The organism is Paracoccus sp. J39 (genome assembly GCF_000518925.1).
Lineage (GTDB): Bacteria > Pseudomonadota > Alphaproteobacteria > Rhodobacterales > Rhodobacteraceae > Paracoccus.
On the sequence record NZ_JAEN01000001.1, the window covers coordinates 221869 to 277601 of the forward strand.

Sequence of the window (55733 nt, forward strand, 5' to 3'; positions counted from 1 at the left end):
GGGTCACGAAACGGCCTTACGCGCGGGCCTTGGCCGGAACGGGGGGGGGCGGACAGGCAGGGAGGAAGCCGGTAATGGGCATTCCGCTTTAGGGTGCCCTGATGGCGCTGCTGGCCGGGCGTGGAACTGCCGCGCAACAGCAAGGGCGAGGTGCAGAAGAATCTGCTGCGCCAGGATTTCGCCCGCGTCCTTGCCTGAACCGCCGGTCCGGGGGCCGTCTGCCCCCGGACCCCCGAGGATATTTCTCAAGAAAGAAGCGCAGCCATGCCGGGGTCCTGGCCCGCGGCGGCTATTCCTGTCCGGCGGCCGGCCGGATGACCAGCTCGTCATGGCCGGAAAGCGGGCAGGGCGCGCGGCTGAAAGTGAGGTCGTCGAGGACCAGCACCACGATCTCGGCCGTGGTATGGACCGCCGAGCCCGGCAGGAGGTGGCCGCCGAAAGCCCGCCCCTCGCCGTCGGCGATGGTCAGGTGCAGGTGCTGGCCGGCCGGGTCGATGGTGCCGGTCAGCGCGGTGATCTCGAAATGGCCCTGGTGGCAGGTGCCTCCCGGCCGGTTGGCGTGGCGGATCATGGCGCGGGTCAGGCTGCCGACGCAGGTGACCAGCGCCATGGCCGGCGCCCCGATCCGGCGCTGCAGGGCGCGCAGGGCCGCCAGCGGGTCCTCGCCCGGCCGCAGGCGGATCGTGGCATAGCGGCCGGAGGAGAGCGGGACCATCATTCGCCCCGCGGGAATCGCTTGGATTCCTCAAGCACGTTCAGGTCCATGTGGTTGCGCATGTAGCGTTCCGAAGCCTTCATCAGCGGCTGGTAATCCCAGGGGAAATAGGCGCCGTTGCGCAGCGCCTCATAGACCACCCAGCGCCGGGCCTGGCTTTCGCGCACCTCGGCGTCATAGGCGGCGAGGTCCCAGCGTTCGCCGGCCATAGCGCGCATCCGTGCCAGCACCTCGGCCGCCGCCGGGTCGGTGGCGCGGTTCTGCCGTTCCTCGGGATCCTCGGCCAGGTTGTAGAGCATTTCCGGGTCGGCGGCGCAGGCGATGTATTTCCAGTCGCCGTCGCGCAGGCAGACCAGCGGAGCGATGCTGCCCTCGGCCGCGTATTCCATCGCCACCGCCCCGCGCCCCTCGGCGCCCCGCGCCAGCGAGCGGCCGTCGGTCCAGGGCGCGACCTCGGCCATCGAGATCCCCGCGAGGTCGCAGATCGTCGGCAGAACGTCGATGGTCGAGACCGGCGTGTCCACGCGGCCGGGTGCCATGGCAGGGGCCGCGATCATCAAGGGCACCCGCGCCGAGCCCTCGAAGAAGCTCATCTTGAACCACATGCCGCGGCTGCCCAGCATCTCGCCATGGTCGGAGAGGAAGACCACGATCGCCTCCTGCCGGGTGCGCTCCAGCACGTCCAGGATCTCGCCCAGCTTGTCGTCGATATAGGAGATGTTGGCGAAATAGCCCTGGCGGGCGCGGCGGACATGCTCGGGCGTGACCTCGAGGCCGCGCCAGTCGCTGGCATCCATCAGCCGCTGCGAATGCGGGTCCATCCGCTCGTAGGGGATCGCCTCGGGCGGTTCCAGTTCCGGGATGCCCTCATAGAGATCCCAATATTTGCGCCGGGCGACGAAGGGGTCGTGCGGATGGGTGAAGCTGACGGTCAGGCACCAGGGCCGGTCGTCGCCGCCGCGCGCGAGGTCGTAGAGCTTGCGCGTCGCGTGATAGGCGACCTCGTCGTCATATTCATATTGGTTGGTGATCTCGGCCACGCCGGCGCCGGTCACGGAACCCAGATTGTGATACCACCAGTCGATGCGCTCGCCCGGCTTGCGGTAATCCGGGGTCCAGCCGAAATCGGCCGGGTAGATGTCGGTGGTCAGTCGTTCCTCGAAACCGTGCAGCTGGTCAGGGCCGACGAAATGCATCTTGCCCGACAGGCAGGTGTGATAGCCGGCCCGGCGCAGGTGATGGGCATAGGTCGGGATGTCCGAGCAGAACTCGGCCGCGTTGTCATAGACCCGGGTGCGGCGCGGCAACTGCCCGGACATGAAGCTGGCGCGTCCGGGCGCGCAAAGCGGGCTGCCGGTGTAGCAGTTGGCATAGCGTGTCGAACGCTCCGCCAGCCGGCGCAGATGCGGCACATGCAGGAATTCGGCCGGGCCGTCGGGGAACAGCACCCCCGACAGCTGATCGGCCATGACGACCAGAATATTAGGTTTCTTCAATCAGTTCACCGATGCCATGACTGCTTCCGCACCGGGTTTTCCGTCCAGCGTGGTCACGCCGTCAAGCCATTTCGCCACCGTCTCGGCATTTTGGCTGATCCAGTCCTTTGCGGCTGCGGTGGCATCCGCGCCCTCGTCGAGGATCTTGGCCATCAGCATGTTTTCCTGATCGACGGTAAAGACCAGCTGGCTGAACAGCTTCGCCGCATTGGGGCAGGCGGCGATCCATTCCTTGCGGGCCAGGGTGTGGACGGTGGCGCCGCCGTAATCCGGGCCGAACTCCTCGTCGCCGCCCGACAGGTAGGTGATGTTCAGCGTGACATTCATCGGATGCGGCGCCCAGGCCAGGAAGACCGAGGGCGTCCTGGCGGCATCGTTGCGCTGCACCTGGGCAAGCATGCCCTGTTCGCTGGATTCGACCAGCTCCCAGTCGCCGAGGCCGAACTTGTCGGCTTCGATCATGGCCTGGATGGTCTGGTTGGCAGGCGCGCCGGGTTCGATGCCGTAGATCTTGCCCTGGAAGGCCTCCCTATGCGCATCGAGATCGGCGAAATCCGCGACGCCCAGCTCGGCGGCGGCATCGGTCACCGCCAGGGTGAACTTGGCGCCTTCCAGGTTCTGCACCAGCTCTTCGGTCTTGCCCGAGGCTTCGAGGTCGTCGCGGAACCTCTGCTGAGCCGGCATCCAGTTGCCCAGGAAGACATCGGTATCGCCGTTCTTCAGCGCCTCATAGCCCACGGGCACCGAGAGCGTGCGGATATCGGGCCGGTAGCCCAGTCCCTGCAGCAGGGCGGTGGCGACGCCATTGGTGGCGGTGATGTCGGTCCAGCCCGGATCCGAGAAGCGGACCGTGCGGCAGCTGGCGGGGTCCTCGGCCAGGGCGGGCGTGGCGGCCAGGGCAAGGGCGAGCAGGGACAGCGGCGTGGTTCTTGACATGATCGGAACTCCGGTTTCGTGCTGCGGGCGGGCCGCGGCTTGCGGCTTCATGCGCTATCAGCCCACAGGTGCTGCGCCGGATCAAGGGGGTTGCCGAAGGCGCGGGTTGCGGCATTTTCCGGCTGGCCGGGGCGATCCGATCCTTGACGCGGGCGGCCGGCTCGATCAATGGTGTCGCCGGTCAGGGCCTGTAGCTCAATGGTCAGAGCAGGGCGCTCATAACGCCTTGGTTGGGGGTTCGAGTCCCTCCGGGCCTACCATTGCTTTCCTTCCAGATCGCCAGAGGGTTTTCGATGGGCCTTCCGGTCTTGCCCGCTCTTCTCCAATTTCCGCGCTGGCCGGGTGAACTTATGGGCGGCCTTGCAATGGAAGCGGTCGAGGTGTTCCTTGGCGTCCGTCAGGACTCGGGCGATGCGCAGGACGGCCGATGCAGAGCATCTGCCCCAGGAATTTTGCGCGGTTGCTCCATCTCCCGATGGGCCGCCGCTTCACGCCTTTGACCGTCAGCGTGCCAAGGCCACCCGGTCCGCTGCAAGGCTTATGGCTTCCGGCGGAGCGATCCGCACCGGATTGCGCTGCCTGCTGGGCCGGAACCGATGCAGCCGGCGGGCCGGGTAGCTGGAATGATCGTCGCGGCGCGCCCTCACTGTTGTTGGCAGGGGCGTGGCGCCCCCGCCGAGAAGGCTTTCGCGGAGCCTTGTCACCTGCCCAGCGCGTCATAGCGACGCTCCCAGGTTTCCGTCAGGCGCAGGACGGCCAGTTCCTGACGTTCGTCGATGGCGGCGCTGTCGTCCAGCATATTGGCCGCCCCCCTGAGCTGGCGGCGCTCGTCAAACACCGCCTGTTTCACTTGGCTTCTGTCTGGCTTGCTAGTCATTTCAGATCCTCCGAAACCGGCAGCGCGTGGGCTGCGCGACGAATTCATCATAGCGGATTCCAAGCGATTTTTACACGATAAAAACTAGCGAGTTTTCCGTAAATTAACGATGCAGGCGATTCGGAACCAGGACCGGGCCTTTGCCTGGTGATTTCCCCTGAGAGGCGACCCGGCTTTCGAGAACTGCCCCATCTTGAGAATATGGTTGGCGGGTGATGGCTGGGCGGCTGTTTTCCTGCTTCTGCGGGCGGCGGCTTCAGGGCTGGCCTTGACGCGGAAGCTGCCGTCGCCCGATCAACCGCGGGAAACGTTGGAGGTGAGTGGGTTTGCGTCGCCATTGATGTTGCTTCGGGATGCATCCTCGGCCTGCGGATCGCTGCCGCACCATCGGCGGAAGAGTTCAGGAAACTGCTGGAAATGGTCGTTTCCGACAAGTCCGCTCTGGCGCGCGCCTGCGGTGCTCAGGGGGCATGGCATCAGTGTGGTCGCCCGATGACCATCGCCACCGATACCGGTTCCAGCGTCATCGCGACCGGATCCATCGAGCGGGCCAATGATATGGGAGCGGCCATGGAATATGCCCCGGTGAAATGCGCCGAACTGCGCGGTACCGATGAGCGGCTCTTTGGCACGTTTGGGCGGATGCTGATGCCCCGGCTGCCCGGTCATACGCAGCCCGATCCGGTAAAATGCGGCGATTACGACCCACGTGCCAATGCCTGTCTCGACGATGATGACCTGATCCGGATTCTGGTTTGCTTTGTGGTCGATGAATACCACCGCAACCCGCATGGCGGGCTGGGCGGCCAGATGCCGGTGTCGAAGTGGGTTGACCTGGAGAAGGAGGCCCGGTTCTCTGCAGCCACCTGTCGATCGCCTGACCCGTTGCGCGGCGCTCGGTGTTGATATCGACGTCAAGCTTGGGAAGCAGGGCGTGCTTGTCTTCGGCAATCACTTTAGCTGTGAAGTTCTGCGTGCGCACTACACCCATGGCGGGCAAGACCACGCTTGTCCGGAGCGCTCTGCATCAGCACCCTTCAGGTCTGTGCACGCTGACCGGCGAAGAGGAGCGGGCCGACGTGGTCAGCATGGCGGTGCCGTCGCCCGCGACGCCGAAAGGGGTCGGTCTCAGCGTGCTGGAGGCCCTTGGCTATCCGCTGCGCCGGGACCGCTCGGCCCATATCATCTGGCAATCGGTCAAGGCTCAGTTCGCAGAGCGGCAGGTGCTGTTCCTGCATCTGGACGAGGCGCAGGACTTCAGCCGGCACAATAATCGCAACGACCAGCATGCGGTGGTCAATACGCTGAAATCGCTGATGCAGTCACCGCAATGGCCGGTGGGGTTGATCCTCAGCGGCATGCCGGAACTGCTGGAGCTGGTGAATATGGACCCTCAGCTGGCGCGTCGGCTGAAGCCGGTGGAGCACCGCCCGCTCAAGACCAGCGTGGATGGCGGCATGATCGTTGCCGCCATCAGGCAATATGCGGCAATTGCGCATGTCCCTGTGGACGACAAGCTTCGCAAGCCGCGGTTTGTCAGACGGCTTGTCCATGCCGCCGATCATTGCTTCGGCATTCTGGTCGAAATGACCTGTGAGGCCATCGGCGAGGCGCTGCTGTCGCCCGAAAATACGCTTTCCTCCAAATCCTTCGCAGCTTGTTTTGCCCGGCGATCCGGCTGTCCGGAAGGCCTCAATCCCTTCGTGGTCGTAGATTTTCTGGCTCTGGATGTACGCAAGTTGTTGCAGCTCGAATCCGGGCCCGGAGATCGGGGGAGACGGAAATGAGACTCGGCCTTAGCCTGCCCATTCTGCCGCAGGAAACTCTGCCGTCCTTCGTCTCGCATGTCGCGCGGAAGAAGGGGTCGCGCCATGTGCAGGACTTCGTGCAGGATATGGATCTGTCCTGGCGGCGGATATTGCAGCTTGATCCAGATACGGTTCAGCAACTGGCCGATCTGACGGGAACCGATACAGAGCGACTTGCGAAGAACAGTTTTGCCCCGATCGGTGACAGCTCTTTCCGCTTGCAAGGCAGCAATCTGCCCCGGTCCTTTCTTGACCGCTCAGCGCTGAAGTTCTGCCCTATCTGCATCAAAGCCGATCAGGACAATCATGGCCGGACACGGGGACGCGCCCTGTGGCAGATCGATTCGTTGCATGTCTGTCCGGATCACGACGTGCTGTTGGGAAGATTGGACCCGCCGGACTATCCTCGCTGTCCGCATGATTTTGCCGGTCGCCTTGCCGATAATCGGGTGCTGGTCGGTGAAGCCGCTGTCGAGGCAGGGGACGAGGCCGTGCGGTATGCGCGCATGCTTTCCGATCGGCTGCATGCCCCACGCCAAAGCGCACGCCACTCATGGCTCGATGCTTTGCCCATCGAGGTGGTCGCGCGCCTGTGCGAAAATATTGGTACCCTGATTAATGTTGGTCCGGAAGCCCGTCCAGGGTCGCTGAACCGCAAGGATCTGGTTGCGGTTGGTGCATCGGGATTCGCGGCCTGCGTCCAGGGACCCGATGCGCTGCGAGAGGCCTATGATGGCATCCGGCGCAGTTCACGCAGTACGAAGGGCGGCTTCTACGCCGACTTCGGCTTCTACACCCGCTGGCTCCAGCGGCTGACGCAACCGGATCGCTATCGACCGATCCTTGACCATTTCCGGGACCTTATTCTGGAAAGCTATCCTTTGGCGCCCGGACAAAAGGTGCTTGGGCGGGTCTGTTCTCAGCGGCGATGGTTTTCCTGGGCGGAGATCGGACGGAGATATGGTTTGACGGCGGGTCGTATCGCGGGGTTCCAGCGCGCTGTCGGCCTCGCTGGTGACGATCTTCGGCGTGTTGCGCCCGGTCGCCATGATGTCGAGCTCACGATTCTTTCGACCGGCCTCGACCGGAAGCAGGCGAGCCGGCATCTGAACGTTCATCCTGCCACGATCGACAAGCTTGTCGAGTTCAGGCTTATCAAACATGCCTTGGCCTTACCGCATATGGACAAGCTGTTTCTTCACGAGGACCTCGACAGCTTTCTTGTGTCAGTCTTTGCCAATGCTGGACTGGCGGGTGAGGTACCTACGGGGGCCTTTCCGCTTCGGACCATCGCCCAGAAGGCCACCTTGCCGTATAATGACCTGCTCCGTGCCGTGATCGACGGCAGGCTGGCAAAGGTCTGGCGGCTGCGCGGTATCCGTGGACTGGCAGCACTGCATCTGGATCTGGCCGAAGTTCTGGACAGATTCGAGGCCGCCCCGCTGATGGGCCTGAGCCGCGACGATCTGCGAAAGCGGCTGCATATCAACTGCTCGACTGTCGCCCTTTTCATGGGGAAGGGCGTGATCGCCAGCACCGAAGCCCGTTACCCGCGGACGCGCCAACCCATGTCGCTGGTTGCGCCGGAAGAGGTGGAGCGGTTCCTTGACCGCTACCTCCCGCTTGGTCTGATGGCATATGAGCTGGGAACACAGGCGAAGCATGTCGCCGTCCGTCTGGACGATGCGGAAGTCTGGCCAATCCCGTTGCCGGAACGTTGCAGCAAGATCTATCTGCGTCGGGAGGCGGCGCCCATCATCTCGATCTGAGCCGCGCTCGCGCAGAACCATGCGCCCCGTCGACCGGTTCGGCGGGCTTTTCCATGTCCGCGAAAACCACCTTAAAATCGGCGATCTCACCGATTGAGATAATCTTGCGTGTCGTTTGAGATAGTTTCCCTGTCGTTTGCGATACTTACTAGTGTCGCTTGACACTTGACAATCTGGAAAGTGGTGAGCCCGACAGGATTCGAACCTGTGACCCACTGATTAAAAGTCAGTTGCTCTACCAACTGAGCTACGGGCCCATCGCACGGGGGGCTAACTACGGTCGGCGGCGGACAGGGTCAAGCGGAAAAATCGCCGCCTCTGGCAGAATCTTTCCGGCAGGAGTATGTCACCGCCATGGAACACCAGCAAAACCCCGGCCAGAGCGCCCCTCTGCCCTTCATGAAGATGCACGGGCTCGGCAACGACTTCGTGGTGATCGACGGCCGCCGCTCGGGCGCGCTGCCCGATGCCGCGACCGTGGCCGCCATCGCCGACCGCCATCGCGGCGTCGGCTTCGACCAGATGGCCGTCATCCTGCCCGGCGAGAATGCCGATGCGCGGCTGGTGTTCTTCAACGCCGACGGCTCGCTTTCGGCCGCCTGCGGCAATGCCACGCGCTGCGTGGCCCGCTTCCTGATGGACGAATCGGGCGCCTCGGCCCTGCGGCTCGCCACCGACCATGCCGTGCTTGCGGCCGAGGATGCGGGCAATCGCCTGACTCGCGTCAATATGGGCGCGCCGGTCCTAGACTGGGCGCGGATCCCGCTGGCCGAGGATGTCGATACGCTGCACCTGCCCATCGAAGGCGATCCGGTGGCGACGGGGATGGGCAATCCGCACATGACCTTCTTTGTGCCCGACGCCGCGGCGGTCGACCTGGAACGCTTCGGCCCCCTGCACGAACATCATCCGCTTTACCCGCAACGCAGCAATGTCGAGCTGGTGCAGGTCGTCTCGGACAGCGAGATCGTGCTGCGCATCTGGGAACGCGGCACCGGCATCACGCTGGCCTCGGGCTCGTGCTCCTGCGCGGCGGTGGTCGCGGCGGCGCGGCGCGGGCTGACCGGGCGGCGGGTCAAGGTCAACGTGCCGGGCGGCGTGCTGGAGATCGACTGGCGCGAGGACGGGGTCTGGATGACCGGGCCGACCGCGCATGTCTTCGACGGGGTCTGGCGGGGATGAAGGACCTGAAGCCGCCCGTTTTCGCGACCCTCGGCTGCCGGCTGAACGCCTATGAGACCGAGGCGATGCGCGAGATGGCCGAGGCCGCCGGGCTGCAAGGCGCGGTGATCGTGAACACCTGCGCGGTGACCGCCGAGGCGGTGCGCAAGGCCCGGCAGGAGATCCGGCGGCTGGCGCGCGAGAACCCCGGCGCCCCGGTCATCGTCACCGGCTGCGCCGCCCAGACCGAGCCCGAGACCTTCGCCGCCATGGCCGAGGTCAGCCGCGTCATCGGCAACCATGAAAAGATGCAGCCGGCGACCTGGGCCGCGATGCAGGCCCCCGACCTGATCGGCGAGACCGAGAAAGTACAGGTCGACGACATCATGTCCGTGCGCGAGACGGCGGGCCATCTGATCGACGGCTTCGGCCGGCACCGCGCCTATGTGCAGGTGCAGAACGGCTGCGATCATCGCTGCACCTTCTGCATCATTCCCTATGGCCGCGGCAATTCGCGCTCCGTGCCCGCGGGGGTGGTGGTGGACCAGATCAAGCGGCTGCGGGACCGCGGCTTCAACGAGGTGGTGCTGACCGGTGTCGACCTGACCTCTTGGGGGGCCGACCTGCCGGGGACGCCGCGGCTGGGCGATCTGGTCATGCGCATCCTGCGGCTGGTGCCGGACCTGCCGCGGCTGCGCATCAGCTCGATCGATTCGATCGAGGCGGATGAGAACCTGATGCTGGCCATCGCCAGCGAGCCGCGGCTGATGCCGCATCTGCACCTGTCGCTGCAGGCCGGCGACGACATGATCCTGAAGCGGATGAAGCGCCGCCACCTGCGCGACGACGCCATCCGCTTCTGCGAGGATGCGCGCAAGCTGCGGCCGGGAATCGTCTTCGGCGCCGACATCATCGCCGGTTTCCCGACCGAGACCGAGGCGATGTTCGAAAACAGCCTGAAACTGGTCGAGGATTGCGGCCTGACCTTCCTGCATGTGTTTCCCTATTCGGCGCGCAAGGGCACCCCGGCGGCGCGGATGCCGCGCGTGCCGGGCCCGGCGATCAAGGAACGTGCGGCGCGGCTGCGCGCGGCGGGCGATGCGGCGCTGGCCCGGCATCTGGCCGCGCAGGTCGGAGAGATGCGCATGGTGCTGACCGAGGGGCCGCGGCTGGGCCGGACGGAGCATTTCACCGAGGTGGCTTTCCAGCGCGACATGCCCGAGGGCACGCTGATGGAGCTGCGCATCGCCGGCCATGACGGTCAGCGGCTGACGGTCTGATCCTTCGCCGTTGCGCCGGGGGCTGTCTGCCCCCGGACCCCCGAGGGTATTTGTAAAACGGAGAAGGACGGGGTTTCCGGCGGGGTGGTCGCCATGGGATCGGGCCGGTTGCGCAAGATTGGCTTGCCGCGCGGGAAAGCCGCACATAATCCTTGGCCGATGACCTTGCTTTATACGCACCCCTCGGGGCTCTTGCATGTGACGCCGCCCAGCCATCCCGAACAGGTGGCGCGGCTGGATACCGTCCTGGACGCATTGGGCGGGCTCGACCTGGTCCGGGGCGAGGCGCCGGAGGCGGCGGAGGCGGACATCCTGCGCGCCCATCCGCCGGAATACCTGTCCGGGCTGCGCCGGAAATCGCCGGCCGAGGGCTGGATGATGCTGGATTCCGACACCTATCTGTCGCCCGGCAGCCTGGAAGCCGCGCGCCATGCCGTCGGCGGGGTTTGCGCGGCGGTCGATTCGGTGCTGGCGGGCGAGGCGCCCAACGCCTTCGTCGCCATGCGCCCGCCGGGACATCATGCCGAGCGGGCGCGGGCCATGGGCTTCTGCATCTTTTCCTCGGTCGCCATCGGGGCCTTGCGGGCGCTGGACCATCACGGGCTGGACCGCGTGGCGGTGCTGGATTTCGACGTGCATCACGGCAACGGCACCCAGGACGTGCTGTGGGAGGAGAAACGCGCGCTCTTCGCCTCGACGCATCAGTTTCCGCTTTATCCCGGCACCGGCGCGGCCTCGGAGCGGGGTGCGCATGGCCAGATCGTCAACATGCCGCTGGCGCCGGGCAGCGGCGGGGACGAGGCGCGCGCGGCCTGGCGGGCGATCTGCGACCGGGTCGCGGCCTGGCGGCCGCAGCTGGTGCTGGTCTCGGCCGGGTTCGACGCCCATGCCGACGATCCCCTCGCCGCGCTGATGTGGCGCGAGGCGGATTTCACCGCCATCACCCGGATGATCTGCGACACGGCGGCGGCCTGTTCGGCCCCGGTGGTATCGGCGCTGGAAGGCGGTTATGATCTTGCCGCTCTGGGCCGCTCGGCGCGCGCCCATGTCGATGTGCTGAGGGAGACTGCCGCGTGACCGAGATCGAGAACATGTCCTTCGAGGAGGCGATGAAAGAGCTTGAGGCGACGGTCGGCCGGCTGGAGCACGGCGAGGCGACGCTGGAGGAATCGATCAAGCTCTACGAGCGCGGTGCGGCCCTGCGGGCGCATTGCGACAAGCGCCTGCGCGAGGCCGAGGAGCGGGTGGAAAAGATCACTTTGGCGGCCAACGGCCAGCCCGACGGGACCGTTCCGGCCGAGGGGCTGTGATGCGGGACCGCCTTGCCGAGGTGAAGGCGCAGGTCCAGACCGCGCTGGACGTGGCCATGGCCGGCCTGCCCGAGGGCGAGCTGACCGATGCGATGCGCTATGCCTGCACCGGCGGCAAGCGCATCCGCGCCTTCCTGGTGATGGAATCGGCGCGGCTGTTCGGCTTGGCCGACCCGGCGGCGCTGCCCGTCGCGGCGGCGGTCGAGGCGCTGCATGCCTATAGCCTGGTCCATGACGATCTGCCCTCGATGGACGACGACGATCTGCGGCGCGGCCTGCCCACCGTGCATTTGCGTTGGTCCGAGGCGACCGCGATCCTGGCCGGCGACGCGCTGCAAGGCCTGGCCTTCGGCCTGCTGGCCGATCCGCGGATCGGCGCGCCCGAAAGGCGGCTGGCGCTGGTGCGCGGCTTCGCCGAGGCGGTCGGCGGGGGCGGCATGGTCTGGGGCCAGGCGCTGGACATCGCCGCCGAGACCGCCGCCGAGCCCTTGGACCTTGCTGCCATCACGCGGCTGCAGCAGGCCAAGACCGGCGCGCTGATCCAGTTCTCGGCCACCGCCGGCGCGGTCATGGCCGGCGAGGATCCCGGCCCGCTGGCGGATTATGCCCGCCGTCTGGGCCTTGCCTTCCAGATCCAGGACGACATTCTCGACGTGACCGGCACCGAGGCCGAGACGGGCAAGCGCACCGGCAAGGACGGCACCGCCAACAAGGCGACCTTCGTGTCGCTGCTGGGCCTGCAGGGCGCGCAGGACCAGGCGCGCCAGCTGGTCCGCGATGCCGAAACCGCCCTTGATCCCTATGGCGAGGCCGCAGGAAACTTGCGGCAGCTCGCGCGTTTCGTTATCGAGCGCGACGCCTGACAGCCCGCCCGGAGAGGGGCAAGCCATGACCCATGAGACTTCCGACCGCCCTTCGACGCCGATCCTGGACCGGGTGGCCTTGCCGTCCGACCTGAAGGATCTGTCGGATCGCGAACTGCGGCAGCTTGCCGACGAGCTGCGGGCCGAGACGATCAGCGCCGTTTCCGTCACCGGGGGCCATCTGGGCGCCGGGCTGGGCGTGGTCGAGCTGACCGTGGCGCTGCATGCGGTCTTTGACGCGCCGCGCGACAAGATCATCTGGGACGTGGGCCATCAGTGCTATCCGCACAAGATCCTGACCGGGCGCCGCGACCGCATCCGCACGCTGCGTATGGAAAACGGCCTTTCCGGTTTCACCAAGCGGTCGGAAAGCCCCTATGACCCGTTCGGGGCCGGGCACAGCTCGACCTCGATCAGCGCGGCGCTGGGTTTCGCCATGGCGCGCGAACTCGGCGGCGATCCGGGCGACGCCATCGCGGTGATCGGCGACGGCGCGATGAGCGCGGGCATGGCCTTCGAGGCGCTGAACAATGCGGGCGACCTGGGCAAGCGGCTGTTCGTGGTGCTGAACGACAACGAGATGTCCATCGCGCCGCCCACCGGGGCGCTGTCGCGCTATCTGACCCGGCTTTACGCCGAGGGGCCGTTCCAGGACCTGAAGGCCGTGGCCAAGGGCGCCGTGGGTTTCCTGCCACCCTCGCTGCAGGAGGGGGCGCGCCGCGCCAAGGAGATGCTGAAGGGCATGACCGTCGGCGGCACCCTGTTCGAGGAGCTGGGCTTTTCCTATATCGGCCCGGTCGACGGCCACGACCTCGACCAGCTTCTGCCGCTCTTGCGCACCGTCAAGGCACGGGCCACCGGGCCGGTGCTGATCCATGCCGTGACGAAGAAGGGCAAGGGCTACGGCCCGGCCGAACGCGCCGCCGACAAGGGCCATGCCACGGCGAAATTCGATGTCGAGACCGGCGCGCAGGCCAAGGCCAAGTCGAACGCGCCCAGCTATACCTCGGTCTTTGCCCGGGCGCTGGTCGATCAGGCCAGCCGCGACGCCCGCATCGTCGCCGTCACCGCCGCCATGCCGGACGGCACCGGGCTGAACCTCTTCGCCGAGCGTTTTCCGCGCCGCTGCTTCGACGTGGGCATTGCCGAGCAGCATGCCGTGACCTTCTCGGCCGGGCTGGCGGCGGGGGGGATGAAACCGTTCTGCGCGCTTTATTCGACCTTCCTGCAGCGCGGCTACGATCAGGTCGTCCATGACGTGGCGATCCAGCGCCTGCCGGTGCGCTTTGCCATCGACCGCGCCGGTCTGGTCGGGGCCGACGGCGCCACCCATGCCGGCGCCTATGACATTGCCTTCCTTGCGAACCTGCCCGGCTTCGTGGTCATGGCCGCCGCCGACGAGGCGGAGCTGGTGCATATGGTCGCCACCGCCGCCGCCCATGACGAAGGCCCCATCGCCTTCCGCTATCCCAGGGGCGAGGGCACCGGGGTCGAGATGCCCGAACGCGGCGAGGTGCTGGAGATCGGCAAGGCCCGCGTCATGGCCGAGGGCAAGCGCGTCGCCATCCTGTCCTTCGGCACCCGGCTGGCCGAGGTCATGCGGGCGCGCGAGGCGCTGCTGGCGCGCGGGATCACGCCCACGGTGGTCGATGCCCGTTTTGCCAAGCCGCTGGACCGCGACCTGATCCTGCGCCTTGCCCGCACGCATGAGGCGCTGATCACCATCGAAGAGGGCGCGGTCGGCGGTTTCGGCAGCCTGGTCGCGCAGCTGCTTGCCGACGAGGGCGTCTTCGACGGCGGGCTGCGCTTCCGCCAGATGGTGCTGCCCGACACATTCATCGACCATGCCAGCCCCGAGGCCATGTATCGCTGCGCCCGCATGTCCGCCCCCGATATCGAGGCCAAGGTGCTGGAGGTTCTGGGCGTGGCGCATCTTGGGGAAAAGCGGGCGTGAGTGGGGCCGATCTGCCGAAATTCGAAGACCTCATGTTGCCGGTATTGGAGCTTATTCAGGCAGGAAGCCAGACTGTGTCGGACTGCCTTCCCGCCCTTCAGGCCCGCTTCGGCCTGACAGATGAACAGATGGAAGAACTGCTGCCTAGCGGCAAGCAGACCACCATGAGTAATCGCACCCATTGGGCGCGGAACTACATGAAGCATGCTGGCCTTGTCGAAGCGGTATCGCGCGGGCGCTATCGTATAACACCGCTGGGTGAACAGCTCTTGGCGCAACGGTGCGCGCGGATCGACAAATCCGTGCTGGAGCGGTTCCCGCTCTATCAAGCCTGGCGTTCACAACAGCAGGACGGAGCCGGCGAAGCGGCCGCGGTGGTCGAGCCTCTCAACGCTGCCACGCCCGAAGAGCATATCGAGACTGCGTATGCACAACTGGATGCTGCCCTTACCGAAGACCTTCTTGACCAGGTTCTTACCCTTTCCCCCGCCCGATTCGAGCAGCTGATCGTCGAGCTTCTGCTTGCCATGGGCTACGGCGATGGTCGGGCCGAGATGGGGCAGGCTATCGGACGTTCGGGCGACGGCGGCATTGACGGTGTGGTGAACGAGGACAAGCTGGGTCTCGACGCCGTCTATATCCAAGCCAAGCGGTATGCCCTGGACAATGTCGTCGGGCGCCCGGCTCTGCAAGCTTTCATCGGGTCGATGACCGGCGAAAGCGCGACCAAGGGCGTGTTCGTGACCACCTCGTCCTTTTCGCGCGAGGCGCGGGATTACGTGCGCCGCGTGCAGCAGCGTGTCGTGCTGATCGACGGTGCCCGGCTGGCCCGGCTGATGATCGACCATGGCGTCGGTGTCAGGATCGACAGGACCTATGTGTTACGCTCGATTGACGCTAACTTCTTTGATGTAGACTGATTGGAGGCTTCGCCCCGCATGAGCAGACCGATGCTGCGTATCCTTCTGACCGGCCTCGTGCTTGCCGCCCCGCTGGCGGTGCAGGCGCAGGACTATCTTCCGAACCTGTTCGACGTCACCGTGGTCGAGACTTGGGACAAGCTGAACGTGCGCGAGGCGCCGCATGGACAGGCCAAGATCATCGGCCGGCTCGCCTCGACCGCCAAGGGGGTCGAGCTGCTGGACCGCGACGCATCGGGCAAATGGGGCCTCGTGAACGTGGGCGAGACCACGGGCTGGGTGGCATTGCGCTTTCTCAAGCCGCAGGCCACGGCCTGGAAGCCAGCCGAGCTGCCGCTGTCGCTGCAATGCAGCGGGACCGAGCCCTTCTGGTCGGTCAAGACGGTGCAGAAGGGGCTGGTCTTCAGCGAGCCCGACCAGCCCGAGCGCCAGCTTTCGCTGCGCAAGGTCATGGATCGCGGCATCGAGGGGGAGCCGACGCGCGGCATCATTGCCGGCGACGACAAGGGCCGGCTCACCGCCTTCCTGCGGCCCGAGCAATGTTCGGATGGCATGTCGGACCGCGGCCATGCGCTGGCGGTCAGCGTGATCCTGGACGGGCAGGAGCAGCCCTCGCGCATGCTGACGGGCTGCTGCACGATCGCCCGCTAGGCGGGGGTCCCCTCGGCGCGGGCCAGCGCGGCCAGCCCGGCGCGATAGTCGGGATAGCGCAGCCTCACGCCCAGCTCGCGCTTGATGCGGTCGTTCGCGACGCGCTTGTTCTCGGCATAGAAGCTGCGCGCCATGGGGGTCATCTCGGCTTTGGCGTAATCCTCGGCGGGCGGCAGGGGCAGGCCCAGCAGTTCCGCCGCATGAGCGATCACCGCCTCGGGCGGGGCCGGGTCGTCGTCGCAGACATTGTAGATCGCCCCCGGCCGGGGGGCGCGGATCGAGGCCAGCAGCACTTGCGCGATGTCCTCGGCATGGATGCGGGAAAACACCTGTCCCGGCTTGACGATGCGCCGCGCCGTGCCCGCACGGACCTTGGCGAAGGGGCCGCGCCCCGGCCCGTAGATCCCGGCGAGGCGGAAGATATGCAGCGGCAGCCCATGCTGGGCGGCCAGCCGCTGCCAGCCCTGCTCGGCCGCGACCCGTTCGCGCCCGCGCCGGGTCGAGGGGGCGCAGGGCGTTTCCTCGTCGACCCAGCCGCCCTCGCGGTCGCCATAGACGCCGGTGGTGGAAAGATAGCCCAGCCAGCGCGGCCGCGCCGCGGCGATCTCGGCGCCGAAAGCTGCCAGAACCGGGTCCGCGCCCCGGTCCGGCCCGACCGAGACCAGGATCGCGTCGGCTTGGGCGATGGCCTCGCGCAGCGCCTCCTCCTGCCCCGGCCAGCGCAGCGGCTCGGCCCCGGTCGGCGCGACGCGATCCGTCGCCTCCCGGGTGGTGCCCGTGACCTGCCAGCCCTCGGCCAGCAGCAAGGGCGTCAGGAAACCGGCCGAATAGCCGTGACCGAAGACCAGCATCCTCATGCGCGCCCCCGCAGGATCTCGGCCGCGATGGCAAAGGAACGGTGCCGCGCGGCCTGGTCGTGGATATTGCCGACGAGGATCAGCTCGTCGGGGCGGTGGCGGGCGATCAGCTCCTCCAGCCGGGCCGCGACGGTTTCCGGCGCGCCGACCGCGCTGACCGAAAGCGCATGCTCGACGGCGGGCAGGATGCGCACCGGGATCGCGTCCAGCACGTCCTCGACCGGCGGCGGCAGCAGGCCGGGCATGCCCAGCCGCAGCCGGGCGAAGCTGATCATCTGGCTTGTGCGCAGGCGCTGCGCCTCGGCATCGGTCTCGGCCGCGATGACGTTCACCGCCAGCATGAAGCGCGGCCGGGTGCCGAATTCGGTCGGCTCGAAGCGGTCGCGGTAAAGCTGCACGGCCTGGTCGAGATCGCCCGGCGCGAAATGGCTGGCAAAGGCATAGGGCAGGCCAAGCGCAGCGGCAAGGCTGGCGCCATAGAGCGACGAACCGAGGATCCAGACCGGCACGTTCGTGCCTTCGCCCGGATGCGCCGCGACCGGGGCGCCGGGGCGCGGCGGGCCCAGATAGCGCAGCAGCTCGACCACGTCGTTGGGGAAATCCTCGTTGCGCTGCATCGAACGGCGCAGCGCATGCATCACCGCGCCGTCGCCGCCCGGCGCGCGGCCAAGGCCCAGATCGATGCGGTCGCCGTGGATCGTCGCCAGCGTGCCGAACTGCTCGGCAATGGCCAGCGGCGCGTGGTTCGGCAGCATGACCCCGCCGGCGCCGACGCGGATGGTTTGCGTATGATCGGCGACATGGCCGATCAGCACCGCGGTGGCGGCGCTGGCGATGCCGGGCATGTTGTGATGTTCGGCCAGCCAGAAACGGCTGTAACCCCAGCCTTCGGCGGCTTGCGCGAGCGCGACGGAATTGGCGATGGCCTGCCGCGCGTCCGAGCCTTCGGCCACCACCGCCAGGTCGAGAATGGAAAATTCCATGCGGATCACTCCTTTGCCCCTGTCAGATAAGGCCTCCGCTGCCGGCTTGCCAGCCCGCGGCGGCGCTGGCACTCTCCGCCGAAACTGGAGAGCGCGCATGATGACCGACCGCCGGAGACTTCCCATCGAAACGCCCGAGCCTGCCGAGCGGGTCTATTTCGACGACCCGGCCGCCGCCGTGGCCCAGCTGATCGCGCTTTACGAGCGGGCGTCGCATTTCCTGCTGGACCGGTTCCTGGCCACGCTGCAGGGCGGCCGGCCAGCGGCGCGCTATCGCGCCTTCTACCCGGAACTGCGCATGACCGTGCCGGTGCATTCCAAGACGGATTCGCGCCTGTCCTTCGGCCATGTCGCGCTGCCCGGCACCTATTCGGCCTCGATCACCCGGCCCGACCTGTTCCGCGGCTACCTGACCGAGCAGATCGGCCTGCTGATGCGCAATCACGGCGTGGCGGTGGCGATCGGCGACAGCGGCACGCCGATGCCGGTGCATTTCGCCGTGGCGACGCAAAGCGACCTGAACGTCCCGCAGGAAGGCGTGCTGGACTATTCGCTGCGCGACGTCTTCGACGTGCCGGACCTGAACACCATGAACGACGATATCGTCAACGGCACCGCGGGGCCGAACCCGGACGGCAGCCACCCGCTGGCGCCCTTTACCGCGCAGCGCGTCGACTATTCGCTGGCCCGGCTGGCGCATTACACCGCGACCCTGCCCGAGCATTTCCAGAATTTCGTGATGTTCACCAACTACCAGTTCTATGTGGACGAGTTCGAGGCCTTCGCCCGCCGCGCGCTGGCCGATCCGGATTCGGGCTATACGGGCTTCGTCGCGCCGGGAAACCAGATCCTGGAACGCCCCGAGGATATCATCGCCACCGGCGCCAAGATGCCGCAGATGCCGGCCTATCACCTCAAGCGCCCGGACGGCGACGGCATCACGCTGGTCAATATCGGCGTGGGACCGTCCAACGCCAAGACCGCGACCGACCACATCGCCGTGCTGCGCCCGCATGCCTGGCTGATGGTCGGCCATTGCGCCGGTCTTCGCAACAGCCAGTCCCTGGGCGATTTCGTGCTCGCCCATGCCTATCTGCGCGAGGATCACGTGCTGGACGACGATTTGCCGGTCTGGGTGCCGATCCCCGCCCTGGCCGAGGTGCAGGTCGCCCTGCAGGAGGCGGTGGCCGAGGTCACGCAGCTGGACGGCTACGAGCTCAAGCGCATCATGCGCACCGGCACGGTGGCCACCATCGACAACCGCAACTGGGAATTGCGCGACCAGTCCGGCCCGGTGCAGCGCCTGTCGCAGTCGCGCGCCATCGCACTGGACATGGAAAGCGCCACCATCGCCGCGAACGGCTTCCGCTTCCGGGTGCCCTATGGCACGCTGCTTTGCGTCAGCGACAAGCCGCTGCATGGAGAGCTGAAGCTGCCCGGCATGGCCACGGATTTCTATCGCACCCAGGTCGCGAACCACCTGCTGATCGGCATCCGCGCCATGGAAAAGCTGCGCGCGACACCCCTGGAACGCATCCACTCGCGCAAGTTGAGGTCCTTCAACGAGACGGCCTTCCTCTAGAACCGCGCTTTGGCGGCGAATTTCGCAGCGTTTGCTGGGGAAAACCGCCGAAAAAGCTTGATCTGCGCCGAAAAAGCTTGTGTAGCGGCAGGCGTGCCGCCAAGGTGGCGTCCGAAAATTTCCCGAACGGGGAACAACGAGGAGACAGAATATGGCCCAGGCCGCTTCGAAACCGATGACCAAGACTCAGCTCGTCGCCACGCTGGCCGATGAAATGGGCAGCGACAAGAAGACCGCCGCCGCGGCTCTTGACGCGCTTTCGGCCGTCGTGTCGCGCACCGTTGCCGAAGGTGGCGCCGTCACCCTGCCGGGCATCGGCAAGGTCGCCTGCCGCGCCCGCCCCGAGCGTCAGGTCCGCAACCCGCAGACCCAGGAAATGATGACCAAGCCGGCCGACAAGGTGGTCAAGGTCACCATCGCCAAGGCGCTGAAGGACAGCGTGAACGCCTGAGTTTCGGCTTTCGCCGCATAAGGGGCCGCGCATGACCTGCGCGGCTTCTTTCGTTTCCGGCCGCTGATCCGGCGCCGATCCGGCGCCGATCCGGTCCGGGCCCTTGCGCCCGCCGGCCCATCTGCTAGCCCATGGGGGGCAAGGGTAGGGGGGCGAGATGGATTTCAGGGCCATTCTGATGGGTTTCGGCTTCGCGGTCCTCTGGGCCTCGGCCTTCACCTCGACACGCATGATCGTCACGGCCGCGCCGCCGCTGACCGCGCTGGTGATCCGGTTCAGCCTGTCCGCCCTGGTGGCGATCCCGCTGGCCCGCGCCATGGGCCAGAGCTGGCGGCTGAGCCGCGGCGAATGGCGCACGGTGATCCTGTTCGGCCTGTGCCAGAACGCGCTCTACCTCGGGTTCAGCTGGGTCGCCATGCAATATGTCGAGGCCTCGGTCTCGGCCATCATCGCCTCGATGATGCCGCTGGTCGTCGCCTTCCTGGGCTGGCTGCTCTATGCCGAGCGGCTGCGCCCCATCGCCGTGGCCGGGCTGGTCGCGGGCGTGGCCGGTGTCACGCTGATCATGGGGGTGCGGCTGCAGCACGGGCTGGACGTGCCCGGGGTGATCCTGTGCCTGATCGGCATGGTGGCGCTGACCTTCGCCACGCTGGCGGCGCGCGGGGCCGGGGGCAGCCGCAACATGATGATGATGGTGGGCCTGCAGATGGCGGTGGGCGCCGTCCTGCTGCTGGTCCCGGCGGTGCTGATGGAATGGGGTCGCCCCGTGGCGTGGAGCGCGGGCCTGCTCTGGGCCTTTGCCTATACCGTGGCCGTGCCGGGCATCGGCGCGACCTTGCTGTGGTTCCGGCTGGTGAACCGCATCGGCGCGGTGCGGGCGGCGACCTTTCACTTCCTGTCGCCGATCTTCGGCGTCGCCATCGCCGCGGTGATGCTGGGCGAGCGATTCGGCGCCTCGGACGTGATCGGCGCGATGATCGTGGCGGCGGGCATCCTGATGGTGCAGCTGGCCAAGCTGCCCGCCGCGGCTGCGCCTCAGCCGTCGCCCTCGGCCGCGCGTGCCATCGAGGGGCGGGACTGAATCCGCCGCGCCCAGGCGTCGACGGCGGGCGTGCGCGGCATGCTTTCGCCGAAATACAGGAACAGGCCTGCGACCAGCAGGTCGGCGGCCGAGAAATCGCCGCCCAGCAGGTAGGGCTGCCCCGACAGCACCTCGTCCAGCCGCTGCAGGGCGGTGTCGTAGTCGCGCAGGGTCGCGGTCAAGGCCGGATGCTCGATCCTGAAGAAGCTCAGGATCGCGACCGGTTCCAGCACGCCCTGATACCAGCTGAGCCAGCTGAGATACTGGCCGCGCCTCGGGTCGCCCGGCAGCGGGCCCAGCCCGGCCTCGGGGAACATGTCGGTCAGGTAAAGCACGACGGCGCCGCGCTCGCGCACCCAGTCCTCGCCGTTGACCAGATAGGGCACCTTGCCCTCGGGATGCGGATTGGCCGGATCGCGCCCGCCCGAGCCGTCCTGGCGCGGGATGGTGACGGTGCGGATATCCACCTTGTCCCTGATCCCCAATTCGTCCAGCAGCACGAGGATGCTGGAAGAGCGGCTTTTCGGGGCATGGTATAGGGTCAGCATCTTGGCCTCCTTTGGTTGCGGGGGCATGATGGGGCCGGCCCCCTGACAGAAGGTGACAGCATGTCCCGCACCGACCGGCTGATGCGCCTGATGGACGCGATGCGCCGCCTGCCCGCGCCGGTGACCGCCGCGCGGCTGGCCGAGGAGACCGGCGTCTCCCTCCGCCAGCTCTATCGCGACATCGCCACGCTGCGCGCCGGCGGCGCGCTGATCGACGGCGAGGCGGGGCTGGGCTATACGCTGACCGAGGACCCCGCCCTGCCGCCGCAAAGCTTCTCGCGGCTGGAGATCGAGGCGCTGCTGCTCGCCATCTCGGGCCTGCGCACGCTGGGCGATCCCGAACTGACCCGCGCGGGCGAGGATGCCATGGCCCGCATCATCGCCACCCTGCCGGAAAGCCAGGGCCGCCATGCCATGCACGCCACCATGCGGCTGTTCCGCGAGCCGGCGCAGCGTCCCAGTCCGCAGGTGGACATGGCCCTGCTGCGTCAGGCTTTGTGGGAAGAGCGCAGCCTGATCATCGACTATCTGGACCTGCAGGGCCGGGCCAGCACGCGCGAGATCTGGCCGCTGGGCATGTCCTACAGCGACAATCACATGATGCTGCTGGCGCATTGCCGGCTGCGGCAGGATTTCCGCACCTTCCACATCCCGCGCATCCGGGCCATGCGGCCGGGCGGCGAAAGCTTCCGGCCCCGCCGCGTGGCCCTGGTGCGCGACTATGTCGCCTGCCGCGCTACTCCGCCGCCACCGGGGTGAAGATCGCCGTGGCGCGGTCGCAGCGGTAATGCGCCAGGTGATCCGGCGCGCGTTCGGCCAGGTCGCAGACGGCGTCCAGGATCGCCTCGATTTCGGCAAGCGGGGCGGCCCAGCACAGGTTCAGCCGCACGAAACCGGGCTTCTCGATCTCGTCCCCGGCCAGGATGGCGGCGCGCAGCCGGGCCGAATCCTCGGGGCCCAGCCCCAGCAGGTGATGGACGTAAGGCCCGGCGCAGGCGCAACCGCCGCGCGCCTGCACGCCGTAAAGGTCCGACAGCATCCGCGTCGCCAATTGCTGATGGACAAAGCCGCCCCGCCCGTCGCGGATGCGGAAGCTGAAGAAGGGCAGGCGCGGCGCGTCCGGATTGCCCAGCAACTCGATCCTCGGATGGTTCCGCAGCCGCGCCATCCCCAGCGCCAGCCATTCGGCATTGCGCGCGTCGATGGCGTCCTGACCCACGGCGGCCTTGGTCAGGAAGACCAGCGCGGCGCGGATGTCGCCGATCACGTTCGGGGTGCCGCCTTCCTCGCGCGCCTCCAGCGACAGGGCATAGTCGTGGCTCTCGGGCGAGACGAAACGCACCGTGCCGCCGCCGGGCAGGCTGGGGCGGTCGGCGACCACCGCCTCGCGGCGCAGGATCATCACGCCCGAAGCGCCCGGCCCGCCGATGAACTTGTGCGGCGAGATCACCACCGCATCCATGCCCAGCCGCATGTCGATGGGCAGATAGGGCGCGCCGCCGGCATGGTCCCAGGCCACCTTGGCCCCAGCCGCCTTCAGGATGCGCGTGACCTCAGCCACGTCGGTCAGCGTGCCGGTGACATTCGAGGCGGCCGAGAAGCTGCCGATCACCGGCCCCTCGGCCCGCGCCAGCGCCTGCTGCAAAGCCGCCAGATCCGGCCCGCCGGTGGCGGCTTCGGGGATCGTCACGACCTCGGCGCCGCTTTCGCGCCAGGGCAGGATGTTCGAGTGATGCTCGTAAGGTCCGATCAGCACGGTCGTGCCGGGCCCCGCGCCCAGCAGGTGCACCAGCCGGTTGATGCCCTGCGTCGCGCCCGCGCCGGTGAAGATCACCGCATGCTCTGCCCCGGCATGGGTGATCGCGCCGATCGCCTCGCGCGCGGCGCGGCGCATCCGGGTCATGGTGCCGCCGCAATGGCTGGCCTCGGTATGGCTGTTGGCATACCAGGGCAGGAGGTTTTCCATCACCCAGTCCTCGATGGGCCGCAGCGCCCGGCCCGAGGCGATGTAATCGGCATAGATCATCCGCCGCGGCCCGAAGGGGCCGTCGATCACCGCGTCGCGGCCGATCACGCCGTCATGGATCACCTGCATCGGATCGTCGCCCAGCTGGGCGAGGTAGCTGTCGAAAGGCGGCATCGGGTTCCTCATCTTCATGCGCGCATCTTGACCCGCAATAGCCGAGGAATCATTCTTAATATCAGCCGATATCCTGTGTTTTGATTGTCAAATGAACGATAAAACTCTCATAATTGATGAAATCGACAACCGCCTGCTGGCGCTGCTGCAGCGCGATGCCAGCCTGTCCCAGCGCGAACTGGCCGAGCGGGTGGGCCTGTCGCAGAACGCCTGCTGGCGGCGTTTGCAGCGGCTGACCGAGGCCGGGGTGCTGCAAGGCAGCCGCGCGGTCATCGACGCCGCGGCGCTGGGGCTGGGGCTGACGGTGTTCATCATGGTCCGCACCCGCCATCACGACGACGCCTGGGCGCGGCGCTTTCGCGCCCGGATCGAGTCGCTGCCGCAGATCACCGAGTTCCACCGCATCGGCGGCGAATGGGACTACATGGCCAAGGCGGTGGTGGGCGGCATGGCGGGCTATGACGCGCTTTACAAGCAACTGATCGCCGATATGGATCTGGAACGCGTCACCGGCGTTTTCTCGATGGAGACGATCTTCGAGGGCCGACCGCTGTCCCCGGCTTGATTTTCACGAAATGTTCTACATCTTCGGATCATGCGCGCCGATTCCATCCTGTTCCCGACCGAAGCCGGCCTTTTCTGCCCAGAAGGCGGCTTTCATATCGACCCGCTGAAGCCGGTCGAGCGCGCGCTGATCACCCACGGCCATTCCGACCATGCCCGCTTCGGCCATGGCGCGGTCATGGCCACGGCCGAAACGCTGGAGATCATGCGGCTGCGCATGGGCGACGGCTTCGCGGGCTCGGTCCAGGCGGCTGAAGGGGAAACCCGCATCGGCGGCGTCACCGTGGGATTCCACCCGGCCGGGCATGTGCTGGGCTCAAGCCAGATCGCCGTCGAGGCGGGGGGCTGCCGCGTCGTCGTCTCGGGCGATTACGCGCGCCAGCCGAACCCGACCTGCGCGCCGTTCCAGCCGGTGCCCTGCGACGTCTTCGTGACCGAGGCGACCTTCGGCTTGCCGGTGTTCCGCTTTCCCGACCCGGCGACGCAGGTGGAAAAGCTGCTCTCCAGCATGGCCGAGTTTCCCGACCGCCCGCATCTGGTCGGCGCCTATGCGCTGGGTAAGGCGCAGCATGTCATCGCCCTGATGCGAGAGGCCGGCTATGACGCGCCCATCGCCATCCATGGCGCGTTGAAGGTGCTGTGCGATTTCTATGCAGCCCGCGGCGTCGATCTGGGCGAACTGGTGCCGGCCACCGCCGAGGATGTGGCGGCGCAGCTGGTGATCGCGCCGCCCTCGGCCTTTGCCAGCCCCTGGGTGCAGCGGTTCCGCGACCCGGTGATCGGCTTCGCCTCGGGCTGGATGGCGGTGCGGGCGCGGGCGCGGCAGCGCGGGGTGGAGCTGCCGCTGGTCATCAGCGATCATGTCGATTGGCCGGCGCTGACCAGCACGCTGGCGGAACTGGCGCCCGCCGAGGTCTGGGTCACGCATGGCGCCGAGGACGGCGTGATCCGCTGGTGCGAGCTGGCGCAGATCCCCGCCCGGCCGCTGCGGCTGGTGGGTTACGAGGACGAGGCGGAATGAAGGCCTTTGCCGCCCTGCTGGAACGGCTGGCCTTCACGCCGGCGCGCAATGCCAAGCTGCAGCTTTTGCAGCACTATCTGGAACGCACGCCGGACCCGGATCGCGGCTGGGCCCTGGCGGCGCTGACCGGCGATCTGGAACTGCGCCGGGTCACGCCCTCGCTTCTGCGCGGGCTGGCGGCCGAGCGGGTCGACGACCAGCTTCTGGCGCTGAGCTATGATTTCGTCGGCGACCTGGCCGAGACCATCGCGCTGATCTGGCCCGAGGGCGCCGAGGATGATCCTTCGCTGTCCCAGGCGGTGGCGCTGCTGCAGGGCACCGGCAAGGCGGCGCTGCCCGGCGCCATTGCCGCGATGCTGGACCGGCTGGGCCCGTCCGAGCGGCTGGCCTTCCTGAAGCTCGCCACCGGCAACCTGCGCGTCGGCGTCTCGGCCCGCATGGCGCGGATGGCGCTGGCGGGGATGGGCGCCCCCTCGGTCCCCGAGATCGAGGAGATCTGGCACGGGCTCGCGCCGCCCTATGCGGCCCTGTTCGGCTGGCTGGGCGGCGGGACGCGGCCGGACAGCGCGGCGCTGGCGCCGTTCCGCCCGGTGATGCTGTCCACGCCGACCGATCTGGACGAGCTGCGCGCGCTGGACCCCGGCGCGTATTTTGCGGAATGGAAATGGGACGGCATCCGCGTGCAGGCGGTCAGCGAAGGCGGCATGCGGCGGCTGTATTCCCGCACCGGCGAGGACATCTCGCATGCCTTTCCCGACGTCATCGAGGCGATGGAGTTCGAGGGCAGCGCGGATGGCGAGCTGATCGTGCGCCGCGAGGGCGAGGTCGCGCCCTTCGGCGAGCTGCAGAAGCGGCTGAACCGCAAGACCGTCGGCAAGGGCCTGCTGTCCAGCCATCCGGCGGGCTTGCGGCTTTACGACCTGCTGCTGTGGGAGGGCCGCGACCTGCGGGCCGAGCCGCTGGAGATGCGCCGCGCGGTGCTGGAGGCGGTGGATTTCGGCACCCGCATCGACATCTCGCCGCTGCTGGATTTCGCCACTTGGGAGGATCTGGCCGCGCTGCGTGCCGATCCGCCCGCCGCGGTGATCGAGGGGGTGATGATCAAGCGCCGCGACAGCGCCTATGTCGCCGGCCGGCTGCGCGGGCCCTGGTTCAAGTGGAAGCGCGACCCGATGGTGGTCGATGCGGTGCTGATCTATGCGCAGCGGGGCCATGGCAAGCGCTCGGGCTTTCATTCCGATTTCACCTTCGGCCTGTGGGATGGCGGCGAGCTGGTGCCGGTCGGCAAGGCCTATTTCGGCTTTACCGATGCCGAGCTGCGCGAGCTGGACCGTTTCGTGCGCCAGAACACCGTCGAGCGTTACGGGCCCGTCCGGGCGCTGGCGCCGAAGCTGGTGGTCGAGGTGGCCTTCGAGGGGCTGAACCGCTCGACCCGGCACCGCTCGGGCGTGGCGATGCGCTTTCCGCGCATCAGCCGCATCCGCTGGGACAAGCCGGCAGCCGAGGCGGACCATTTGGAAACGCTCGAGGCGATGCTGTGATCCTGCCGGCCGCGTTCCAGGACTGGTTCGCCCGCCAGGGCTGGCAGCCGCATCCGCATCAGCTGGCGCTGCTGGCCGCCGAGGGGGACAGCCTGCTGATCGCGCCGACCGGCGGCGGCAAGACGCTGGCGGGGTTCCTGCCCTCGCTGGTGGAACTGGCGCAGGCGGCGCGGCCGGATGGGTATTTGGAAAACAGAGAAGGCCGAAAGGGCCTGCATACGCTCTATGTCTCGCCGCTGAAGGCGCTGACCGCCGATATCGGCCGCAACCTGGCGCGGCCGGTGGCGGAGCTGGGGCTGGGGGTGCGGGTCGAGGACCGGACGGGCGATACCGGCCAGAGCCAGCGCCGCCGGCAGCGCGTCGATCCGCCCGAGATCCTGCTGACCACGCCCGAGAGCCTGGCGCTGATGCTGAGCTATCCCGAGGCGCCGGCGATCTTCGGCGGCTTGCGCCGGGTGGTCCTGGACGAATTGCATGCCTTGGCGGAAAGCAAGCGCGGCGACCAGCTGATGCTGGGGCTGGCGCGGCTGCGGACCTTGGCGCCGGGGCTGCGGGTCACGGGGTTGTCGGCGACGGTCGAGGATCCGCAGGCTTTGGGGGGGTTCATGGCGGGCGCGCAGCCGGTGTCGGTGGTCGAGGCCGATCCCGGCCCCGATCCCGACATCGCCATGCTGCCCACCGCCCGGCCCGCGCCCTGGTCGGGCGGCGGCGGGCATCATGCCATCCCCGAGGTGCTGGCGGCGATCCGCGAGGCCCGCACCACCATCATTTTTATCAACACCCGCGCCCAGGCCGAGCTGTTCTTCCAGGCGCTCTGGGCCCAGAATGACGAGAACCTGCCCATCGGCTTGCACCATGGCAGTCTGGCACGCGAACAGCGGGCCCGGGTCGAGGCGGCCATGGCGGCGGGCGAGTTGCGCGCCGTGGTCGCGACCGGCAGCCTGGACCTGGGCATCGACTGGGGCGCCGTCGATCTGGTGATCCAGGTCGGCGCGCCCAAGAACGTCAAGCGGCTGGTGCAGCGCATCGGCCGGGCGAACCACCGCTACAACGCGCCCTCGAAGGCGCGGATCGTGCCGGCGAACCGCTTCGAGCAGATCGAATGCGTCGCGGCGCTGGAGGCGGTGCGCGAACGCGACCTGGATGGCGATCCGCGCGGACCGGGGCCGTTGGACGTGCTGTGCCAGCATATCCTTCTGACCGCCTGCGCTGCGCCCTTCGACGCCGATGCGCTTTATGCCGAGGTGGTGACGGCCGGCCCCTATCGCGGCCTGACGCGGCCGGATTTCGATGCCTGCCTGGATTTCGCCGCGACCGGAGGCTATGCCTTGCGTGCCTATGACCGCTGGCAGCGGCTGATGCTGCGGGACGGGTTGTGGCAGCTGCGCGACCCGCGGGCGGCGAAGTTGCTGCGGATGAATGTCGGCACCATCGTCGAGGCCGAGATGGTGAAGGTCCGGCTGCGCGGCCGCGGCGGCGTGCCGCTGGGCGAGGTCGAGGAGGGCTTCGCCGCCAGCCTGACCCCCGGCGACAGCTTCCTGATCGGCGGCCGGGTGGTGCGCATGGACGCGATGCGCGAGATGGTGATCGAGGTCACGCCAGACCCCACCCGGCAGCCCAAGATCGCGGTCTATTCCGGCGTCAAGCTGGCCATGTCCACGCAGCTTTCGCATCGCGTGCTGGCGCTGATCGGCGATCCGGCGCGGCATGGCGCCTTGCCGGAGCAGACCCGCGACTGGCTGGATCTGCAGGCCCGGGTCTCGGCCCTGCCCGAGCCGGGGCTGCTGTCGGAAAGCTTTCCCCATGCCGGGCTGTGGCATTTCGCGCTTTACGGTTTCGCCGGCCGCAATGCCCTGCAGACGCTGGGCCTGCTGCTGACCCGCGAGATGGAGGAGGAGGGGCTGGGTCCCCTGGGTTTCCTGTCCACCGATTACGCGCTGCTGGTCTGGTCGCTGGATCCGCTGCGCGATCCGTCGCCGCTGCTGGATCGGGCGCGGTTGCGGGCGGGCCTGGGCGACTGGCTGGGCGGGAATGCGGTGATGAAGCGCACCTTCCGCAATGTCGCCACCGTCGCCGGGCTGATCCAGCGCAACATGCCCGGGCAGCGGAAAACCGGGCGGCAGGCGACGTTTTCCAGCGACATCCTTTACGACACCTTGCGCAAATACGATCCCGGCCACTTGCTGCTGCGCATCACCGCCGAGGAGGCCGGGCGGGGCCTTGTCGATTTCGGCCGGATCGAGGAAATGCTGGACCGCTCGCCCCGGCGCGAGCATCGGATGCTCGACCGGGTCTCGCCCATGGCCGCGCCCTTGCTACTGGAGGTCGGCCGGGTGCCGATCCGCGGCGAGGGGCGCGAGCGGCTGGCGCAGATCGAGGCCGAGGCGCTGATGGCCGAGGCCGGGCTGGAAGGGATCGCATGAGCGGATACGCCTTTGATTTCCATGGCTTGCGGCTTGAGGCGCGGGCCTCGGGCGCGCTGTGGTGGGCCGATGGTGGCTGGCTGATCGTGGCCGACCTGCACCTGGGCAAGTCCGAGCGTCTGGCCCGGCGCGGCGGTCCGCTTTTGCCGCCCTATGAAGGGCTGGCGACGCTGGAGCGGCTGGCGGCCGAGATCGCGGTTCTGCAGCCGCAGTGCGTCGTCAGCCTGGGCGACGGTTTCGACGATCTGGCGGCGGCCGAGGCGCTGGACCCGCTGGTGGCGGCTTCGCTGGCGCGGCTGGCGCAGGGGCGGGGCTGGCTGTGGATCGCCGGCAACCACGATCCCGGCGCGCCGTCGGGCATGCCGGGGCGGGTGGCGGACAGCGCGACCCTGGGCCGCGTCGCGTTGCGGCACGAGCCGGCGGAAGGGCCTGACATCGCCGGGCATTTCCATCCCGCCGTGCGGCTGGCGGGCGAGCGCCGCCGCGCCTTTCTGATCGGGCGCGACCATCTGCTGCTGCCGGCCTTCGGCGCCTATACCGGCGGGTTGATGCATGACGATCCGGCACTGCGCGCGCTGGTGCCGCAGGGGCTGGCCGTTGCCTGCGGGGCCCGCGCCATCGCCATGCCGCTGGCCCGGCGCTGACGAAAAAGGGCCGCCCGAAGGCGACCCTTTCAATCCGTGGAGCCGGATCAGGACGGCGGATCAGAACTTGAAGTTCAGACCCAGTTTCACATTGTGGAAATCCGGGGTGGCACGGGTCGAGGCGCCGAGGCCGTCTTCCAGGGTTTCCTTGCCGAAATTGGCATATTCGTATTCGCCGGTCAGCGACAGGCGTTCGGTCAGCTTCTTCTCGGCACCCAGGCCGACGATGTAGCCGGTCTTCGAATAGGAGTCGTTGACGGCGATCGGGCCATGGTCCCCGTCGCCCTCGACGCGGTAGTCGACCTTGGCGCGGGCGACACCGACGATCCCGTAGACCAGGATGTCGTTGCCGGTCAGATAGCCGGTCTTCACGCGCAGGGCGAGAACGCTCTTGATCTCCGATTCGGCCTCGTAGCCGCCGGTCGAGAAGCTGTCCTCGATCTTGCCGCCTTCATAGCCCAGTTCGGGGCCGAAGACCCAGCGGTCCCTTTGCCAGCGATAGCCGAGACGCAGGCCGGCATTCGCCCCGCTGATCTCCAGCGAAGCGGGGGTGCCGACTTCGGGCTGGTCCACGCCGACCGCGTCGTCGCCGCCGAAGGCATAGCCCAGCGTCAGACCGGCATAGCCGCCGGCCCAGTCGCCAACCGGCGCGGCCTCGATGACCGGGGCCACGACGCCGGTGTCAACGACCGGGGGGGTATAGCCACCCGCATTCGCAGCCAGAGCCGAGCCAAGGACCAGCGAGGCCGCGACGGCGGCGGCGCGAGGGGTCTTAACACAAACAGCGCACATGTCCACATCTCCTATAGATGGTGATGCCGGCAGGGCGCAGCGTCCCGAGGCATCGAATTTCCTAACTGCTAGCCCTGCAACCGGCAGGCTGCAAGAACGGCGTCGCGATGGGGTCACTCTGTCGCGCAATGCGCGGCATGATGGCAACAATAAACCATAGGTTGTAACAAGAAATGATGATTCGCCTGTGGCGATTTGACGACGGTGCGACTCAGATGTCCAGATTTTCCACGCTCAGCGCGTTCTGCTGGATGAAATCGCGACGCGGTTCGACCACATCGCCCATCAGCTTGGTGAAGATGTCGTCGGCCTCGCTCAGATCCTCGATTCGCACCTGCAGCATGGTCCGCGCCGCCGGGTCCAGCGTGGTCTCCCACAGCTGTTCCGGGTTCATCTCGCCCAGGCCCTTGTAACGCTGCAAGGACAGGCCCTTCTCGCCTTCCAGGAAGATGGCCTGCAACAGGCTGATCGGTCCGTGGATGGGGATGTCGCGGTCCTTGCGGATCAGATGCGCGGTCTGGCCATAGATCTCGTGCAGCGCATCGGTCATGGCGCCCAGCCGGCGGCTTTCGGCGCTGCGCAGCATCGGCCCGTCCAGGGTGCGGCTTTCCTCGACCCCGCGCAGCAGCCGGGTCAGGCGGATGCCGGCATCCTGGGTCGGGCGGCCGGTCCAGCCGCGCTCGTATTCCTCGGCGATCATGTCCAGGCGCTGCGCCACGGCATTGGCCACGCCCTGCGCATCGGCATCGACCCGGCCCTGCACCAGCGCGCCGGCAATGGCGGCCTGTTCGGTGATATGCGCCGGGTAATGCGTCGGATAGGCGCGCAGCACGCGCCGCGCGGTGCGGGCCTCCTCGACCACCCGGGCCAGGTCCGCGCCGCTGAGGGTTTCGCCATTGCCCAGCCGCAGGCTGGCGCCGTCGATGCCCTGCTCGATCAGGTAATCCTCCAGCGCCGCCTCGTCCTTCAGATAGACCTCGGACCGTCCGCGGCTGACCTTGTAGAGCGGCGGCTGGGCGATATAGAGATGCCCGGCCTCGATCAGCTCCGGCATCTGCCGGAAGAAGAAGGTCAGCAGAAGCGTGCGGATATGCGCGCCGTCCACGTCGGCATCGGTCATGATGACGATCTTGTGGTAGCGCAGCTTGTCCAGGTTGAACTCGTCCCGGCCGATGCCGGTCCCCAGCGCGGTGATCAGCGTGCCGATCTGGTCGCTGGACAGCATCCGGTCGAAGCGCGCCCGTTCCACGTTCAGGATCTTGCCGCGCAGGGGCAGCACCGCCTGGTTCTGGCGCGAGCGGCCCTGCTTGGCCGAGCCGCCGGCCGAGTCGCCCTCGACGATGAACAGCTCGGACAGCGCCGGGTCCTTTTCCTGGCAATCCGCCAGCTTGCCGGGCAGGCTGGCCACGTCCATCGCCGTCTTGCGCCGGGTCAGCTCGCGGGCCTTGCGCGCCGCCTCGCGGGCCAGCGCCGCCTCGATGATCTTGCCGAGGATCGACTTGGCCTCGGCCGGGTTTTCCTCGAACCATTCGGCCAGCTTCTCGCCCACCAGCCCCTCGACCGCCGGGCGCACCTCGGAGGAGACGAGCTTGTCCTTGGTCTGGCTGGAGAATTTCGGGTCCGGCACCTTGACCGACAGCACGCAGGTCAGCCCCTCGCGCGCGTCGTCGCCGGTGAAATCGACCTTTTCCTTGCGGACCTGGGCGTTCGACTGGGCGTAATTGTTGATGACCCGGGTCAGCGCGCCGCGGAAGCCGGCCAGATGGGTGCCGCCGTCGCGCTGCGGGATGTTGTTGGTGAAGGGCAGCACCGTCTCGTGATAGCTGTCGTTCCACCACATCGCCACCTCGATGCCGATGCCGTTCTTCTCGCCCTGGATGAAGATCGGCTCGGGCATGACCGGGGTCTTGGAACGGTCGATGAACTTCACGAATTCCCGCACGCCGCCTTCATAGTAAAGCTCGGTCCGCAGCGGTTCGGCATGGCGCTCATCCTCCAGGATGATGCGCACGCCCGAGTTCAGGAAGGCCAGCTCCCGCAGCCGGTTCTCCAGCACCTTGAAGCTGAAGTCGCGGTTCGAGAAGGTGCCGTCCGGCCGGTCCTCCTTGGACGAGGCGAGGAAGCGCACCTCGGTGCCCTTCTCGCCGGGCCCGGCCTCGCCGACGACGCGCAGGTGCTCGACCGTGTCGCCGTTCTCGAAGCGGGCGTAATGTTCCTTGCCACCCCGCCAGATGCGCAGCTCCAGCCAGTCCGACAGCGCGTTCACCACCGAGACGCCGACGCCGTGCAAGCCGCCCGAGACCTTGTAGCTGTTCTGGTCGAACTTCCCCCCGGCATGCAGCTGGGTCATGATAACCTCGGCCGCCGAGACGCCCTCGGTCGGGTGCATGTCCACCGGAATGCCACGGCCGTTGTCGCGCACCGAGACGCTGCTGTCGGCATGGATCTTCACGCGCACGAAATCGGCATGACCGGCCAGCGCCTCGTCGATGCCGTTGTCCACGACCTCATAGACCATGTGATGCAGGCCCGAGCCGTCGTCGGTATCGCCGATATACATGCCGGGACGCTTGCGCACCGCTTCCAGGCCCTTGAGAACCTTGATGGAATCGGCGCCGTAATCGGAGGTCTGGGGGGCGGGTTCGGTCATTGTCTTCTTATCCTGCCTTGGACCCGCATCTTATAGTGTGCGCCGCACGGAATGTCACGGGAAAGCCACAAGATTTAGCGGTTCGCGCGGCATGCGCGCGGCGTCACGCTTCCATCGCACGGAACCGGTCCGAACCTCGGCTTCTTTGCTCCCCGAATACCCATGCCGCCCGTCAAGCCGGACGAGTCCGCCGACCCTTTCACCGTTTTCCAAATACTCATTCGGGCGGTTCAAGCCAGCCCGTCCTCGTCCAGCAGGGTGCGGCCGTCGCGGCTCTCGATCTCGATCACCCACAGGTCGGGGTCGCGGGCGGCGTTGCGGGCGATCTCGGCGTCGATCTCGGGCTCACCGGCCTCGTTCAACTGCAGCCAGATCCGCCGGTCGGTCTCGAAATCCCATTCGCGGATCCACAGGCTGGCGCGGCCGTCCAGCGTGGCGCATTTCACCATCACGCTGCCCGCGGTGTCGTCGCCGTGCCGGGCGACATAGGCCGGGATGTCGGCCAGCCCCAGCCGGCGCAGATAGGCCGCGACCCAGATGCCGGCGGCCAGCCGCGGCTCAGGCATCGCCGTCGCGGAAGTCGAGGCCCATCTCGTTATAGCGCTCGGCTTCGTCCAGCCAGTTCTCGCGCACCTTCACCTGCAGGAACAGGTGGACGGGGCGGCCCATGAACTCGGCCAGCTCGGCCCGCGCCGCCTGGCCCACGGCCTTGATCGTCTCGCCGCCCTTGCCCAGGACGATGCCCTTGTGGCCGGGGCGGGCGACATAGACCACCTGCTCGACCCGGGCCGAGCCGTCCTTCTTCTCCTCCCAGCGTTCGGTTTCCACCGTCAGCTGATAGGGGATTTCCTCGTGCAGGCGCAGGGTCAGCTTCTCGCGGGTGATCTCGGCGGCGATCATGCGCATCGGCAGGTCGGCCACCTGGTCCTCGGGGTAAAGCCAGGGCCCCTCGGGCACTTCCTGCGCCAGCCAGTCAAGCAGGTCGTCGCAGCCATAGCCCTTTTCGGCCGAGATCATGAAGGTGCGGGTGAAGTCGAAAGCCGTGTTGAGCTGCTGCGACAGCGCCAGCAGCGCCTCGGACTTCACCCGGTCGATCTTGTTGATGACCAGCGCCACCGGGGTCTGGCCGGCATGCTGGCGCAGGCTGTCGATGATCGCCTGCGCGCCGTCGGTCAGCCCGCGGTGCGCCTCGATCAAGAGCAGGATCACGTCGGCATCGGCCGCGCCCCCCCAGGCCGCCTTGACCATGCTGCGGTCCAGCCGCCGGCGCGGGCGGAAGATGCCGGGCGTGTCGACGAAGACGATCTGGCTCGCGCCGCGCATGGCGATGCCGCGGATGCGGGCGCGGGTGGTCTGCACCTTGTGGGTCACGATCGAGACCTTGGCCCCGACCATGCGGTTCAGCAGGGTGGATTTCCCGGCATTCGGCTCGCCGATCAGGGCGACGAAGCCCGCGCGTGTTTCGCTCATGTCGTTCTTTCGATCTGCTCGAGCAGCGCGGCGGCGGCCGCCTGTTCGATGCTGCGTTTGGTGCCCTTGCCGCGGGCGGCGGCCTCGCGGCCGTCGTCCAGCCGGACGGTGATCTCGAATTCCGGGGCGTGGTCCGGGCCCGTGCGCGCGGTCTGGAGATAGCGCGGCGGGGTCATGCCCTGCGCCTGCGCCCATTCCTGCAGCGCGGTCTTGGCGTCGCGGGCGTCGCTTTCGACGTTCTTGAGCCGGCTGGACCAGAGCCTCAGCACCATGCTGCGCGCGGCCTCGAAGCCGGCATCCAGATAGACGGCGGCGATCACCGCCTCCATGGCGTCGGCCAGCAGCGCCTCTTTCCGCCGGCCGCCCGACATCATCTCGGACCGGCCCAGCTTCAGCACCTCGCCCAGCCCGATCTCGCGGGCGATGGCGGCGCAGGTCTCACCCTTGACCAGCGCGTTGTAGCGCGGCGCCAGCTGGCCCTCGGTCGCGGCGCGGTCGGCCAAGAACAGCGCCTCGGCCATGGTCAGGCCCAGCACCCGGTCGCCCAGGAATTCCAGCCGCTGGTTGTCGGGCCGGGTGGCGCTGGCGATCGAGCCATGCGTCAGCGCGCGGCGCAGCAATTCGGGGCGCGAGAATTCATGCCCCAGCCGTTCCGAGAATGCGCGCAGGTCTGCAGAAATCTTCATGTCCCGATCCTGCCACGGCGCGGGGCGCCGCGGCAATTCTTCCCTTAGTTCACGGCCTTCAGGAACCGGTCCGGACGCCAGGTCCAGAAATACAGAAGCGATTTCCCGGCCGAGGAGAACATGATCCGGTCGGCGCGGCCGATCAGGTATTCGGCCGGCACCATGCCGACCCCGCCCACCGCCGCCGGCCAGCGCGAGTCGCCGGAATTGTCGCGGTTGTCGCCCAGGAAGAAGTAATTCCCCTCGGGCACGGTGAACTCGGCCGTGTTGTCGCCGGGACCGTTGTCGAAGATGTTCAGCACGTCATGCGTCAGCCCGTTCGGCAGCGTCTCGGTATGGCGGTCCTTTTCGCAGGCCGCGCCCTCGGGCACCGGCTCGTTGCGGCATTTCGGCAGGGTCTGCTGCGGGCCCTGCGGCGCGTAGGGTTCGGTGAAGGTGCCGGCGGGCTGCTGCGGCACCTCCTGCCCGTTGATCCACAGCACGCCGTTCTTCATCTGGATGCGGTCGCCGGGCAGGCCGATCACCCGCTTGATGAAATCGTCGCCCCGCGTCGGGTGGCGGAAGACCACGACATCGCCGCGCTCGGGTTCGGAACCCAGGATGCGGCCCGAGATCGGGCAGAGCGCGAAGGGGCAGGAGACCCGCGAATAGCCATAGGCCATTTTGTTCACGAACAGGAAATCGCCGATCAGCAGCGTGTCCTTCATGCTGCCCGAGGGAATCCAGAACGGCTGGAAGAACAGGGTGCGGAACACCCCCGCGATCACCAGCGCCCAGAAGATGGTCTTGACGGTTTCCCAGATGCCCCCATCCTTGCGGGCTACGCTTTTCGCCATGGATGCCATTCCCTTCATCGGCAAGTCGCGCGTTCATGGGGTGCGGGGGACGGCAAAGTCAAGCCGTGCCCGTCCTCATGCCGTCGTCTTCACGCTGTCGGGAAGCGCCTCGATCACCACGAAGGCCTGCGCCCAGGGGTGGTCGTCGGTCAGCGTGACATGCACATGCGCGCGATGGCCGGAGGGCGTCATCGCCGCCAGCCGCTCGGCCGCCCAGCCCGTCAGCTGCATGGTGGGCTGGCCGGTCGAAAGGTTCCTGACCGCCATGTCCCGCCAGCTGATCCCCATGGCGAGCCCGGTTCCCAGCGCCTTGGAACAGGCTTCCTTGGCGGCCCAGCGTTTGGCCAGGGTCGCGGCTTCCTGCCGGCGGCGGCGGGCCAGCGCCAGCTCGGTCTCGGTGAAGACCCGCTGCCGGAAGCGGTCGCCGTGGCGGTCCAGCACCCCGGCGATGCGGTCGATGTTGCAGAGGTCCGAGCCTATGCCGAGAATCATGCGCCTGGTTGGTCCTGTGGTGACATGGGTATTTGGGCAACGAAGAAATCAGGGGCGGGCCGCGTCCATGCGGCGGCGCATCTCGCGGATCGCCGGGCCGAGGCCGAGAAAGACCGATTCGGCAATCAGGAAATGGCCGATGTTCAGCTCGCGCAACTCGGGGATGGCGGCGACGGGGCCGACCGTGTCGAAGGTCAGGCCATGCCCGGCATGGACCTCGAGCCCCAGAAGATACGCCTGTGCCGCGCCCTTGCGCAGGGCTTCCAGTTCCAGGTCGCGTTCGGCCAGCCGCCCCTCGGTGTCGAAATCGCAATAGGCGCCGGTATGCAGCTCCACCACCGCGGCGCCGATGCGGGCGGCGGCCTCGATCTGCTCCTGCTCGTGGCCGATGAACAGCGACACCCGGCAGCCCGCCTCGCGCAGGGGGGCGATGAAATCGGCCAGGTAGCTTTCGTTGCCGGCGACGTCGAGCCCGCCCTCGGTGGTGCGCTCCTCGCGCTTTTCGGGGACGATGCAGACGGCATGCGGGCGGTGGCGCAGGGCGATGGCCTGCATTTCCGCCGTCGCGGCCATTTCCAGGTTCAGCGGCAGTTGCAGCGCAGCCATCAGCCGGTCGATATCCGCGTCCGAGATATGGCGCCGATCCTCGCGCAGATGCGCGGTGATGCCGTCGGCGCCGGCCTCTTCGGCCAGTTCCGCCGCGCGCACCGGGTCGGGCCAGGGCGTGCCGCGGGCGTTGCGGATGGTGGCGACGTGGTCGATATTGACGCCGAGGCGCAGCATGGTTTCCCCTCTCGGATTTTTACGGCAGGTTAGAGCTTTGCCGGCGCAAGTCCAGATGCGGCCACCCACCAGCCGGGATTTGCCGCGGCGATGCGGGCGCGGGCAGCCTCGGCCGCGGCCGCGCTGGCGAAAAGCCCGAAGCAGGTCGCGCCCGAGCCGGACATGCGGGCAAGCGCCGCGCCTTCGGCCCGGATCGCGGCGAGGCAGTCCGAGATTGCCGGCATCAGGGCGATGGCCGGCGCCTCGAGATCGTTGCGGCAATCCTGCAGGAAGGCGATCAGCGCGCCGGCGTCGGGAAAATCCGGCAGCGGTTCGGGCATGGGCGTATTGTGGCGCCGTGCCAGTGCCCTGAACACGGCGGGGGTCGGCAGGCCGCGCCCCGGATTGACCAGCAGCACATGAAGCGCCGGCAGGGGCGGCAGCGGCGTCAGGACCTCGCCCAGGCCCCGCATCCGCACCGGCCGGCTGGCAAGGCAGGCGGGCAGGTCGGCGCCCAGCGTTTCCAGCCGCGCGGGCCCGGCCTCCAGCGCGCGCAGCACCGCCGCCGCATCGGCCGAACCGCCGCCGAGGCCCGAAGCCACCGGCAGGTTCTTTTCCAGGGTGATCCGCGCCTCGCGCCCGGCCAGACGCGCGGCGCGCAGGCAAAGGTTGTCGGGCTCGGCCGCGAGGCCCTGGGCGAAGGGGCCGGTCAGGCTGAGCGACAGGGGGCCCGGCGCGACCGTCACCACGTCGCCCAGCTCCAGGAACACCACCAGCGAATCGAGCAGGTGATAGCCGTCCGGGCGGCGGCCGGTGACATGCAGGGTCAGGTTCAGCTTGGCGGGGGCCGCCTCGCGCCGGGGCAGGGGCATGGCTCAGTCGGCCCGGGCAGGGTCCGGCGAGCGGGTTTCGGGGGCGCGCGGTTCGGGCAGCTTGCCGCCATTGGCCTTTTCCTCCTCCAGCACCGCATCCAGCCCGCGCTCGAGCTTGGCGCGGATGCGGCTGGCCTCGGCCTCGGTTTCCGGCTTCAGCGACAGGGCGCGGTGCCATTGGATCTCGGCCTCGCGCTTGCGGCCGACCATCCAGTAGATGTCGCCCATATGGTCGTTGACCAGCGAATCGCTGGCCATGGCTGCGACGGCCCGCTCCATCGGCGCCACGGCTTCCTGATAGCGGCCGAGGCGGAAATAGGCCCAGGCCAGCGAATCGAGGATATAGCCGTCATCCGGCCGCAGTTCGACCGCGCGCTGGATCAGCTTCAGGGCCTCGTCCAGCTTTTCGTTGCGGTCCACCAGGCTGTAGCCCAGATAGTTCAGCACCTGCGCGGAATCGGGGCGGATCTTCAGCGCGGCGCGGAAGTCGGCCTCGGCCTTGGGGAACTGGCCCGCGCGTTCCAGCGCGATGCCGCGGGCATAGAGCGGGAACCAGCGCGCCTCGGGATTGTCCTCGCCGATGAGGCTCAGCGCCTTGTCATAGGCCGGGACCGCCTGGCCGAACTTGTCCTGCTGGCGCAAGAGGTCGCCAAGCGCGATCCAGCCCTGCGCCAGCTCGGGATGGGCGGCGGTCAGCGCCAGCGCGGCCTTTTCGGCATCGGCCAGCCGCTCGGCCCGGGCCAGCGCGTCGATGCGGGTCAGCTCGGCGACGGGGCGCATGTCGCCCAGTTCGCGCAGCTTCTCGAATTCGCGCTCGGCAAGGTCGAACTGGCCGAAACCCTGCAGGAGCTGCGCCGCCAGCAGCCGCGCCTCGCCCAGGTCGGGGGCGAGATATTCGGCCAGCCGGGCATGGATCAGCGCCAGCGGGTCGGGTTCGTCGCTGGTCGCCAGAACCGAGCCGAAGGTCAGGAAGACCTGCGCGATGCCGTCCGAGGGCGTGCGGATCGAATCGAAGGGCAGCGTCTCGCCCCGGGCCATGCGGTCGCGCAGGGCGACCAGATGCGGCTCTTCCGTGAAGCCCGGCGTGGCTTCGAGCATGGCGATGGCATCCCTGTTGCGCTCAAGCTGCGACAGCACCTGCGCGCGGGCCACGACGCCCAGGATATGCGCCCCTGTGGCCGGATCGGCCAGCAGCAGCTCGGCGCCCTCGAAATCGCCGACCCGTGCCTTGGCCAGCGCCAGGTGATAGTTCACCATCGGCTCGGCGCCGCGCAGCTCGGCCAGTTTCTTAAAGGCGGAAAGCGACTCGCCCGCCCGGCCGGCGCCCAGCAGTGCCCAGGCCCGCATCATGCCGTCGACCAGCATGCCGCCGCCGGGCGCGCCGGCCTCGTCCTCGGGCGGGGGGGCGGCGTCGATGGCGGCCAGCAGCGCGTCCCAGCGACCGGCGCGAGCCATCTCGGCGCGCTGCACCAGCCGGGCCAGCTCGGTGGCGCGGCCCTGGTCGGACATGGTGCCGGCCAGGGCGGTGGCACGCTCCATCTCTCCGGCCGAGATCAGCGCGACCATGGCGCTGTCCTGCAGATAGCCGTCGCTGTCATCCTGGGCCAGCGCCTGCAGATAGTAATGCGCGGCGCGGGCATAGTCGTTCTGGATCGCCGCCATGCGCGCGGCCAGATAGGGGCCGGAAAGACCGCGCAGCTCGGGCGCCGGCGCGGCCGGGCGGTGCGCCGGCCGCTCGCCGTTCGGGGGCGCGGGCTGTTCGGCCTGGGCCAGCATGGGCGCGGCGAGGGCGCCCTGCGGCAGCGGCAGGGCGATCAGCGCGATCAGCGCCATGGGGATCAGTCTTGTGGTCACGGCTTGGGCCCATGTCTCGGCGATTGCGCCAGCGACCCTAGCCGCCGCAGCGCGGATGGGCAACGCCGCGACCGGCGCGGCGCGCGCCTCTGCGATCACATATTCGGGTAGTTCGGCNCAGCATCTCGTCGAGCTTGCCTTTCCAGGGACCGATCTTCGGCTGCGGTTGGACGGTTCGCTCGTAAGTCATCTCCGTTGCGCCGGACCGGATCACCTTCCGAACCGTGTTCCGCGATACCCGCAGCTCTCGGCAGATATGCTTGATCGACTTCTTGTCCTGGAAATACGCCCGGCGGATCTTCGCAATCGTCTCCACAACCAGCATCCCACACTGTGCCCCCCGATAGCCTCGGAGGCATCATGACCATCAGCGTAAGGGGGGTCATTTTGGGAAGCCGATTACCCCGTTACGGGGTCAATTTTGCACGCCGGTTCACAGCCGAGGCGCTTCAGACTGCTGCGAGAGAGCATTACGGACATGTCCTGCCGGCATTCGTGCAAAGGATCATCGCGCAACACGGCCTGATGACGGAGACCCTGCGTCCCATGATCACGCGCCTGCGCAACGTGATGCTGGCGGCGATCGGGCTGCCCCCGGATGCGAAAGAGGGCCCGGTGTTGCGCGTTCTGAACCGTCTGGCGCTGATCGCCGCGGCTGGCGAAATCGGCAGCCGGCTCGGCATCCTGCCCTGGCGGAAAGGCACGGCGACCAGTGCCCTCGTCGAGATCGCGGTGATCTGGCACAAAGCCCATGCGGCGCGTCCGCCCTCGACTGCCGAGGCCATGGCCGTGCGCCTGGCCGGATATCTGCGCCGCAACCGCCACCGCCTGTGCCTGCCGGGAGCCGAGCCGGATCCGGACGCGATCGGCTGGTGTGATGCGCGCTGGATCTATCTCGGCATCGAGGCCTTCCGGACGGACATCGCCTCCGGCATGCCCGCCGGCCTGGCCGCGAAACTTCTGGGCGATGCGGGCCTGCTGATCCCCGGCGGTGAGCAGAGATCGTATCAGTATCGCCTGCCTCGCTGCGTCGATCCGGACAGGGCACGGGTCTATCGCATCGACAGGCAGAGGATCGAGGGGGGATAGTCTCGCAGGCGCTGCACCCCGCCAGGGATCCAGGCATTTATTGTGGCGGTTTCCGAGCCGCCAACAAACCGGCTGCCCGGCATCATTCGGTATCGGAATAAATATCGTCTGTCTGCTCTCAGCCTCTCAGGCGGCAGAACCTCCGATCATGCACTTTCAATCATTTCCCCGCCTGGCGGGCCTCACGGGCGGAACAGCAGCATTTTACAAAGCTCGATAATATGGGGCGAGCGGCGTTTCGCCATGTTATCGGGCAATACAAGCAGTTCGTGCCCCGGTCGGATCGCCGGGATGTGGTGTGGAAACCCAGGGAGGCCAGAGCGAGATCATCGACGACGACACGGACAGGGCGATCTTCGCCGATTCAGTCCTTCAGAGGGAAAAGCGCCGTCTGATCCCAATTCACGCCCTTTATGAAACCCGAGGTGCAACCCCCCAACCATGCCGAAGGGTAGCATAAAACGGGTGCTTTTTACACAGCCTCCGCCCTTCACGCTTGCACCATCAGTGATTTCCATCCACCCTACGGGCTTCACAGCAGCCAGTCGACGGGCAGCAGGCCGATCGCCGGGCTGTTCGGTTTGTGGCTGCCGGTTCCCGCGCAGCCTCCGTCAGGATCAGCTTGCCCAGCGTCAGATCGGCAGCCACCATTGCGCAGCCGCTCGTTATTGACCTCTTGGCCGGCCCAGATGCTGCATTGAAGGATACACGCGCGGCGGGATGAGTGCATTACGGCGGCCTTACCCCCCTTCCGACCGAGGCCTCTGCGGCTTGGGTAGCGAGCGCTGTCTCCCGCCAAGCCCGAAGATCAGAACCCGGCCAGCGCCCCGCCGTCCACGGCCACCGACTGGCCGGTGATATAGGCGGCGGCGTCCGAGGCCAGGAAGACGCAGGTCCAGCCGACATCCTCGACCTCGCCGATGCGGCCCATCTGGATCCGGCCGAGCGCCTTGGCCTTGCGGGCCGGATCGGTGCCGGTCGCCCCGCGATAAAGCGGCGTGTCGATCCAGCCCGGCGCGATGCCATTCACCCGGACGTTGTGGCCGGCGAACTCGGCCGAAAGCGCGCACACGACGCCCAGCAGGGCGGTCTTGGCGACCGTGTAGCCCATCACATAGGGCAGGCTCATGTAGGAGGCCATCGAGGCGGTGAAGATGACGGCGCCGCCGCCGGTCTCGGCCTGCCGGGCGATGATCGGGCGCGAGAACTCCAGCGCGCCGCGCAGATGCACGTCCACGACCGCGTCGATGTCCTGATGGGTGGTTTCCAGGTTCGTCGAAAGCTTGTTGCGCTTGGCTGGCCTTGGCTGGTCGGTGCCCGACTTCAGCACGCAGTCTCGCCGCTCGCCGTGGACATCCCGTATCGCGGCTCCGGAGGGCCGTTGCACCTGCTGATCGACAGCACCGGCATCAAGGTTGAGGGCGAAGGCGAATGGCATGCACGCAAGCACGGTGGCCCGAAACGGCGCGTCTGGCGCAAGATCCATCTCGGGATAGACGAGCAAAGGCTGGAGGTTCGAGCCGTCGAGATCACCGGGAGCTATACCGGCGATGCGCTGATGCTGCCCGACCTTCTCAGCCAGATACCGGAGGGCCAGGAGATTGGCAGCGTCACGGCAGACGGCGCCTACGATCGACCGCCTGCAGAAAGGCTGGTTGCCGGAACAGATCGCCGGGCGCACGCGGTTTGAGAGCCATCGCCACCGCGTCTGCCACGAGACGATCTACCGCTATTGATCCAGGGTAGGCAGCCAAAGGCATAGAGGGTGCAAAGCTGGCGACGGACCGTGGCTGACATCCCCGACCCTTTCCGGCCGCTCGCGAGCCGCAGCAGCAGTGGGGCTTCCTTTGAGTCGTCATTGGCATAGTTATTGCGCAGAAACCCTTCGTATCGGCTTACAGGAGCACGATGACAGCGGCTCCTGAACAGCTCGAACTGCGTTCTCGATAACCACAAGATCTAGCGAGGAACAGAAATTGAATAACAGGACAAAGGCAGGACAACCACAGTTCCTAGCCGATCCAAACAAGCAGCATTTTATCGACGGCACATGGCGGCCATCCGCTTCCGGGGAGAGTATCGAGACATTCAACCCGGCGACCGGCAAGGTATTGACTACACTTGCGCGCGGTCGCAAGGAGGATGTCGATGCCGCAGTTGCCGCAGCACGGCGTGCATTCGAGGGGCCGTGGGGCCGTTTCACTCCGCAACAGCGGATGACGCTGATGATGCGAATCGCCGAGGTCGTGGAGAAAAATTTCGACGAGCTTGCCACACTGGAATCGCTCGATATGGGAGCGCCGATTGCGCGGACCTGTGGCATGAAAGCTGGCTTGCTGGCCATGATCCGCTACCTTGCTGCGCAGGCGGTAAGCTGGACCGGCAGCACGATTCCGAACTCGCTACCTGGCAATGTCACCACGCTCACTCTGAAGGCGCCGGTGGGTGTCGTCGGCGGGGTCATCCCGTGGAACGGGCCGCTTATCAGCTTCTGGGGAATCGTGGGCGGCGCCCTGGCAACCGGTTGCACGGCGGTGATCAAGTCCGCCGAGGATGCGTCGCTGACCGTGCTGCGTATGGCGGAACTGCTGGCTGAGATCGGTGTGCCAGAAGGGGTGGTAAATGTCGTAACCGGCCTCGGCGCCGAGGCCGGTGCGGCCTTGGCTGCCCATCCCGATGTGGATCGCATCGCTTTTACTGGCTCGACCGCCACCGGGCGCGAGATCGTCAAGGCCTCTACGGTCAACATGAAGCGTGTACAGGTGGAACTGGGCGGCAAGTCGCCCGACGTGATCTTTGCCGACGCGGATCTCGACAAGGCGGTGCCCGGCGCGGCCATGGGTGTCTTTACCAATTCCGGCCAGATCTGTTCAGCCGGGACCCGCATCTTCGTCCAGCGCACCATCCAAGAGGAGTTTCTGGCCCGGATGGTCGAGTTCAGCAAGGGAATCGTCGTGGGTGACCCCTTCGATCCGAATGTGCAACTGGGTCCTCTTGTCTCGCAGCGTCAATTAGAGCGGGTGATGCACTATGTCTCGGTTGGTAGTTTGGAAGGCGCGGATCTGCGGGCAGGCGGCAGCCGGCTGGGAGGCGATCTGGCGGACGGCTATTTCATTGCGCCGACCGTCTTCAGCAATGTCCACAATGACATGACCATCGCGCGAGAAGAGATCTTCGGCCCTGTCGCCTCGGTTATTCCCTTCGACACCGAGGAAGAGGCGCTGAGGCTGGCCAATGACACGAATTTCGGCCTTGGCGGCGGCATCTGGACGACCAATCTAAGCACCGCGACCCGGATGATGCATGGCATCAAGGCTGGTAAGCTGTGGATCAACAGCTATGGGCTGGCCGATCCGGCAGTCGGTTTCAGCGGCTACAAGGAGAGCGGATATGGCATGAAGGGTGGGCAGGGCCATATCGAGGGCTTCCTTTACGAGAAAAGCGTATATATCGCCGCGGGCTGAGACATTGTCAGGAGGCGTGGCCGGTGTGCGCGGCCGCAAACCGCCCAGGATGCCGCCGGTCGCAGGCGTTTTCGGCATCGGCCAGCGGCACGTCGCTGTCTCGGCCCGCGAAGCGATCAACCTGCCGGCCGGCGCATGAACAAGGTAATCAGAAAGCCGAATGCCGCGAGGCAGGCCGCGATCCGGTACAGGGTCGCGAAGGATGCGACCGATTGCGCCACGACCAACTCGCGAATCTGCAAAGGCAGGGCGGCAAGGGCCGCCGGCGTCAGCGCCCCGTCGCCGCCAGGTAGGTGCAGCCCCGCCCGGCCCGCCGCCAGGATCGCGCCATAAACGGCGATGCCGAGGGCCGCGCCGACCATCCGCACCAGCGAGATCGCGCCGGTCGCGGCACCCATGTCGTGTGACAGGGCGATTACTTGCGCGCCCAATATCGGTGCGTTCATCGATAGCCCGGTGGCGATGCCCTGCAACACGAAAGCCATGGCCAAGCCGGCCAATGGCACGTTTGCCGAAAGATGCGCGAATATGTTCAGCATGACGACGCTCATCGCTAGCGAGCAGCGCAACAGCCGCGTGAAATGCCAGCCCAAGGACATCAGCCGACCGGCAATAAGGGCGCCGCAGGTGACACCCACCGTGATTGCGATGAAGAACAGCCCGGCCTGCGAGGGGGTCAGCCCAACGGCCATCTGCAAGAAATAGGCGTGATAGTTGATAAGCCCGATCGAGATCGCCCCGCAGCACAGGGTGCAGACCACCAGCAGCGCGAACTGGCGGCTTGCAAGCAGGGCCAGCGGCATGACCGGCTCTTGCGCGCGCCGCTCGATCTGCACCCAGGCAAGGCCGCCGGCAACGGTCCCGGCCGCTAGCGCCATGCTGGCCGGCGCCGCGAAACTGCCGAAGATCCTGGCGCTGTCCATCCAGATCACCAGAAGCGTGACGGTAAGCGCCAGCGCCGCCGCGCCGACATAGTCGATCACCGGCCGCCGCCTCGACCCGCGCTGAGGCAGGTATTTCAGAAAGCCCAGGATGCCCGCCAGGCTGAGCGGCACGGTGATGAAGAACACCGAGCGCCAGCCGAAAGCCTCGGTCAGCAGCCCGCCCAGCACCGGCCCCGAGAACGATCCGAAGACCAGCATCAGGCTGAGATAGCTTTGGAACCGGGCGCGTCGGGCCGGCTCGAACAGGTCGGCATTGACCGCGAAGACCGAGACCAGCAACCCGCCGGTCCCCACCGCCTGGAACGACCGCGCCGCGATCAGGCTGCCCGCCGACCAGCTTGCCGCACAGCCCAAAGAGCCGGTGGCGAAGATCATCAGGGCGGCGACGCACAGATATTTCCGCCCGAACATGTCGCCCAGCTTGCCATAGATCGGCATCACCGCGCATTGCACCAGGATATGGGCCAGGATCAGCCAACTGAAATATTGCGGCTGCCCCAGTTCGCCGACGATGGTCGGCAGCGCGGTCGCGACGATCTGGTTGTCCAGCGTGGCGACAAGCTGGGCCAGCATCAGGAAGCCGAAAACCACGAGATGCCTTTCGCGGACTTTCGGCGGGGCCGCAATTTCGTCCTCGGGGGTCTTCGTGTCTTTGGGCATTCTGTCGTCCGATCCTCGCAGTCGCGTCACCCGTGGTCGGAAGGCATACCGGCCAGGATCACGCATGTCGGGGGGCCGGGCAAACGCCGCTGCTCGAGGCGCCGGGACCGGCCCTACCGAAGGTTGCCGATGGCCGGGTTTCGCCGTGATGCGGAACTCGGCCGGCGGCTCATTTCCCCAGCGCCGCCTTGTAGGCTTCCAGCGTCTCGGTGCCGGGACGACCCTGCTTGTCGAGATTGGCCGCCCAATCCGCGGCGATAGGCGCCAGCAGCGCGTCCATCTCCGCCCGCATCGCATCGTCAACATGCGTGACCTCGACGCCGGCTTTGACGGCGCGCTCAATGGCCGCGGCTTCTTCCTTGTCCATGAATTCGCAGGCGCTGACTTCCGCCACCTTCCCGGCCTCGATCATCGCTTCCTGCACATCCGGCGGCAGCGACTGGAACTTCTTCTCGGAAATGCCCAGGAAGACCGAGCCATGGCCAAATGTGTAGCCGGTCAGAGAATACTTCGCGACTTCGGGAAGCCCCATGTAGTCAACCGAGGCCATGAAGGCCAGCATCGAAGCGTCCACCGTGCCGCGGGCGACGGCATCATAGACCTCGCCGTTCGGAATCTTCACCCCGGCCGCGCCCAGCCTGGCCACCGCAAGCTCCATGCCGGCTCCGGCGGGGCGGATCTTCATGCCCTTGAAATCCGCGACTGCGTGGATCGGCTTGCGACCGTGGATTGAATAGGGCGGCAGCGCCATATAAGAGAGAATCCGTATGCCGGCCGGCTTGTATTCGCTGTCATGAAGAGGTGTTCCCGGATCGGCAATGGCCCGGAACGCCTTGCTGGCGGCGCAAGAACTTTCGGCCAGGCCCGGCATCTCCAGGATCCCGGTCAACGGGATCTTGTCGGCGAAATAGCTGGGGGCGATCTCGGCGACGTCGATGACGCCCAGCTGCGCCGCGCCCAGCAGCTCGGTGGATTTTGCGAGCTGTTCTGTGGGGAAATATTGGAACTGCACCTTGCTGCCCGTGCGCTCGGTCAACTTGTCCATGAAGACCTTGGTGCCATGGGCGCCTACGAAATGGGTGGGTGGCAGAAAACCACCCAGCCGCAGAGTGATGCTCTCATCGGCAGCTGCATCATGAAGCATGCCGAGCAATGCACAGAGTGAGAAAGCCGCAAGTGTCTTGTTCATTTCGTTCCTCCCAGCAACGTGGGAATGGACGTCCGCTGCCGGATCGCCGATTCTCCGCCGCTGCCGCAGCAAACTCCGTGCCAGAGGGTGAGTGAATGCGCGGGCCTTCTTCCGGCACTGCGTTGAAATTCACCGCTGAGCGGTCCGCGCTGGCTGGAGGCCGGCTGGCACGCAATTTGCTGAACCGGGGGCGGGGCCATGATCGGCGATCCGGGGGGACGCCAGAGGCCATGATGGGAGGAAACCAATGAAGAACAGATTGACTGCTTTCGGGCTCGGGATGTGCTGGCTGGTCGGGGCGACGGGTGTGGCTGCGGCCGAGGACCAGATCTCGCTTCGGCTGGGCGGAATGGTGCCGCCGACGCACTTCGTCGGCGCCCATGGCACCAAGGTTTTCATGGACGAGCTGACCGAGCGCACGGGCGGCAAGGTGCAGTTCCAGTATTTCCCGTCGGAGCAGCTTGGCAAATCCACCGAGTTGCTGGGTGCCACGCAGCTTGGTGTCGTGGACGTGGCCGAGATCGTGCCGGGATATTTCGCCGACAAGATCCCCCTGACCGGGATCCTGGAAATGCCGGGCCTGGCCGAAAGCTCTTGCGCCGCCAGCAAGGCATTCCGGGCCGCCGCGGAGGTTGGCACCAAGGTCTACGAGAGCGAATACAAGCCTGCGAACATCCGCGTGCTTTCCTACATGGTGTTCCCGCCCTATTCGATCGACGGCACCCGCCCCATCAAGTCGATGCAGGACTTCAAGGGCGCCAAGATCCGCGTGGCCGGCCCGGGCATGGAGCTTGCGGTGGCCAAGCTGGGCGCCATCGGCGTCAAGATTCCGGCTGGCGAGATTTATGATGCCGTCGCTCGCGGCACGGTCGATGCAGCGACGCTGGCCTATATGGCCTTCGTGGACTACTACGGTCTGCACGAGGTGGCGAAACATTCGCTGACCGGCTATCCGCTCGGCAGCGCCTCGATGTTCTTGGCCGTTTCCGAGAAGAAGTTCCAGTCGCTGCCGCCGGACGTGCAGGCAGCGATGATCGAGGCCGGCAAGGTGGCGGAAGTCAGCGCCTGCGAATTCATGGACAAGGAAGAAGTTGCCGCCATGGAGCGCGCCATCGCGGCCGGGGTCGAGGTGACGCATGTTGACGATGCGATGCGGGCAGAGATGGACGCGCTGCTGGCGCCTGTCGCCGCGGACTGGGCGGCCAATCTCGACAAGCAGGGGCGGCCCGGCACCGAGACGCTGGAAGCCTACAAGGCGGCGCTGGGGAAATGATGGCATCACCCGGACCCTTCCGACCGAAGGGTTTCGCAACCTGGAGAGAGTGCCATGAGCACCAGCTTTAAAACACCGGACAAGGATAGCGGCCTGAAAAAGGCGATCCTGGGCACGGACCGGATGCTGACCCTGATCGAGAGGCTGATGATGGGGATCGCCTCGGCCGCCATCGTCGCCATGATGCTGCTGGTCACGGCCGATGCGCTGCTGCGCTATGCCTTCCACAGCCCGCTGGCCTTCGTGCAGGACGTCGTCGTGCTGTATCTGCTGCCTGCCTCGGCCTTCTTCGCCTTCTCCATCGCGATGCGCGAAGGCGCGCATATCGCGGTGGATGCGGTGGCGAACACGCTGCCGCAGCGGCTGTTCAACGGCATCCTGGCGCTTTCGCTGGCGCTGTCGCTGGTGTTCCTGGTGCAGATCGCCTGGGCTGGAGCCGTCGTGACGCATGAAAGCTGGCGCCTGTCGGACACCACCGGCGGCGTCTATCCGCTGCTGATCTGGCCCAGCAAGATCATCGTGCCGATCGGCATGGGCCTGATGTCGCTGCGTGTCATCCATGCGGTCATCGCGAACCTCTACACCTGCGCGACCAGTGACATTCAGGTCGCCTATCCTCAACGCCACAACCCCTATAGCGACCCCGTCGCACCCGGAGCGGAATAATGGCAACCACCGTCGCACTTGGCCTTTTCGTCCTCCTGATGGCGGTCGGCCTGCCTGTCGCGCTGACCTTCCTGGTTTCGGGCGGCATCGGCATCTACATGCTTCTGGGGCCGGACATGATTGCCGGCCTGCTGACCACCTCGCCGCTGTCCTCGGTGCAGATCTACGCGCTCATCGCCATTCCGATGTTCATCCTGATGGCGAACCTGATTACCGTCAGCGGCGTTACCGACGAGCTGTTCGATGTCACCAAGATCTGGGTTGGGCGCACGCCCGGCGGTCTGGCGCATGCCACGGCGCTGACCGGGGCGATCTTCGGCGCTGTCTCGGGCTCCAGCACCGCCGCCGCGGCGACGCTGGCCTCGACCAGCATTCCGGGGATGCTGAAGCAGGGCTACAACAAGCGGCTGGCGACCGGGGTGGCGGCGATCTCGGGCACGCTGGCCATGCTGATCCCGCCCAGCGTGGCCATGGTGTTCTATGCGCTGATCGCCGATCTGCGCGTCTCGCACCTGCTGATCGCCGGGCTGGTGCCGGGCATCCTGGTGACGATCACCATCATCCTGACCGTGCTGGTCCTGGTCCGCATGGACCCCGACCACGCGCCGGCCGGGCAGCGCTATTCGCTGGGCGAAAAGATCAGGTCTTTGCGTAACACTTGGAGCTTCCTGCTCCTGTTCATCGTCGTGATCGGCGCGATCTATACTGGAATCGCCACCCCGACCGAGACCTCGGCCATCGGCGCGCTGGCCGCGCTGCTCTTGTGCCTGTGGCGGCGGGTGCCGGCGCACAAGCTGGCCAAGGCGGTCAGGACGTCGGCCGAGACCAGTTGCATGATCGCGCTCATCATCATCGGCGCCTCGGTCTTCGGCTATTTCGTGACGCTGACGCAGATGACGCAAAGCCTGATCCAGTTCGTTGCCGACATCGGCATGAGCCGCTGGGCGGTGCTGGCCTTCGCGATCCTGCTTTACGTGGTGCTGGGCTGTTTCATGGACATGATTACCATGCTGATCCTGACGGTTCCGATCATGGTGCCGCTCATGAACAGCCTGGGTTTCGACCCCTACTGGTTCGCGGTGATCGTCATCGTCACGGCCGAACTGGGCATGGTGACGCCGCCATTCGGGCTGAACGTCTTCGTGATCTCGAAATATACCGGCATCCCGGTGGGGCAGATCTTCCATGGCTCGCTCCCGCATGTGGTCGCGCACCTGATCCTGATCTTCTTGCTGGTGCTGTTCCCCGGGCTCATCACCTGGTTGCCCTCGACCATGTAGGGGCCAGGCCCGTTGCACGACCCCGGAAAAATCGCCCCGGCTGCAGGATGTGGCCGGGGTTCTTCAGAACCGTAGTCCTTGACGAGAAGAGAACGCATGCCGCTGGAATTTTCCGGAACATCGGTGGTGGTGACGGGCGCCGCCCGAGGCATCGGCGCCGCCATCGCCACGGCCTTCGCCCGGGCCGGTGCGCGGGTCTGGGCCTGCGACGTGATTGCCGAGGCGCTGGACGAGACGGTCGCCGCCATCAATGCCGGGGACGCGGGCCGCGCCACCGGCCGGGTGCTGGACGTGTCCGATCGGGCGGCCTGCGCGGCCCTTGCCGCCGAGGTTGCGCTCGAGGGCGCTATTTCGGCGCTGGTCAACAATGCCGGCATCATCCGCAGGATGCCGATCACCGATCCGGGCGCGGAACAGGCCTGGGCGCAGATGCTGGCGATCAATGCCACCGGCGCGCTCAACATGGTCGGGGCGTTTCTGGATCAGCTCGAACAGAACCGCGGCGCCATCGTCAACCTGGCCTCGATCATGTCCTTCGTGTCCGGCGCCAACCTGGTCGGCTATTCGGCATCGAAAGGGGCGGTGGCGCAGATGACCAAGGGGCTGGCCTGCGAACTGGCGCCCAAGGGCATCCGGGTCAACGCGGTGGCGCCGGGCTTCATCGACACGCCGCTGACGCAACCCACCAGCGCCAATCCCGAGGCCATGGCGGGGCTGATGGCGCATACGCCGCTGAAGCGGCCGGGGCGGCCCGAGGAACTGGCCGCTCCGGTGCTGTTCCTGGCCTCGCCGGCGGCTTCCTATGTGACGGGCATCGTCATGCCCGTCGATGGCGGCTATCTGGCCGTCTAGGAGCGCATGCAGGGCCGGCATTGCCGGCCTGGAGAAGGATCAAGGGGCCGGGGATGAGCGCCGGCCCCCGTCTTACGGCGCGACGTAGTAGCTGTTCTCGATGATGCCGGGGTCGAGCTTCGACTCGCTGGCAAAAAGATTGACGAAATCCACCACCCTTTCGACATCGGCGCGCTCGATCTGCATCTGCACGGGGGCAAATGCGCGGGCCTGTTCCCAAATCTGATCGAAAACCTCGGGATCGATGCTCTCGAAATAACGCTCGCGGACCTTGTCGCGGGCCTGGGCCGAGGTCTTGTCGTCGCGCATGGCCGAGGCTGCCAGTTCGATCGCCTTGACTACCTTGGCTGCGGCCCCGGGATTCTGATCCAGTCAGGCGCCGTTGGTCATGGCGACGGTGTAAAGGAAACCGTCAAGCTCCTTTACCTCTCCTGCCGCCAGGTTGAAGGCATAGACCGCGTTCAGGTTCTTCATCGCCAGTTCGGGTGCTGGCGAGGACAGCGTGAAACCGTCGATCTGCCCGTTTCCCATCGCTGCCTGATAGGCGGCGGCATTGCTGCCAAGGGGCACGATGGTGATGTCCTGTTCGGGATTCAGGCCCGCCAGGATCGTCAGATACCGCAAGACATGCTCGCCTGCGTCGCCGCCGGGCACGCCGAACCGGCCACCCTTCAGGGCCGCCAGCTTGTCGGAGACCGGGCTGTCGGCCGTCACGCCGTTGCTTGCCGCCCATTGGTCCGAGAATGTCAGGCCGGTGGTGTATTGCCGGGCGACCGGGGCCAACAGGCGGACATCGACGCCCGCCTGCCGCAGGAAGAGCGTGGTGCTCGCCGCCGTCATGCCGATATCGGCAGAGCCTCCGGCCACGGCCGCCACGACCTTGGCGCCGCTGGAGGTGGTGATCAGTTCTGGTTCCAGCCCGGCATCGTGGAAATAACCCATGGTCAGGGCGGTCAGATAGGGCATAAAAGCCGCGCTGCTGGTGGACTGGATGATCCGGATCGGTTCGGGTTCCTGCGCGACGGCGACCAGCGGGGCGCTGGACAGCGCGGCCGCCAGCATGATCGAGAATAGTCTGGTCTTCATGCTTTTCCTCCTCGTTGGTGACCCGGGCGGCACCCGGATCACCGAGGATGCGCAAGTCTTGTGCCATGCGCCGACGCCGAGCGTATCAGCCCCTTGCCGTGCCGACGGCCTCGCATCGCGGCCCCTAGAAGACGATACCGACGGATTTTTCCTCGGTGAAGGAGGCCAGTTCCGACAGGCCCCGCTCGCGCCCGATGCCGCTGTTCTTGAAGCCGCCGAAGGGCACGGTGCGAGGATGCGAGGCGACGTCATTGACCCAGAGATAGCCGGATTTCAGCGCCTTTACCGTGCGCAGCGCGTTTGACAGGTCGCCGGTCCAGACCGCACCGGACAGCCCGTATTCGACCGAATTGGCCATCTCGATCACTTGGTCGAAATCCGACCAGCGCAGCACCGACAGCACCGGGCCGAAGATTTCCTCGCGCGCGATGCGCATGTCCTGTGTCACGTCGGCGAACACCGTCGGACGCATCCAGTAACCCTTGTCGAAGCCGGGGCCCTGCGGACGCTCGCCGCCGGCGACCAGCCTTGCGCCCTCGTCCCGGGCCGAGCGGATGAAACCCTCGACGCGCTCGAGCTGCGCCTTCGAGACGATGGCGCCCATCCGCGTGCCCCAGTCGCAGGGATCGCCGACCCTGATCGCCTCGACGATATCGACGATGCGGGCCAACACCTCGTCATGGATGTCCTCATGCAGGAACAGCCGGCTGGTCGAGCTGCAGGACTGGCCCTGCCAGCTGAAGTTCATGCCGGTGACGGCTGCGGCCGCGACCTTGTCGAGGGGTGCGTCCGGGAAGACGATGAACGGGTTCTTGCCGCCCAGTTCCAGCGAGATGTGCTTGACCGCGCTTTCGGCGGCGGCGCGCTGGATGGCCAGCCCGGTGCCGACCGAGCCGACGAAGGACAGCCGCTTGACCCTGGGGTGGCGCACCAGCGCATCGCCGGCCTCGCGCCCGCCGCTGACGATGTTCAGCACTCCCGGCGGCAGGGCATCGCGGGCGATCTCGCCCAGGATGGCCGAGGATAGCGGGCATTGTTCCGAGGGCTTCAGCACCACCGTGTTGCCGGTGATCAGCGGGCCGGCAAGCCCGTGGACCGCCATCGCGATCGGATGGTTGAAGGCGGTGATGCGGCCCACCACGCCATAGGGTTCGCGCAGCGTCAGGTGCAGCTTGCCCGGATCGACCGGGATGGTGGCGCCCTGAAGCTCGCTGCCCAGACCTGCCAGATAGCGCAGCCGCGCCACGCTGCCGCGGATGTCGCCCAGCATGAAGGCGGCGGGGTTGCCGCTGTCCGAGACTTCGGCCGCCAGCAACTCGTCGGTCCGCGCCAGGATCGCGTCGCCGAAGCCGTTCAGATAGGCTGCCCTTTGCTCGACGGACAGGGCGGCCCATGCGCGTTGCGCCTTTTCGGCGGCTGCAACCGCCCGTTCGATGTCGGCGGCGTTGCCGTCGGGGACACGGCCGATATAGTCCTCGGTGGCGGGGTTGGTCGCTTCCAGCCAGGCGCCGCCGGCGCTTTCGACCAGTTCGCCGTCGATCAGCATCCGCCCGTCGATCGGCCGTTCGAGACGGACCGGCTCCTTGGGCGCTTCGGCAGGGCGTGGTTCATTCGGTCGCATGTGGTGTTCCTTGCAAGTGGCGCGGTCCTGTCGCCGGACGGTTCCGCAGCGGGGAAAGGTTCAAGACGCGGGCTGCGGTTCGGCGGGATCTTCCGCCAGGTCCATGATAAGCCCTTCCAGTCCCGGCCGCGCCGGCGGATAAAGGCGGCTCACCAGCTTGTCATGGCCGGGGATCAGGAAGCGTTCCTCGCCCGCAAGCCTGCGGCAGGTGCGATAGCCGGCCAGCATCTCCTCCATGTTCTGGAACACGAAGAAGGGCCGTTCGCTCCGCGCCTCCTCGTAGAGATGCACCGCGTCCGAGGCCAGCAGCACCGGACCGCGCCGGGTTGCAACCCGCAGCACCATCTGGCCGCGCGCATGCCCGCCGACAAGCGCATAGTCCACGCCCTCGGCGAAGGTCCCGTCGCCGTCCAGGAAGCGCAGGCGGTCGTCGTAGAGCAGGCCGATCAGGGCCAGGGCATCTTCGCGCGCATAGGCGTGGCGGAAGAAGGCATGGCTCATGTCCTCGCCGGCCAGCGATTCCATCTCGGCCTGCTGGATCCAGAAGGTCGCGTTCGGGAATTCGTGCAGGTTGCCGACATGGTCGGGATGGGCATGGGTCAGCAGCACCTGCGTCACCTTTGCCGCGTCGATGCCGATCCGGGCCAGCAGCTCGGCCGGGCTGCCGTTCCATTGCCGGCCAATCCTGCGGCAGTCCGCCTCGGAAAAGCCGGTGTCGACGACGATCACCTCGTCGCCGCGGACCAGAACCCAGAAGAAATAGTCGAAACCGGAGCAGATCTCGTCCGGGCGGCCGTCCAGATAGGTCAGGCTGGCCGGCCGGTCCCCCGGCTGGGTGACGGTGCAGATCGCATAGGCGTTCCAGGGGGATTGCTGTTGCATCTTCGTCTCCTCACGCCGCATCGGCCAGTACCATGTCGGCGCATTTCTCGCCGATCACCATGCAGGGGATGCTGGTATTGCCCGAGAACATGGTCGGCATGATCGAGGCATCGGCGACACGCAGCCCCGCGATGCCATGCACCCGCAGGCGTTCGTCCACTACAGCCATCGGATCGCTGCCCATCTTGCAGGTTCCCAGCATGTGATGCGCGATATTGCCCTGTTCGCGCAGATAGGTCAGGATTTCCTCGTCGGTCTGGTATTGCGGACCGGGCACGAGCTCTTCCTCGACATATTGGCCCAGCGGCTGCGCCTGGACGATCTCGCGCGACTTGCGGACCGCGGCGATCGAGCCCTGCCGGTCATTCTCGGTCTGCAGGAAGCGATAGTTGATGCTGGGCGGTGCGAAGGGATCGGCCGAGCGGATGTGGATGTTGCCGGTGCTCTCGGTCCGCTCGAAATGCGAATACATGAAGAAGCCTTCGATCGCCGACATGCGCCGCCCCTCGTTCTTGGTCAGCTCGATGATGAAGGGGGCGGCTGCGATCAGGATATCCGCATCCTCAAGCTCCGGCCGCGACTTGACGAAGGCGCGCATCGTCCCCATCCCCTGCGAGATGAAGCCCTTGCGCAGCAGCGCATAGCGCAGCGCCTCGAGCCATAGCCGCCAGCCGCGACCCTTGCGGGCGATGGAGATCCCCGGCTTGTTGAAGCGCCATTTCATGATCGCGGCATAGT

General features: G+C 67.1%; 52 protein-coding genes, 2 tRNA genes and 2 pseudogenes (1 of these 56 running past the window's edge). 28 read left to right on the forward strand and 28 right to left on the reverse strand.

Annotation, left to right across the window (positions count from 1 at the left end):
- Positions 1 to 289: 289 nt before the first annotated feature.
- Genes L632_RS0101090 through choX form a run of 3 tightly spaced genes read right to left on the reverse strand, consistent with a single transcriptional unit; the run spans position 290 to position 3147 of the window.
- The gene (locus tag L632_RS0101090) at positions 290 to 715 is read right to left on the reverse strand and encodes a PPC domain-containing DNA-binding protein (RefSeq protein ID WP_198019374.1); all 426 of its coding nucleotides are present in this window, start codon (positions 713 to 715) and stop codon (positions 290 to 292) included.
- Entirely contained in the window at positions 715 to 2211 is a 1497-nt protein-coding gene (betC, locus tag L632_RS0101095; RefSeq protein WP_028714034.1) for a choline-sulfatase, read from the reverse strand. Before betC ends, L632_RS0101090 begins: the two co-directional genes overlap by 1 nt.
- A complete protein-coding gene (gene choX, locus L632_RS0101100) occupies positions 2212 to 3147 on the reverse strand; it encodes a choline ABC transporter substrate-binding protein (protein ID WP_028714033.1) in 936 nt (311 codons plus the stop codon).
- A 184-nt stretch (positions 3148 to 3331) separates the two neighbouring features.
- Between choX and L632_RS0101110 the strand changes: the two genes are divergently transcribed.
- A tRNA-Ile gene (locus L632_RS0101110) sits at positions 3332 to 3407 on the forward strand.
- A gap of 440 nt (positions 3408 to 3847) precedes the next feature.
- On the opposite strand, the gene L632_RS24160 is transcribed toward L632_RS0101110, so the two are convergent.
- On the reverse strand, positions 3848 to 4024 hold the full coding sequence (locus tag L632_RS24160) for a hypothetical protein (RefSeq protein ID WP_156933613.1): 177 nt from the start codon (positions 4022 to 4024) through the stop codon (positions 3848 to 3850).
- A gap of 492 nt (positions 4025 to 4516) precedes the next feature.
- On the opposite strand from L632_RS24160, the gene L632_RS0101120 reads away from it, so the two are divergent.
- The 3 genes from L632_RS0101120 to L632_RS23700 all read left to right on the forward strand — a co-directional run bounded on the left by L632_RS0101120 (position 4517) and on the right by L632_RS23700 (position 7601).
- A complete protein-coding gene (locus tag L632_RS0101120; protein ID WP_028716189.1) occupies positions 4517 to 4930 on the forward strand; it encodes a hypothetical protein in 414 nt (137 codons plus the stop codon).
- An 83-nt stretch (positions 4931 to 5013) separates the two neighbouring features.
- Positions 5014 to 5811 carry a TniB family NTP-binding protein gene (locus L632_RS21810; protein WP_051476337.1) on the forward strand — a complete coding sequence of 266 codons (798 nt, stop codon included), beginning with the start codon at positions 5014 to 5016 and terminating at the stop codon, positions 5809 to 5811.
- Positions 5808 to 7601 carry a TniQ family protein gene (locus tag L632_RS23700; protein ID WP_084648034.1) on the forward strand — a complete coding sequence of 598 codons (1794 nt, stop codon included), beginning with the start codon at positions 5808 to 5810 and terminating at the stop codon, positions 7599 to 7601. The genes L632_RS21810 and L632_RS23700 overlap by 4 nt, the downstream gene beginning before the upstream one ends.
- A gap of 181 nt (positions 7602 to 7782) precedes the next feature.
- Here the strand turns inward: L632_RS23700 and L632_RS0101140 are convergent.
- Positions 7783 to 7858: transfer RNA gene (locus tag L632_RS0101140), tRNA-Lys, on the reverse strand.
- A gap of 97 nt (positions 7859 to 7955) precedes the next feature.
- On the opposite strand from L632_RS0101140, the gene dapF reads away from it, so the two are divergent.
- From dapF to L632_RS0101180, 8 genes are all read left to right on the forward strand, one after another.
- On the forward strand, positions 7956 to 8783 hold the full coding sequence (gene dapF / locus L632_RS0101145) for a diaminopimelate epimerase (RefSeq protein WP_028713320.1): 828 nt from the start codon (positions 7956 to 7958) through the stop codon (positions 8781 to 8783).
- Positions 8780 to 10042, forward strand: coding sequence for a tRNA (N(6)-L-threonylcarbamoyladenosine(37)-C(2))-methylthiotransferase MtaB (gene mtaB / locus L632_RS0101150; protein WP_028713321.1), 1263 nt, complete (start codon positions 8780 to 8782; stop codon positions 10040 to 10042). The genes dapF and mtaB overlap by 4 nt, the downstream gene beginning before the upstream one ends.
- A gap of 159 nt (positions 10043 to 10201) precedes the next feature.
- Positions 10202 to 11119, forward strand: coding sequence for a histone deacetylase family protein (locus L632_RS0101155; protein WP_028716191.1), 918 nt, complete (start codon positions 10202 to 10204; stop codon positions 11117 to 11119).
- On the forward strand, positions 11116 to 11352 hold the full coding sequence (locus tag L632_RS0101160; protein ID WP_028713323.1) for an exodeoxyribonuclease VII small subunit: 237 nt from the start codon (positions 11116 to 11118) through the stop codon (positions 11350 to 11352). The genes L632_RS0101155 and L632_RS0101160 overlap by 4 nt, the downstream gene beginning before the upstream one ends.
- Entirely contained in the window at positions 11352 to 12215 is an 864-nt protein-coding gene (locus tag L632_RS0101165; protein WP_028716192.1) for a polyprenyl synthetase family protein, read from the forward strand. Before L632_RS0101160 ends, L632_RS0101165 begins: the two co-directional genes overlap by 1 nt.
- 25 nt (positions 12216 to 12240) lie before the next feature.
- Entirely contained in the window at positions 12241 to 14169 is a 1929-nt protein-coding gene (gene dxs, locus L632_RS0101170) for a 1-deoxy-D-xylulose-5-phosphate synthase (protein WP_028713325.1), read from the forward strand.
- Positions 14166 to 15089 carry a restriction endonuclease gene (locus L632_RS0101175; protein WP_028716193.1) on the forward strand — a complete coding sequence of 308 codons (924 nt, stop codon included), beginning with the start codon at positions 14166 to 14168 and terminating at the stop codon, positions 15087 to 15089. The genes dxs and L632_RS0101175 overlap by 4 nt, the downstream gene beginning before the upstream one ends.
- Before the next feature lie 30 nt (positions 15090 to 15119).
- Positions 15120 to 15740, forward strand: coding sequence for a COG3650 family protein (locus L632_RS0101180; RefSeq protein ID WP_028716194.1), 621 nt, complete (start codon positions 15120 to 15122; stop codon positions 15738 to 15740).
- Here the strand turns inward: L632_RS0101180 and L632_RS0101185 are convergent.
- Positions 15737 to 16597 carry an SDR family oxidoreductase gene (locus L632_RS0101185; RefSeq protein ID WP_028716195.1) on the reverse strand — a complete coding sequence of 287 codons (861 nt, stop codon included), beginning with the start codon at positions 16595 to 16597 and terminating at the stop codon, positions 15737 to 15739. The two genes, L632_RS0101180 and L632_RS0101185, sit on opposite strands and share 4 nt — an antisense overlap.
- Positions 16594 to 17580: an LLM class flavin-dependent oxidoreductase gene (locus L632_RS0101190; RefSeq protein WP_028716196.1), complete on the reverse strand. Its 987-nt coding sequence runs from the start codon at positions 17578 to 17580 to the stop codon at positions 16594 to 16596. Before L632_RS0101190 ends, L632_RS0101185 begins: the two co-directional genes overlap by 4 nt.
- 97 nt (positions 17581 to 17677) lie before the next feature.
- Between L632_RS0101190 and L632_RS0101195 the strand changes: the two genes are divergently transcribed.
- From L632_RS0101195 to L632_RS0101205, 3 genes are all read left to right on the forward strand, one after another.
- Entirely contained in the window at positions 17678 to 19162 is a 1485-nt protein-coding gene (locus L632_RS0101195; protein ID WP_028713330.1) for an AMP nucleosidase, read from the forward strand.
- Between the two features lie 151 nt (positions 19163 to 19313).
- Complete coding sequence (locus L632_RS0101200) at positions 19314 to 19613, forward strand: HU family DNA-binding protein (protein WP_019352361.1); 300 nt, start codon at positions 19314 to 19316, stop codon at positions 19611 to 19613.
- A gap of 157 nt (positions 19614 to 19770) precedes the next feature.
- Complete coding sequence (locus L632_RS0101205) at positions 19771 to 20694, forward strand: DMT family transporter (RefSeq protein WP_028713331.1); 924 nt, start codon at positions 19771 to 19773, stop codon at positions 20692 to 20694.
- Here the strand turns inward: L632_RS0101205 and L632_RS0101210 are convergent.
- Entirely contained in the window at positions 20649 to 21242 is a 594-nt protein-coding gene (locus tag L632_RS0101210) for a glutathione S-transferase family protein (RefSeq protein ID WP_028713332.1), read from the reverse strand. The two genes, L632_RS0101205 and L632_RS0101210, sit on opposite strands and share 46 nt — an antisense overlap.
- A gap of 60 nt (positions 21243 to 21302) precedes the next feature.
- On the opposite strand from L632_RS0101210, the gene L632_RS0101215 reads away from it, so the two are divergent.
- Positions 21303 to 22001: a YafY family protein gene (locus L632_RS0101215; RefSeq protein WP_028713333.1), complete on the forward strand. Its 699-nt coding sequence runs from the start codon at positions 21303 to 21305 to the stop codon at positions 21999 to 22001.
- Here the strand turns inward: L632_RS0101215 and L632_RS0101220 are convergent.
- Positions 21979 to 23400: an aminotransferase class V-fold PLP-dependent enzyme gene (locus L632_RS0101220; protein ID WP_028716197.1), complete on the reverse strand. Its 1422-nt coding sequence runs from the start codon at positions 23398 to 23400 to the stop codon at positions 21979 to 21981. The genes L632_RS0101215 and L632_RS0101220 overlap by 23 nt on opposite strands.
- 73 nt (positions 23401 to 23473) lie before the next feature.
- Between L632_RS0101220 and L632_RS0101225 the strand changes: the two genes are divergently transcribed.
- Genes L632_RS0101225 through pdeM form a run of 5 tightly spaced genes read left to right on the forward strand, consistent with a single transcriptional unit; the run spans position 23474 to position 29575 of the window.
- Positions 23474 to 23947 carry an Lrp/AsnC family transcriptional regulator gene (locus L632_RS0101225; protein WP_028713335.1) on the forward strand — a complete coding sequence of 158 codons (474 nt, stop codon included), beginning with the start codon at positions 23474 to 23476 and terminating at the stop codon, positions 23945 to 23947.
- A 30-nt stretch (positions 23948 to 23977) separates the two neighbouring features.
- The gene (locus tag L632_RS0101230; RefSeq protein ID WP_028713336.1) at positions 23978 to 24967 is read left to right on the forward strand and encodes a ligase-associated DNA damage response exonuclease; all 990 of its coding nucleotides are present in this window, start codon (positions 23978 to 23980) and stop codon (positions 24965 to 24967) included.
- The gene (locus tag L632_RS0101235) at positions 24964 to 26508 is read left to right on the forward strand and encodes a cisplatin damage response ATP-dependent DNA ligase (RefSeq protein ID WP_028716198.1); all 1545 of its coding nucleotides are present in this window, start codon (positions 24964 to 24966) and stop codon (positions 26506 to 26508) included. The genes L632_RS0101230 and L632_RS0101235 overlap by 4 nt, the downstream gene beginning before the upstream one ends.
- Positions 26505 to 28931: a ligase-associated DNA damage response DEXH box helicase gene (locus tag L632_RS0101240; protein WP_028713338.1), complete on the forward strand. Its 2427-nt coding sequence runs from the start codon at positions 26505 to 26507 to the stop codon at positions 28929 to 28931. The genes L632_RS0101235 and L632_RS0101240 overlap by 4 nt, the downstream gene beginning before the upstream one ends.
- Positions 28928 to 29575 (forward strand): ligase-associated DNA damage response endonuclease PdeM, encoded by a 648-nt coding sequence (gene pdeM, locus L632_RS0101245; RefSeq protein ID WP_028713339.1) that lies wholly within the window; start codon positions 28928 to 28930, stop codon positions 29573 to 29575. The genes L632_RS0101240 and pdeM overlap by 4 nt, the downstream gene beginning before the upstream one ends.
- 60 nt (positions 29576 to 29635) lie before the next feature.
- On the opposite strand, the gene L632_RS0101250 is transcribed toward pdeM, so the two are convergent.
- The 11 genes and pseudogenes from L632_RS0101250 to L632_RS0101300 form a co-directional block, all read right to left on the reverse strand.
- Positions 29636 to 30367, reverse strand: a complete 732-nt coding sequence (locus tag L632_RS0101250; RefSeq protein ID WP_028713340.1) for an outer membrane protein — start codon at positions 30365 to 30367, stop codon at positions 29636 to 29638.
- A gap of 211 nt (positions 30368 to 30578) precedes the next feature.
- Positions 30579 to 33017 carry a DNA topoisomerase (ATP-hydrolyzing) subunit B gene (gene gyrB, locus L632_RS0101255; RefSeq protein ID WP_028713341.1) on the reverse strand — a complete coding sequence of 813 codons (2439 nt, stop codon included), beginning with the start codon at positions 33015 to 33017 and terminating at the stop codon, positions 30579 to 30581.
- A 230-nt stretch (positions 33018 to 33247) separates the two neighbouring features.
- Entirely contained in the window at positions 33248 to 33583 is a 336-nt protein-coding gene (locus tag L632_RS0101260) for a DUF1491 family protein (protein ID WP_028713342.1), read from the reverse strand.
- Positions 33576 to 34487 carry a GTPase Era gene (gene era / locus L632_RS0101265; protein ID WP_028716199.1) on the reverse strand — a complete coding sequence of 304 codons (912 nt, stop codon included), beginning with the start codon at positions 34485 to 34487 and terminating at the stop codon, positions 33576 to 33578. Before era ends, L632_RS0101260 begins: the two co-directional genes overlap by 8 nt.
- Positions 34484 to 35173, reverse strand: coding sequence for a ribonuclease III (rnc, locus tag L632_RS0101270; RefSeq protein WP_028713344.1), 690 nt, complete (start codon positions 35171 to 35173; stop codon positions 34484 to 34486). The genes era and rnc overlap by 4 nt, the downstream gene beginning before the upstream one ends.
- 44 nt (positions 35174 to 35217) lie before the next feature.
- A complete protein-coding gene (gene lepB, locus L632_RS0101275) occupies positions 35218 to 36018 on the reverse strand; it encodes a signal peptidase I (protein ID WP_028713345.1) in 801 nt (266 codons plus the stop codon).
- Positions 36019 to 36084: 66 nt separating this feature from the next.
- Positions 36085 to 36501 (reverse strand): holo-ACP synthase, encoded by a 417-nt coding sequence (gene acpS / locus L632_RS0101280; protein WP_028713346.1) that lies wholly within the window; start codon positions 36499 to 36501, stop codon positions 36085 to 36087.
- A gap of 48 nt (positions 36502 to 36549) precedes the next feature.
- Positions 36550 to 37284 carry a pyridoxine 5'-phosphate synthase gene (locus tag L632_RS0101285; protein WP_028713347.1) on the reverse strand — a complete coding sequence of 245 codons (735 nt, stop codon included), beginning with the start codon at positions 37282 to 37284 and terminating at the stop codon, positions 36550 to 36552.
- A gap of 29 nt (positions 37285 to 37313) precedes the next feature.
- On the reverse strand, positions 37314 to 38135 hold the full coding sequence (locus tag L632_RS0101290; RefSeq protein WP_028713348.1) for a 4-(cytidine 5'-diphospho)-2-C-methyl-D-erythritol kinase: 822 nt from the start codon (positions 38133 to 38135) through the stop codon (positions 37314 to 37316).
- A gap of 3 nt (positions 38136 to 38138) precedes the next feature.
- On the reverse strand, positions 38139 to 39989 hold the full coding sequence (locus L632_RS0101295) for a tetratricopeptide repeat protein (protein WP_232215700.1): 1851 nt from the start codon (positions 39987 to 39989) through the stop codon (positions 38139 to 38141).
- A 103-nt stretch (positions 39990 to 40092) separates the two neighbouring features.
- Positions 40093 to 40314: pseudogene (locus L632_RS0101300) on the reverse strand (IS21 family transposase); the annotation flags it as partial.
- Between the two features lie 35 nt (positions 40315 to 40349).
- Between L632_RS0101300 and L632_RS0101305 the strand changes: the two are divergent.
- Positions 40350 to 41078: a hypothetical protein gene (locus L632_RS0101305; protein WP_232220940.1), complete on the forward strand. Its 729-nt coding sequence runs from the start codon at positions 40350 to 40352 to the stop codon at positions 41076 to 41078.
- Between the two features lie 808 nt (positions 41079 to 41886).
- Here the strand turns inward: L632_RS0101305 and L632_RS21815 are convergent.
- A complete protein-coding gene (locus L632_RS21815; protein ID WP_051476338.1) occupies positions 41887 to 42408 on the reverse strand; it encodes an SDR family NAD(P)-dependent oxidoreductase in 522 nt (173 codons plus the stop codon).
- On the opposite strand from L632_RS21815, the pseudogene L632_RS21820 reads away from it, so the two are divergent.
- Positions 42350 to 42765: pseudogene (locus L632_RS21820) on the forward strand (transposase); the annotation flags it as partial. The gene L632_RS21815 and the pseudogene L632_RS21820 sit on opposite strands and share 59 nt — an antisense overlap.
- Positions 42766 to 43054: 289 nt before the next feature.
- Positions 43055 to 44542 (forward strand): aldehyde dehydrogenase, encoded by a 1488-nt coding sequence (locus L632_RS0101320; protein ID WP_036696974.1) that lies wholly within the window; start codon positions 43055 to 43057, stop codon positions 44540 to 44542.
- Between the two features lie 116 nt (positions 44543 to 44658).
- On the opposite strand, the gene L632_RS21825 is transcribed toward L632_RS0101320, so the two are convergent.
- Together L632_RS21825 and dctP (L632_RS0101330) are read right to left on the reverse strand one after the other, a co-directional pair.
- The gene (locus tag L632_RS21825) at positions 44659 to 46146 is read right to left on the reverse strand and encodes an MFS transporter (RefSeq protein WP_051476340.1); all 1488 of its coding nucleotides are present in this window, start codon (positions 46144 to 46146) and stop codon (positions 44659 to 44661) included.
- Between the two features lie 169 nt (positions 46147 to 46315).
- Entirely contained in the window at positions 46316 to 47335 is a 1020-nt protein-coding gene (dctP, locus tag L632_RS0101330) for a TRAP transporter substrate-binding protein DctP (RefSeq protein ID WP_084648036.1), read from the reverse strand.
- Positions 47336 to 47582: 247 nt separating this feature from the next.
- Between dctP (L632_RS0101330) and dctP (L632_RS0101340) the strand changes: the two genes are divergently transcribed.
- The 4 genes from dctP (L632_RS0101340) (at position 47583) to L632_RS0101355 (ending at position 51406) form a co-directional block, all read left to right on the forward strand.
- Positions 47583 to 48608 (forward strand): TRAP transporter substrate-binding protein DctP, encoded by a 1026-nt coding sequence (gene dctP, locus L632_RS0101340; RefSeq protein ID WP_232220941.1) that lies wholly within the window; start codon positions 47583 to 47585, stop codon positions 48606 to 48608.
- A 54-nt stretch (positions 48609 to 48662) separates the two neighbouring features.
- Positions 48663 to 49274, forward strand: coding sequence for a TRAP transporter small permease (locus L632_RS21830; RefSeq protein WP_036696977.1), 612 nt, complete (start codon positions 48663 to 48665; stop codon positions 49272 to 49274).
- On the forward strand, positions 49274 to 50554 hold the full coding sequence (locus L632_RS0101350) for a TRAP transporter large permease (protein WP_028716205.1): 1281 nt from the start codon (positions 49274 to 49276) through the stop codon (positions 50552 to 50554). Before L632_RS21830 ends, L632_RS0101350 begins: the two co-directional genes overlap by 1 nt.
- Before the next feature lie 96 nt (positions 50555 to 50650).
- On the forward strand, positions 50651 to 51406 hold the full coding sequence (locus L632_RS0101355; RefSeq protein WP_028716206.1) for an SDR family NAD(P)-dependent oxidoreductase: 756 nt from the start codon (positions 50651 to 50653) through the stop codon (positions 51404 to 51406).
- 72 nt (positions 51407 to 51478) lie between these two features.
- Here the strand turns inward: L632_RS0101355 and L632_RS0101360 are convergent, their stop codons facing one another.
- The 5 genes from L632_RS0101360 to L632_RS0101380 form a co-directional block, all read right to left on the reverse strand.
- Positions 51479 to 51715: a hypothetical protein gene (locus L632_RS0101360; protein ID WP_028716207.1), complete on the reverse strand. Its 237-nt coding sequence runs from the start codon at positions 51713 to 51715 to the stop codon at positions 51479 to 51481.
- Positions 51716 to 51778: 63 nt separating this feature from the next.
- Positions 51779 to 52492 (reverse strand): ABC transporter substrate-binding protein, encoded by a 714-nt coding sequence (locus L632_RS23385; protein WP_028716208.1) that lies wholly within the window; start codon positions 52490 to 52492, stop codon positions 51779 to 51781.
- Between the two features lie 124 nt (positions 52493 to 52616).
- A complete protein-coding gene (locus L632_RS0101370) occupies positions 52617 to 54113 on the reverse strand; it encodes an aldehyde dehydrogenase family protein (RefSeq protein WP_028716209.1) in 1497 nt (498 codons plus the stop codon).
- A gap of 60 nt (positions 54114 to 54173) precedes the next feature.
- A complete protein-coding gene (locus tag L632_RS0101375) occupies positions 54174 to 54995 on the reverse strand; it encodes an N-acyl homoserine lactonase family protein (protein WP_028716210.1) in 822 nt (273 codons plus the stop codon).
- Between the two features lie 10 nt (positions 54996 to 55005).
- Positions 55006 to 55733, reverse strand: partial view of a GMC family oxidoreductase gene (locus L632_RS0101380; protein ID WP_028716211.1) — the end only. 886 nt of this gene lie beyond the right edge of the window; the window shows 728 of its 1614 coding nt (coding positions 887-1614); its start codon lies beyond the right edge, outside the window; the stop codon is at positions 55006 to 55008.

What these genes read in the sequence shown, in the direction of transcription:
- L632_RS0101090 (WP_198019374.1), bottom strand. Translation starts at nt 715, where the DNA reads ATGGTCCCGCTCTCCTCCGGCCGCTATGCCACGATCCGCCTGCGGCCG.
- choX (WP_028714033.1), bottom strand. Translation starts at nt 3,147, where the DNA reads ATGTCAAGAACCACGCCGCTGTCCCTGCTCGCCCTTGCCCTGGCCGCC.
- L632_RS24160 (WP_156933613.1), bottom strand. Translation starts at nt 4,024, where the DNA reads ATGACTAGCAAGCCAGACAGAAGCCAAGTGAAACAGGCGGTGTTTGAC.
- L632_RS0101120 (WP_028716189.1), top strand. Translation starts at nt 4,517, where the DNA reads ATGACCATCGCCACCGATACCGGTTCCAGCGTCATCGCGACCGGATCC.
- L632_RS21810 (WP_051476337.1), top strand. Translation starts at nt 5,014, where the DNA reads ATGGCGGGCAAGACCACGCTTGTCCGGAGCGCTCTGCATCAGCACCCT.
- L632_RS23700 (WP_084648034.1), top strand. Translation starts at nt 5,808, where the DNA reads ATGAGACTCGGCCTTAGCCTGCCCATTCTGCCGCAGGAAACTCTGCCG.
- dapF (WP_028713320.1), top strand. Translation starts at nt 7,956, where the DNA reads ATGGAACACCAGCAAAACCCCGGCCAGAGCGCCCCTCTGCCCTTCATG.
- mtaB (WP_028713321.1), top strand. Translation starts at nt 8,780, where the DNA reads ATGAAGGACCTGAAGCCGCCCGTTTTCGCGACCCTCGGCTGCCGGCTG.
- L632_RS0101155 (WP_028716191.1), top strand. Translation starts at nt 10,202, where the DNA reads ATGACCTTGCTTTATACGCACCCCTCGGGGCTCTTGCATGTGACGCCG.
- L632_RS0101165 (WP_028716192.1), top strand. Translation starts at nt 11,352, where the DNA reads ATGCGGGACCGCCTTGCCGAGGTGAAGGCGCAGGTCCAGACCGCGCTG.
- dxs (WP_028713325.1), top strand. Translation starts at nt 12,241, where the DNA reads ATGACCCATGAGACTTCCGACCGCCCTTCGACGCCGATCCTGGACCGG.
- L632_RS0101180 (WP_028716194.1), top strand. Translation starts at nt 15,120, where the DNA reads ATGCTGCGTATCCTTCTGACCGGCCTCGTGCTTGCCGCCCCGCTGGCG.
- L632_RS0101185 (WP_028716195.1), bottom strand. Translation starts at nt 16,597, where the DNA reads ATGAGGATGCTGGTCTTCGGTCACGGCTATTCGGCCGGTTTCCTGACG.
- L632_RS0101190 (WP_028716196.1), bottom strand. Translation starts at nt 17,580, where the DNA reads ATGGAATTTTCCATTCTCGACCTGGCGGTGGTGGCCGAAGGCTCGGAC.
- L632_RS0101195 (WP_028713330.1), top strand. Translation starts at nt 17,678, where the DNA reads ATGATGACCGACCGCCGGAGACTTCCCATCGAAACGCCCGAGCCTGCC.
- L632_RS0101200 (WP_019352361.1), top strand. Translation starts at nt 19,314, where the DNA reads ATGGCCCAGGCCGCTTCGAAACCGATGACCAAGACTCAGCTCGTCGCC.
- L632_RS0101205 (WP_028713331.1), top strand. Translation starts at nt 19,771, where the DNA reads ATGGATTTCAGGGCCATTCTGATGGGTTTCGGCTTCGCGGTCCTCTGG.
- L632_RS0101210 (WP_028713332.1), bottom strand. Translation starts at nt 21,242, where the DNA reads ATGCTGACCCTATACCATGCCCCGAAAAGCCGCTCTTCCAGCATCCTC.
- L632_RS0101215 (WP_028713333.1), top strand. Translation starts at nt 21,303, where the DNA reads ATGTCCCGCACCGACCGGCTGATGCGCCTGATGGACGCGATGCGCCGC.
- L632_RS0101220 (WP_028716197.1), bottom strand. Translation starts at nt 23,400, where the DNA reads ATGAAGATGAGGAACCCGATGCCGCCTTTCGACAGCTACCTCGCCCAG.
- L632_RS0101225 (WP_028713335.1), top strand. Translation starts at nt 23,474, where the DNA reads ATGAACGATAAAACTCTCATAATTGATGAAATCGACAACCGCCTGCTG.
- L632_RS0101230 (WP_028713336.1), top strand. Translation starts at nt 23,978, where the DNA reads ATGCGCGCCGATTCCATCCTGTTCCCGACCGAAGCCGGCCTTTTCTGC.
- L632_RS0101235 (WP_028716198.1), top strand. Translation starts at nt 24,964, where the DNA reads ATGAAGGCCTTTGCCGCCCTGCTGGAACGGCTGGCCTTCACGCCGGCG.
- pdeM (WP_028713339.1), top strand. Translation starts at nt 28,928, where the DNA reads ATGAGCGGATACGCCTTTGATTTCCATGGCTTGCGGCTTGAGGCGCGG.
- L632_RS0101250 (WP_028713340.1), bottom strand. Translation starts at nt 30,367, where the DNA reads ATGTGCGCTGTTTGTGTTAAGACCCCTCGCGCCGCCGCCGTCGCGGCC.
- gyrB (WP_028713341.1), bottom strand. Translation starts at nt 33,017, where the DNA reads ATGACCGAACCCGCCCCCCAGACCTCCGATTACGGCGCCGATTCCATC.
- L632_RS0101260 (WP_028713342.1), bottom strand. Translation starts at nt 33,583, where the DNA reads ATGCCTGAGCCGCGGCTGGCCGCCGGCATCTGGGTCGCGGCCTATCTG.
- era (WP_028716199.1), bottom strand. Translation starts at nt 34,487, where the DNA reads ATGAGCGAAACACGCGCGGGCTTCGTCGCCCTGATCGGCGAGCCGAAT.
- rnc (WP_028713344.1), bottom strand. Translation starts at nt 35,173, where the DNA reads ATGAAGATTTCTGCAGACCTGCGCGCATTCTCGGAACGGCTGGGGCAT.
- lepB (WP_028713345.1), bottom strand. Translation starts at nt 36,018, where the DNA reads ATGGCATCCATGGCGAAAAGCGTAGCCCGCAAGGATGGGGGCATCTGG.
- acpS (WP_028713346.1), bottom strand. Translation starts at nt 36,501, where the DNA reads ATGATTCTCGGCATAGGCTCGGACCTCTGCAACATCGACCGCATCGCC.
- L632_RS0101285 (WP_028713347.1), bottom strand. Translation starts at nt 37,284, where the DNA reads ATGCTGCGCCTCGGCGTCAATATCGACCACGTCGCCACCATCCGCAAC.
- L632_RS0101290 (WP_028713348.1), bottom strand. Translation starts at nt 38,135, where the DNA reads ATGCCCCTGCCCCGGCGCGAGGCGGCCCCCGCCAAGCTGAACCTGACC.
- L632_RS0101305 (WP_232220940.1), top strand. Translation starts at nt 40,350, where the DNA reads ATGACCATCAGCGTAAGGGGGGTCATTTTGGGAAGCCGATTACCCCGT.
- L632_RS21825 (WP_051476340.1), bottom strand. Translation starts at nt 46,146, where the DNA reads ATGCCCAAAGACACGAAGACCCCCGAGGACGAAATTGCGGCCCCGCCG.
- dctP (WP_084648036.1), bottom strand. Translation starts at nt 47,335, where the DNA reads ATGAACAAGACACTTGCGGCTTTCTCACTCTGTGCATTGCTCGGCATG.
- dctP (WP_232220941.1), top strand. Translation starts at nt 47,583, where the DNA reads ATGAAGAACAGATTGACTGCTTTCGGGCTCGGGATGTGCTGGCTGGTC.
- L632_RS21830 (WP_036696977.1), top strand. Translation starts at nt 48,663, where the DNA reads ATGAGCACCAGCTTTAAAACACCGGACAAGGATAGCGGCCTGAAAAAG.
- L632_RS0101350 (WP_028716205.1), top strand. Translation starts at nt 49,274, where the DNA reads ATGGCAACCACCGTCGCACTTGGCCTTTTCGTCCTCCTGATGGCGGTC.
- L632_RS0101355 (WP_028716206.1), top strand. Translation starts at nt 50,651, where the DNA reads ATGCCGCTGGAATTTTCCGGAACATCGGTGGTGGTGACGGGCGCCGCC.
- L632_RS0101360 (WP_028716207.1), bottom strand. Translation starts at nt 51,715, where the DNA reads ATGCGCGACGACAAGACCTCGGCCCAGGCCCGCGACAAGGTCCGCGAG.
- L632_RS23385 (WP_028716208.1), bottom strand. Translation starts at nt 52,492, where the DNA reads ATGAAGACCAGACTATTCTCGATCATGCTGGCGGCCGCGCTGTCCAGC.
- L632_RS0101370 (WP_028716209.1), bottom strand. Translation starts at nt 54,113, where the DNA reads ATGCGACCGAATGAACCACGCCCTGCCGAAGCGCCCAAGGAGCCGGTC.
- L632_RS0101375 (WP_028716210.1), bottom strand. Translation starts at nt 54,995, where the DNA reads ATGCAACAGCAATCCCCCTGGAACGCCTATGCGATCTGCACCGTCACC.